This is a genomic window from Microcoleus sp. w2-18bC1 (assembly GCF_036700365.1).
Lineage (GTDB): Bacteria > Cyanobacteriota > Cyanobacteriia > Cyanobacteriales > Microcoleaceae > Microcoleus.
Genome location: NZ_JAUBOS010000013.1, coordinates 47,106 through 104,776, shown reverse-complemented (window position 1 = coordinate 104,776; position 57,671 = coordinate 47,106). Strand labels below are relative to the sequence as shown.

Here is a 57,671-nt window from a genome sequence, read left to right as displayed (position 1 = left end):
ATTTACTTAATGAGGTTTTCTGTAAATCGTCTAATGCACTTTATTTGCAGATAAAATTCACTATTTCTAGACGTATAAACCTGGTTTGAGGGACGAAAAGACTTCTTGGCAGCCCTCGCTCCCGGTAAAAAAACTCGGTTTCTTTGCTTTTGGTGTGCAAGCCCTGTTCACAATAGCAACCAGACATTGATTAGGGAGTGATAGCCGTCACATAATTATGCCGACCTTGCCCGAAGTGTCATTCAACTGATATCTTTTACCATTCTCAATAACCTTTCTATGGGTAGTTCTCCTGCCCAGCCCATAAGAAAATTCACTTATTGTGGAACAGGCCACAAAGCCTATTCTTGAAAATGGTGCAACATATGAGATTCAATTGAAATTGGCATACCCTGTATCGACGAAGCGTCTTAAAAATTCATGACTTGCAGTCTGGAGATAGCAATCTAGGTTTGAGATTGTTTCGCGACGATCGCAAAAACAGATTAGTGCTGCCCACAAGCAACTTCTCAAACTATCAACAAGCTAGTCTTGGAGCTGGTTTCTGTTTAAGATAAAAGCTCGGAACAATGTTTCGTGCAGAATTTTTCATGATGTTTGGGAGAAACTGATTTAGAGACTGGCCCCTCAGCTACTTACGATTTTTGTTGGCTAATTTTTTTAACTGCAGGAGTTACGCGCAGGAGACTAGAAACCCAATTTATTTCTAGATTTCTCGCCACCCAACCAAAATTTATTATCTAAACTTCGTTTCTGATCGTAAATCCTCAACTAAAAAAACACCGATCGCAATTCCCCTGTTATGGCAACTTTAACCACCAACTGTAACCAAGCAATAATGCTCGAATAGGTTTTAACTGCTGAGTTTGGGCGGGGTTCGTCCAAAACAAGCTTCAACCATAATCCTTACACGTAAGTACATATTAACTCATTGATTATTACATCCGCAAATAGGCGTAGATACAAGCACCAATATAAGCTATATCTTTTCACCACGAGCGTCAAGAGCTCTGGCTTGGTAGTACCGACAATCTTGACAGGGCCCAGAAGGATTGACCGCGCAGCGAATGTAATTAGAGCGGGCGTTATACTCGCAAGTGATATCGCCGATCGCATAACCGAGGCTTTGTATGTAAGTGCGATCGGCAGTTTGTAGTTGAGTTCGCATGGATCTATTCGCTACCGCCTGTCTGGCCGCAGCAATTCTATCGCGGGCTTGGCTTTGGGCAGAGCGCATCACCCACAAAGACAGCACCGACGGAGCTAAACCTATGAAAATAATCAGGAGAGCAGTTAGCACTTTTTCAGAGCTTATGTGGAGAATATTTGTTTTAATTTAGGCGATCGGCAACAAAAAATCCTCCTCGACAAGACGGTTTTAAATAAGAAAAGTTCCCGATCAAGTCTCAAACTATGCCGCCCCTGTGTTAACCGTTAGCTGGCGGCTGAGGAAGGCGAATTAAATAACTTACAATTTTAATTGTTATTGTGGGACGGGCGGGACGCCCATCCCACAAACTTTTTGAGAAACCCGGTTGCTCTTCAAAACCAAAACGGTTAAACCTTAGCAATATCCCCCGCTAAATCCATCAACGAACCCGCACCTTCCACCTTAGCAACATCCAACAAAGTCTTCAAAACCGAATCGGGATTCAAACTAATCGAATCAATTCCCAACTCAACCAAGAAACGAGCAAACTCAGGATAATCGCTGGGCGCTTGACCGCAAATCCCAATCTTGCGATCGTACTTCTTGGCCGCTTTAATGGCAATTGCTACCATGCGCTTGACAGCTTCATTCCGTTCGTCAAAAATGTGTGCGACCAAAGCAGAATCCCGGTCTAATCCTAATGTTAACTGAGTTAAATCGTTAGAGCCGATCGAGAATCCGTCAAAAACTTGGGCAAATTCGTCAGCAAATATAACATTGCTCGGCAATTCGCACATCACATACACTTGCAAGCCGTTCTCGCCCTTAACTAAACCGTGTTTTGCCATCTCGGCTAACACTTTTCGCCCTTCATCCGGGGTGCGACAAAATGGAATCATCGGAATCACATTTGTCAAGCCCATTTCGTCGCGAACTCGCTTTAATGCTTTGCATTCTAAAGCGTAAGCTTCGCGGTAATTTGGGTCGTAATAGCGAGAGGCGCCACGCCACCCGATCATCGGGTTTTCTTCCTTGGGTTCAAACTGCCGCCCTCCCAAAAGATTAGCATATTCGTTGCTCTTGAAATCGCTCATCCGCACAATAACTGGATTTGGATAAAATGCGGCGGCAATTGTGGCAATTCCGTGGGCGAGTTTGTCGGTGAAGAAATCGGGTTTGTGTTGGTAAAGTGCTGTCAGTTCTGCAATTTCTTCTTTGACTGATTCATCCACCAATTCGTCAAAGTGAATCAGTGCCAGCGGGTGTGCTTTAATGTGATTGGCAATTATGAATTCCAACCGCGCTAAGCCTACGCCGTCGCAAGGAATTGCGGATAAACCAAAGGCTTCTTCTGGGTTCCCGACATTCATTAAAATTTGAGTGCGGGTGCGGGGTAAATTCTCGATCGCAGTTTCTTGAATTTCAAAAGGAAGCAAACCGGCATAAACTTTGCCTTCGTCTCCTTCGGAACAAGAAACAGTGATTTCTTGCCCGTTTTTCAAGATTTGGGTGGCGTCGCCAGTGCCGACAATGGCGGGAATTCCCATTTCTCTGGCGATGATGGCGGCGTGACAAGTGCGACCACCGGAATTGGTGACGATCGCACTTGCTTTTTTCATAATCGGTTCCCAATCGGGGTCTGTTTTGTTGGTAACTAAAACTTCTCCTGATTGAAATTCAGCGATTCGGTGAACATCTAAAATTACGCGGGCTTTGCCTTGTCCGATTGATTCGCCAACGGCGCGTCCTTTTGCTAAAACTCCACTGCTACCTTGCAATTTGTAGTTTCGCAAAACTTTAGCAGATTTTTGAGATTGTACTGTTTCGGGTCGTGCTTGGACGATAAACAATTCGCCCGTATTGCCGTCTTTTGCCCACTCAATGTCCATCGGGGTATAAGTCCCGCGCACTTTAGAGTAGTGTTCTTCGATGATGACGGCCCATTTTGCGAGTTGCATAATTTCATCATCTTGGATGGCAAATTTATTTTTTTCGGCTGCGATGACGGAGACGTTTTTGGTGTATTTAGAACCGCCGATATCGTACACCATTTTGAGGGTTTTGCTGCCGAGACGTTTGTCTAAAATCGGACGAAAACCTTGTTTTAAGGTTGGTTTAAAGACGAAGTATTCGTCGGGGTTGACGGTGCCTTGGACGACGTTTTCGCCTAATCCGTAGGCGGCGGTTACTAATACGGCGTTTTTGAATCCGGTTTCGGTGTCGATGCTGAACATGACGCCGGAGGATGCTAAGTCCGATCGCACCATTTTTTGGACGCCGACTGATAGGGCGACTTCAAAGTGGTCGAATCCCCGCTGTTGGCGGTAGGAAATCGCGCGATCTGTGAATATGGAAGCAAAGCATTTGTGACAGCATTCGAGGACGCCAGCGCAAGCTTGGACGTTGAGGTAGGTTTCTTGCTGTCCCGCGAAACTGGCGTCGGGTAAGTCTTCGGCGGTGGCGGAGGAACGCACTGCTACGTCTGTACTGTCGCCGTAGCGATCGCACAATTTTTCGTAAGCATCCGCGATCGCCGCTTGGAGTTCTCGCGGAAATGGTGTGTCGAGTATCAGTGCCCGCGCTTGCTTGCCTTTTTGTCGCAGGTTCTGCAGATCTTCTACGTCTAAATCGGCAAAAATTTCGCGCAATTTAGCTTCTAAACCCGCTGACTGGATGAAGTACCGATAAGCGTGTGCTGTAGTTGCAAATCCGTTGGGGACTCTGACTCCTTGGGCGGTTAACTGTTGAATCATTTCACCCAAAGAAGCATTTTTCCCCCCTACTAATGGGATGTCGGCGATGCCGACTTCATCAAACAACAATACTAAGGCTTTTTCTTTGGGAATTAAACCGGTTTTTTTTTCAATTGCTAAATTGTCGAGCATTGCTTTTTTCCTCTCAACTTCAGCTCATTTCGGTCAAAGGACAGTAAACAAAAGACAGTTTATTGGGAATTGTAATTTTGTTACAAAAATTCTCAATTTTTCTCCTAGGCTGTATCAACCGAATTTTCGATTGCCTCTATTTAAAGACTATCACTTTTTGGCTAAATAGCAAGGCCTATGGAGATATTTTATTTGATTGCAAAAAGTAAAGAAATTGCAGTAATGAGTTTATGTAAGGTATTATAAAAGAAGGGGTAAAAATATGAATAGCGAAGATATTTCCCACGGCTTTTTTGGCGTTGATCGCTCATGGGTGTGGGGAGATAGCTTGGATTGTGTTGGTAGCGGAATCCAATGGCAATAAAGGGTGGGGTTCGATCGCGCGATCGGCTGAACCCGCCCAAAAACCGATACTTATTTTCCGAGAAGAGTCGTGAGTCGCCGAAAATTGGAGATTCTAGTTCCACATCCCCGATTCATCTGTGGACTAAATCTAAAATCTAACATCGTGTCACAGGGGCGATCGCCGAAAAAAATACTAAGCAGCTTAGTTTCCTCCTGAAACCCAGCGTCTAAAAACCTTAAAAAATTTCCCCCTGATTGCGTTAGCCTACTTAGAGGAAAAACACAATCGCATAGATATCAGATATTGTACCATTTTTAATAAGCCTTTTAAGGGCTGGTTAGAAGAAACCCTCCCCAGAAAATTTACTATTTGTGAAATCGGCAGGAAAACCCCTTCTTTAGAACCGTCCAACATCTGAGATAAAGTGCATTGTAATTGTTGAACCAAAGAGTTTTTAACTGGTAACGGCAGGATTTGTGGCTAGACAATTCTTTATATGCTATAATAGTTGGCTACACTGCCTTCTGACAAAAAATAAGGTATATGATATCAGTTTTGAGCCCACCCGCAAAGCGAAACGGCTTTAAAGTTCTTCTGGTCGAAGACAATCAAGCAGAAGCCGATCTGATCGAAGAATTATTATTAGAAACAAATGTCAGTAGAGCCGAACCCCAAAGGCTATCAGTAAGTTGTACAGACCGTCTCAGCAAAGCGCAGCAACTTTTGGTCAGCGAACATTTTGATGTGATTTTACTAGATCTTTCGCTGCCCGATAGCCAAGACTTAAATACAATTGTCAAAATACAAGAATATAGCCTAAATACTCCGATTGTCGTACTGACTGCCCGCAACGATGAAGAGCTTGCCGTGCAGTCAATCCAAGCCGGAGCTCAAGATTATCTAGTGAAGCGAAAAATCGACAGCGAAGTGTTAATTAGATCGCTGCGTTACGCAGTCGAGAGACAGCACAACCAAGAAGCTTTGCGAAAAAGTGAAGAAAAATATCGCTCGGTAGTCGAGAATTCTCTCGTCGGAATTGCCATTCTTGCTCCTCCTATTTCCCCCTCAGCCCCAGAAAAATACGAGTGGTTAGAAGTAAACGATGCTTTGTGCGATTTGCTGGGATACGATCGCCAGGATTTTTGGCATGAGAATTGGGAGATGTGGGTTTTTCCTGAAGACTTGCAGGCAAGTTTAGAGCAGTTAAATAAAATTTTGGCAGGGGAGAGTGAAGGCTATGTTCTAGACAAAAGGTGGCGCAGAAAAGACGGACAAACAGTTTATACTAGAGTTTCCCTGCGCTGTATTCGCGCCCTAGACGGCTCGATCGACCACCTGATTAAAGTAGTCTTGGACGTGAGCGATCGCTACCGTTACGAAGCTCAATTAAAAGCATCAGAAGAGTTTTTAAATCACACAATTAATTCTACTCCTGACCCGATTTTTGTCAAAGATGAGCAGCACAGATGGATCGTATTAAACGATGCTTTTTGCAATTTGATAGGAAAAAGGCGATCGGAACTGATTGGCAAGTCAGGATACGATTTTTTACCCCCAGCACAAGCGGCTTTTTTTGGGCAACGAGACGAGCAAGTATTGCAAAGAAGTTTTGCTGAGGAAACAGAAGAATTGTTTACCGATGGCGGCGGTCAAGAACGCATTATATCTACTAAAAAAACAGTATTTAAAAAAGCCGATGGGACTAAAATGTTGGTCGGAACAATGCGAGATGTGACTGACTACAAACGCCAGCAAATAGCGTTGCAGGAAAGCGAAGCTCGATTTCAAATAATGACGGACAACGTGCCGGGAATGATTTATCAATATCGGCTTTATGGAAATGGAAAAACATCTTTTACTTACGTTTCTTCTGGCAGTTGGCAGCTCTACAATTTAAAGCCAGAACAAATAGAAGAAAATGCCACGTTGGCTTTTGCAACTGTTCACCCGGACGACATCTCAGACTTGCAGCGATCGATCGCAAATTCAGCGACGACTCAGCAAGCTTGGCAACACCAGTGGCGGCAAGTTATGGGAGATCGAGTGAAATGGCTGCAAGGCGCGTCAAAGCCAGAAAAGCAAGCCAACGGCGATATAGTTTGGGACGGTTTGGTGATGGATGTTACGGAATTGAAACAAACCCAGCAAGACCGCGATCGATTTTTTAATCTCTCGCTGGATTTACTTTGCATTGCAGGTTTTGACGGCTATTTCAAACGATTAAACCCCGCTTGGTCAAATTTATTAGGTTATAGCAGTGATGAAATCTTAGCCAAACCTTTGATAGAATTCGTGCATCCAGAAGACCTAGAAATTACTCTAGCGGAATTAGAAAAGCTTAAAAAAAGCCACCCCGTTATTAGCTTAGAAAACCGCTATCTTTGCCAAGATGGTACTTATAAATGGCTATCGTGGACAGCATCGCCGTTTGCAGAAGAAGGTTTGATTTATGCAGTGGCTCGCGACGTTACATTTAGCAAGCAAGCTGAAGCTGAATTGCGTAAGAGCGAAGCCACCAACCGCGCTCTTTTAAATGCGATACCAGACATGATATTTCGCTGTCTGGCAGACGGCACTTTTGTAGACTTCAAACCGGCCAAATATTTCGAGAATATCCTACCACAACAAGCATTAATTGGCAAAAAAGCACAAGACATATTACCGCATGCTTTTGCTGAAAAAATCTTGTCCGGCAATCAACAAGCGATCGACACTGGCGAGATTCAAGTTGTAGAATATCAAATGCCAGTTAATGATGAATTGTACGATTTTGAAGCGAGAATTGTTTTCTGCACGGATGACGAAATTATCGCGATCGTCCGCGACATCACCAATCGCAAACGTTTCGAGTCAAAACTCCACCGGCAAGCAGCAGCAATGGCTGCCGCTTCCGAAGGTATCGCCATATTCAGTGCCGACCAAGAGGTGATTTATTGCAACGCAGCCCGACTCAAAATCTACGGTTACGACTCTCTCGAAGAAATCTTAGGTAACAGTTGGAAAATATTCTACCAAGGTGCAGAGCTGCAAAGGTTCGAGCAAGAAGTCCTGCCGAATTTAGTGCAGAAAGGTTCTTACAGCACCGAAGCAGTAGGATGCCGTCGCGACCGCTCGGAAGTCCCTATAGATGTCTCGCTGACAATGCTGCCCGACGGGGAAATCATTTGCATTGTTCGCGATATTTCCCAAAGAAAAAAAACAGAAGCAGCACTGCGGGAAAGCCAGCGGTTAACTCAACAAATTGCTGGGGCAAGTCCTAATATGTTGTATGTTTATGACTTAATAGAACAAAAAAACATCTATGCGAACGCTTCTATATACCACATTCTCGGCTATACAGTAGAGGAGATTCAGGCAATCGGGCCGTGGATGATGTCAACTTTAATCCACCCCGAAGATTCAATCAAAATGCCTGATTATTTACTGCAAGTAGAAACAGGCAGCGAAGGAGATATCTTTGAAATTGAATACCGAATTAGGCACAAAGATGGTTCTTGGCGCTGGATGGTCAGCCGAGATACTGTATTTGCGAAAACAGGAGACGGTAAGTTAAAACAAATTCTCGGTACGGGAACTGATATTACAGAAAGCAAGCAAGCAGAAGATGAAATAAAGCTGTTGCTGGCAGCAACTCAAGCTATTAGTCAGTCGGCAGATTTTCACAGCGCTCTCCCAGATATTTTGCGGTTGCTGTGCAATGCGATCGGCTGGAATTTTGCGGAAGCTTGGATACCGAATGCTAATGGTACTTTTTTGGAACACAGCGAAACTTGGTACGCTAGCGATCGCGATTTAGATAGGTTCGGCCGCGAAAGTAAAAAAATTAGATTCGCCGCCGGAGTGGCAGTACCTGGACGGATTTGGTCAAGCAGAAATGTAGAATGGATTGAAGATATTTCTCTAGCCAAAAATCATCTTTTTGCCCGATCGCAAATGGCGAAATCAGTCGGATTGAAAGGTTGTTTCGGAGTGCCAATTCACGCTAGCTCAAAGGTGCTGGCAGTTTTAGTATTCTGCAAGCGCGATCGCTCGATTATGGAACCGCGTATAGTAGAGTTGGTCAAGGCTGTAGCGACTCAGTTGGGCGATCATATTCAGCGAAAACAAGCTGAAGAAGAATTGCGTAAAAGTGAAGAACGCTGGCAGTTAGTTCTCAAAGGCAATCAAGACGGAATTTGGGACCTGAATCTTCAAACAAATGAAGCTTTTCGATCGGCCCGCTGGCAAGAAATTATCGGTTACGCAGAGGGCGAAATCGACAGCAACAACAGCGCATGGATCGATCGCATCCATCCAGACGATCACTCACGAGTGCAAGCAGCGATCCAAAGTTATCTCGATCGCCAAACCCCCAATTACGCCGCCGAATACCGCTTGCAGTGTAAAGACGGTAGCTATAAGTGGGTTCTCGCCCGCGCTCAAGCAGTGTGGGACGAAGCCGGAAACCCTCTGCGGATGGTGGGTTCAATGACGGATATTAGCGATCGCAAAGCAGCAGAATTAGCTTTACTGCAGGTCACTCAAGCCGTCGAAAGTACCAGCGACGCGATCGTGATCGCCGACTTGAAAGGGCGGTCTATTTACCACAATCAAGCCTTCATTCAGCGCTACGGCTACACGGTGGAAGAACTCAATGATATTGGCGATATGACCGCGTTTTATGTCCGGTATAAAAATTACAAACAAATCTATAAAAGCCTTCGCCAAGGTCGCTCTTGGTGTGGCGAAGTTGCGCTGCAAACTAAAAGCTACGAAGCAGTAACTGCTCTGGTGCGAGCCGACAGTATTCAAGATATTAATGGAAATTACATCGGCTTAATTGGAGTAATTACCGACATCACAAAACGCAAAGAAGCTGAACTGATTTTGCGGCAGAAGTTAAAGCGCGAACAGTTGGCAGTAGCCATGCTGGAACGCATTAGATATTCTCTCAATCTTGAAGAAATTCTTACCAAAAGCGTCGAAGAAGTGCGGCATTTTTTGCAAGTAGACCGCACTATTATTTACCAATTCAATCCAGATTGGAGTGGATTTATCGCTGTCGAGTCGGTTGCCGAAAATGTCCGACCAATTGTAGGAATGGAAATTTATGACCCCTGTTTCGGGGCAGCCTACGTTCCTCTTTACCAAGACGGCAGAATTAAAGCCATAGAAGATGTTCACAATGCTGGCCTGGCCGACTGCCACTTGGCTTTGTTGACTCGTCTCGATGTTAGAGCGAATCTGGTAGTGCCGATTTTGCAAGGCGAAAACTTGTGGGGGCTGTTAATTGCCCACCACTGCACGGGCCCGCGTCCCTGGCAGCAATTGGAGGGAGAGTGCCTAAAACAATTGGGGGTGCAGTTGGCGATCGCCATTCAGCAATCAATGCTATTTGAACAAGCACAAAGCGAAATTGCCGATCGCAAACTTGCAGAAGCCGCCCTGCAATTAGCTAAAGAAGCCGCCGAATCCGCCAACCGCGCTAAAAGCGACTTTCTCGCCAACATGAGCCACGAATTGCGGACGCCTTTGAACGGCATTTTGGGATACATCCAACTGCTCAAAGTCGATAAAAACTTTACCGCAGATCAGCAGGAAAGCCTTAACAACATTCACCAGTGCGGCAACCACCTGCTGATGCTGATTAATGACGTTTTAGACCTCTCAAAAATCGAAGCTAGTAAAATGGATCTGTCGCTGACAAACGTGCATTTTTCTAGTTTTGTGAAAAGTATTATTGATTTGTTCCAGATGCGCTCTGCTCAAAAAGGAATTGCCTTTAATTACGAGCAGATGTCAGCGCTGCCAGACGGCATTTTGGCAGACGAAAAAAGGTTGCGTCAAGTTTTGATTAATTTGCTCAGCAATGCCGTTAAGTTTACGAACAGCGGCAGCGTTACATTCAAAGTCGGTTATGCAGAAACTTTCCCCGATAATTATCCTCAAACCAACTGCAAAAATTCTAGTTTGACAGCGGAAATTGCCCCTCCAACAATTAATTTGACCGCGAATATAGACGCGGAGCAAATGTCTAACCCGCCGCTAGGAACAACAGAAGCGCGCGAGGTGAAAACAGACAATACTGGCCGTGCCCCTACCCCTAAAATTCGCTTTCAAATCGAAGATACCGGCATTGGCATCGGGCAGAATAAATTAGAAGAAATATTTTTGCCTTTTCATCAAGTTGGCGATCATAAAAATTTCGTTGAAGGTACGGGACTGGGACTTTCCATCAGCCAAAAATTAGTCAAAATGATGGGCAGCCAAATTTGCGTCCAAAGTACCTCTGGCAAAGGCAGCATATTCTGGTTGGATCTAGACTTACCCGCAGTCGCCCAGTCTTCGGAACTCCCCTCCCGGCAAGAAAAAAGGCGGCTTGTAGGTTTTATCGGCCTCCAGCGGAAAGTGCTAATCGTGGATGATCACGAAGTAAATCGCGCCATGTTGCATAGGCTGCTTTTTCATTTAGGCTTTGAAATTGCAGAAGCTACAGACGGCGAAGACTGCTTGCACAAAGCACAGGAATTTCTACCGGATATAATTTTAATGGATTTGCTGATGCCCGTAATGAACGGTTGGGAAGCTACCAGGCGGCTACGACAGTTGCCGGAATTAAAAGATACGGTTATCCTTGCTTTGTCCGCTAACGTTTACGAGACTACCAAGCAAGAGAGCATACTTGCAGGTTGCGATAATTTTCTCACCAAGCCGATTCAAACTAATGAGCTTTTAGAATTATTGCGCCTGCATTTGAGACTAGAATGGGTTTACGAAGAAAGAGCACAAACCAAAAAGCGGACAGATCAAACTGCAAAAGCATCTTCTGAGATTGCTGCTGCTGACTCAACGATGGTGTCTCCTGCCTCAGAGTCAGTCTTGGCGTTGTTAAGATTGGCTGCAATGGGCGATATTGAAGCTATTCTGGAAGAAACTGCTAAACTCGAACATTCTGACCCGACATTAGTGCCTTTCGTTCATCACCTGCGCCAACTTGCTAAAGGATTTCAGCTCAAGCAAATTCGAGATTTTTTGAAGCAACATTTGTCCTAAAATTGACGGTAGCTAACAGACAACTCAAAATCAGTTAAATCTCGCGCCCAGAGTACCATTCTCAATTAGGTGTTGTGGCCTCCCGCGAAGCGACAACTTAATTTGCTTGGGCGGCCCGGACTCGCAGCCGGCTCCTCAAAGGGTTATTGCAAATAGAAGCATCTAGGAAGCAACCGGGTTTCTAGAGCCGCCAAAAATTCATTGAATCCGATTTAACGTCACAACCCACAACTCAAAAATCAAAAATTTGAATGTTTCCCTTGAATATGAACGATAAGAATTCCGACAGAAGCATCATACTAATTGTCGATGACAACCAAACAAATCTTGACGTGCTTTTCGAGTTGTTAAGGAATTACGGGTTTAAAGTATTAGTGGCTCTAGACGGCGAAAGTGCGATCGAGCAAATTGACTACATCCATCCCGACTTGATTCTTTTGGATATCATGATGCCAGGAATTGACGGTTTTGAAACTTGCCGACGGTTGAAAGCAGACCCGTCAACGCAAGATATTCCCATCATATTTATGAGCGCCCTTTCCGATACGCCTGATAAAGTAAAAGGCTTTCAGACAGGAGCAGTTGACTACATCACTAAGCCTTTCCAGCACGAAGAAGTTTTGAGCCGGATTCAAACCCACTTGACAATCCGCAGCTTGCAAAAAAAACTCGAAGAAAAAAACCTCGAACTTGCCCACCTCAACCAAAACCTTGAAAGACTTGTTGAACAAAAAACCAAGCAATTAATAAACCAGGAAAAAACAGCCATCATCGGACGTTTGACTCAGGGCATGGTTCACAACCTCAAAAGTCCCCTGCAAGTGATCCAGACTAGCGTCGATTTGATTGAAACAAAAGCCACACAAATTCAAGAAGACTCTCTGTTTAACTATACTAAGTATATTTTTCAAGCCGTCACAAAAATCAATCAGATCATGGATACCCTGATGATGAAAAGCCGAAACGAGCAAAAGCAAGATTTGCACCCGGTGAATATCAACGATTTAGTGCAGCGAGAAATTCAGCTATTGGAAGGCAACCTGTATTTTAAAAATAAAATTAGAAAAAAATACTTTTATGACGAAGAAATTGCCAGTATTCCATTAATTTATTCCTATCTTTCTCAAGTATTTTATAATTTAATCAATAATGCAATGGATGCTATGTGGGAAAAGAAAAGCAGAGAAATAACTATCGTGACTCGGCAAGACGACTCGAACATATACATGGATATTGCAGATACGGGATGCGGCATATCATCTGAAGATTTGCCAAAAGTTTTTGACCCTTTTTACACATCCAAGCCGCCTAAAGGCGAGGAAAAAACCGCAGGCGAACCGACAGGAACAGGTCTAGGACTTTATACTTGTATTGAACTTTTAAAGCCTTTTAACGGTGAGATTGCTATTAGCAGCAATGTCGGTCAAGGCAGCGTATTTACAGTTGTGCTGCCCAAACCGCAGACAAATTGAGCGACTCAACTGAGTTAAATTATGTCCGGTTAGACAACCATAATTAAGTTTGTAATTAAATTTGTAGCAAGGAATGCAAGTCTTGGTTACTCGATCAAGAGAGGACTTGCATTGCTCAATACAAGCGCTAATGGCGGGCAATTAACCGGACACAATCTCAGAGCGTATTTTGTAAATCAACGGTAATTCTCGTAGCTTAGTAGTAATACCATTTCACAAATAAATAATTTAACTTTAGGCGAGCTTTAAGCGGCAATTTAAAATCTAAAATTTCAAAGGCTATCAGCAATGCCAATCCTGATTACTCCGCGCTCTTTTGACTTGCCTCTTGCTATTCCCCTGCCAAAGGTTGTAAATTAAAATAGAGTAAAGTTGCAATATTTGTAAGACTATGATAATTTTGGCCCACTAGGTTTGGGGCCAGGCGGAAAACTTGCAGCGAACAACTCAATTCTACAAATAAATCTGGGTGGTCGGCAAGCACACAGCGCACTCTAAAGCGTGTGCTTCAAGTTCCCCAATCATGAGCTAGGTAGCTGCATCCGTTGCTGAGATTTTATAATTACTAAAAAATAGCAAAAGGATAGCAGTAAAAAAATGCTACTGTACGCAATAACCCAACTGCGATAGTCATCAGTCATTCCAAATCTCAAATCAAAAATATAAAATATAAAATGGTATGACATCTGTTTTTGAGTCAACTTTAACGCCTGGTTTAAAAATTCTTTTAGTAGAAGATTGTGCAGAAGATGCAGAATTCATTCAAGAACTGCTGTCTGAGCCCCAACTAAGACAATCAATTGATGTCACCAATGTAGTTCGCCTCCGGCAAGCGATAGAAATTTTAAGCGACAAAATTTTTGATGTAATTTTATTAGATCTTTCACTTCCTGACAGCCCAAAATTTAATACTTTTTTCCGAATTCAAGGTTGCGGTATCAATACTCCGATCGTCATTCTGACAGCGGCCGATGACGAAGAACTGGCTGTGGAGTTAATTGCCGCCGGCGCCCAAGATTATCTGGTGAAAAGACAGGTAGACAGCCGGCTGCTGGTGCGGACGCTTAGGTGCGCGATCGCCCGCCAGAAACGGCAAGCAGAATGGCAAAAAAGTCAAGAAAAATACCAGCAGGTTGTTGGCAATATCAAAGAAGTCGTTTTTGAAACAAATACTGCTGGCAATTGGACTTTTCTCAATCCGGCTTGGACAGAAATTACCGGATTTACCGTTGATGAAAGCTTAGGAACTTCCTGTTTGAGTTACATTTATTCTGAGGATCAATACCAATATTTAAATTCGTTTAGATGTCAAAGACAAAATCAAGAAATATCCTGTTGTTACCAAAGTCGATATGTTACCAAAAATGGGGAAATTCGGTGGGTGGAAGTGCAAGAATTTTTTATGTTTGGCGGGAACGGCGAGGCGCAGGGGACGACAGGAACTATCAATGATATTACAGATAAGATTTTAGCACTTTCCGAACTAGAAGCTAGTAAAAAGTTTTTAAATTATACAATCGATGCAGTTGCCGATCCACTTTTTGTCAAGGATGAACAGCACCGCTGGATACTGTTAAATGATGCTTTTTGCAAGCTGCTCGGCAAGGAACGCGAGGAACTGCTGGGCAAGTCGGATTACGATTTTTTCCCAAAACAAGAAGCTGAGATTTTTTGGCAGAATGACGAACAAGTGTTTAGGACTGGGGAAGAAAATGAGAGCGAGGAAATATTTACGGACGGCCGCGGTGCAAAGCACATTTTGTCTACAAAAAAAACTGTATTTGAAAATAGTGATGGCAGTAAAAATCTCGTGGGGATAATTCGAGATATCACTGAGGATAGGCGCAAACAATTAGCGCAGCAAGAAAGCGAAGCTAGACTTCGGCAACTTGCAGCCAATTTACCGGGAATAATTTATCAATTTCGTCTTTCAACCGACGGTCATAAAAGTTTTCCTTATATTTCTTCTGGCAGTCGCTATTTATTTGAATTGGAACCAGAAAATATTCAGCAGAATCCTCAACTACTTTTTGATTTTATTCATCCAGATGATCGTCAAAAATTTGAAGAATCTATTGCTGTTTCTGCAGCAGATATGCAGCCCTGGCAGCAGGAATGGCGGGCGATTGTACCGTCGGGAAAACTTAAGTGGATGCAAGGGGTTTCGAGACCGGAACGAGTTGATCGTCCGACGGAAATAGGACAGGAAGGGGATATAGTTTGGGAAGGCATGGTGCTGGACATTACTGATTTAAAACAGGCTGAAGCAGCTTTGCGGGAGAGCGAAGCCAGATTTCGATCGCTCGTTGAGAATATCCCAGGCGCTATCTGCCGCAGCTTGTACGATGCTGAGTGGACGATGCTATTTATTAGCGATGAAATTGAGGTAATTAGTGGGTATCCTGCTGGGGATTTTATTCGCAACAACCCCTTGAGTTTTGCGAGCATTGTCCACGAGGCAGACAAGGAAATGGTCGATCGACAAATCAGCGCAGCAGTAGAGTCGAAACAGCCGTACAATCTAGAATACCGGATTGTTCGCGATGACGGGGCGGTGCGGTGGATGTCGGAAAGAGGTAGGCCAACTTACAATCTGGAAGGGCTGGTTTTGTGGCTCGACAGAGCGATTTTTGATATTACCGATCGCAAACAAGCCGAACTGACTCTGTGTCTGGTAACTCAAGCTGTAGACAGCGCTAGTGATGCGATCGCGATCGCAGATTTGGACGGTTATTCCGTTTATCATAATCAAGCATTTATTCAGCGCTACGGCTATACAGTTGAGGAACTAAATAATGCCGGCGGCCCAGCAGTAATGTACCCCAAATCTCAAGATTTGAGAAAGTTATTTAAGGTGCTACGGAAAGGTTTTTCCTGGGAAAGTGAAATTGAAATTAAGAGTAAAAAGGGCGATATTATAGAAACTTTTTTGCGAGCTAACTGCATTAAAGATAGCGCTATGCAACCGATAGGAATGATAGCTATCATTGCCGACCTCACAGAAATAAAACGCACCGAATCGGCATTAAAACTCAGTCAAGAGCGATTACAGTTGGCGGTTTCCGGCAGCTCTTTGGGGCTGTGGGATTGGAATATAGCTACTGGCGAAACTTATTTCGACTTTTATTGGAAATCAATGCTAGGCTATGCAGAAACCGAAATTGAAAATAACCTCAAATGTTGGGAAAGTTTGTTGCATCCAGAAGACCGAGTGAAGGTAATGGAATGTTTAAATTCCTATATAGAAGGTGAGACTGATATCTATGAATTTGAATTTCGGATGCTCAACAAAGCGGGCAATTGGCAGTGGATTCTGGCGATGGGCAAGGTAGTCGAGTACGACGAATGGGGTATGCCGCTGCGGATAACAGGCACTCACAAAGATATCAGTGCTCGCGTTGCAGCAGAAGCCGAAAAAACGCAGTTGATCGCATCTTTGCAACAACTGGCCGAACAGTTGCAAGCAGCGCAAAAAATAGCCCGCATCGGCAATTGGGAATTCGATAGGGAGGCAGGAGTTATTACTTGGTCGGAAGAACTGTTTCGAGTTTACGGTCGAGAATTGAATCAGCCGCCAACAATGGAAGAACTTTTCGAGCAAATTCATGCCGATGACAAAGAAAGGTTTGCAGAAGTTGTCCAAAAGGCAGTGACTGAAGGGACAGCTTACGATATCGACCACCGCATCTATTTTCCATCAGGAGAAATCAGGCACGTTAACGCTAAAGGACAATCTGTTAAAAATGAGTTGGGTCAAGTGGTGAGGCTGTTTGGCACGGCAATGGACATTAGCCATCGCAAAAAAGCAGAAATTGCTTTACAAGAAAGCGAACAGCGATTTCGCGCTGTATTTGAACAAGCGGCGATTGGCATTGTCAAAGTGTGGCGCGACGGTCAATTTTTGAATGCAAATCAAGGGTTTTGCAATATTGTCGGCTACTCAGAATTAGAGCTAAAATCGCGAAATGTTGGGGAGATTTCTCACCCCGAAGATGTAGCAGCAGATGTTGAGTCGCGCGACAGACTGTTAGCTGGGGAAATTTTTAATTATTCGATTGAAAAACGCTTTATTCGCAAAGACGGTTCATTTGTTTGGACTAATATGACGGTATCTTTAGTGCGGGATGGGTTTGGGGAACCTAGCTATGTAATTGCTGTGATTGAAGATATTAGCGCTCGCAAACTTGCCGAGGCTATCTTGCGCCAGCAATTAAAGCGAGAACGCCTGGTGGTAAAAATGCTGGAACGCATTCGCTCTTCTCTCAATTTAGAAGAAATTTTGACAAAAACTGTTGCTGAAGTACGGCAATTTTTGCAAACAGACCGGACAGTTATTTATCAGTTTAATCCCGATTGGAGCGGTTTTGTAACAGTCGAGTCTGTGGGCAAAACTTGGCTGGCTATTCAGGGAATAACTATTGACGATTCCTGCTTTGAAGACCGCTATGCTTCTGCTTATGAACACGGTCGTACTGTAGCTGTGGATGATATTTACCAAGCTGATCTTTCCGAGTGCTACATTAATTTATTAACTCAATTTCAGGTGCGAGCTAATTTAGTAGTGCCGATTTTGCAAGGCGAGAAATTGTGGGGGCTATTGATTGCCCACGAGTGCGCGGGCCCCCGCCACTGGCTGGAAATTGAGGTCGAGTGTCTCAAACAAATTAGCGTGCAGTTGGCGATCGCGATCCAGCAATCAATGCTGTTTGAGCAAGCACAAAGTGAAATTGCCGATCGCAAACAAGCCGAGTCAGCTTTGCAGGAATCGGAAGCGCGAGAACGTTCAAAAGCGCTAGAGTTAGAAGCAGCTATTAACAAACTCCGAACGACTCAAGCTCAGCTCGTTCAAAATGAAAAAATGGTGAGTTTGGGTCAGTTAGTTGCTGGTGTTGCTCACGAAATTAATAACCCTGTTAGCTTTATTCACGGCAATCTCAATCCGGCTCGCAATTACACTTTAGATTTGCTGGAATTGATTAAAGTTTACCAGCATTACTGTCCTAATCCTCCAGCCCAAGTCTTGGAGAAAATTAATGAAATAGACTTGGATTATATTGCTGAGGATTTCCCGAAATTGTTTAATTCGATGCAAGTAGGAACCGAGCGAATTGTCGAGATTGTGAAATCGTTGCGTAATTTTTCCCGATTGGACGAGTCCGCTGGGAAGTCGGTTAACATTCACGAGGGAATTGATAGCACTTTGATGATTTTGCAAAATCGGTTAAAATCTCACAGCAGTTATGGAGAAATTCAGATATTTAAAGATTACCAACTATTGCCGCCAATTGAATGTTTTCCGGGCGAGTTGAATCAGGTATTTATGAATATTTTAATTAATGCGATCGATGCTTTGGAAGAACGGGACAAGCAGCGTTCGATCGAGGAGTGCGATCGACATCCCAGCACGATCGCTATTCGCAGTTATCAGGCTGGTGCGGGCTTCGTAGCAGTATCGATTGCGGACAACGGGCGAGGGATACCGGAGTCCGTGCGATCGAGGCTGTTTGACCCGTTTTTCACGACTAAACCTGTGGGCAAGGGCACGGGTTTGGGACTGTCCATTTCTCACTCGATTATAGTCGATCGCCACGGCGGCAGATTGAGCTGTATTTCAACGCCGGGAGAGGGAGCGGAGTTTGTGATTGAAATTCCAGTGCGGTCGAATTTAACAGGTAGGAATTCAAATTTGGGGCAATAAATGAGCACTTGGTAATTGGAAAGCGGAAATGGGTAAACTATCACATTTTGCACCATTCTCAAGAACAGGCAAGATGCCTGTTCCACAAAGACTGAATTTTCTTGTGGAACAGGCATCTTGCCTGTTCCTAAACAAGTAATTGAGAAGGGTGCAACATCTCATTAATATCAAATACCGTAACATCGGAATTATACCCTATTACAAATTACCAATTATCTCAAATCCGTTAGCATCGGCATAGTAAATTCGAGTTCACTGTTGACGGTTGACAGTGAACAGTCAACCGTCAACAGTCAACATCATAAGGAGTGTAACCGGAAATGATATTACCTTCAACTTTTACATAAAAATCGGAGAAGATTCCGAGTTACTGCTGGCGTGACAAATGCGATTTTTGCCTTCGGTTTTGGCTTGAAAAAGGGCGCTGTCAGCGCTGCGAATTAGGGTGTTGGGAGATTCCTGGGCAGAAGGAATCGCTGTCGCAATGCCGCAACTGAGGGTAACGTAGGGGCCGATCGACGATCGCGCGTGGGGCAGTTTCAAGCTGGCGATGCCGTCGCAAATTTTCTGGGCGACAGCGTTTGCCCCTTCGGCGCTAGTGTTGGGCAGCACTAGCGCAAATTCTTCGCCACCGTAGCGGGCAGTCAAATCCCCAGCCCGGTTGGTGGCGCTGGCGATCGCCCCCGCCACTTGGCGCAAACAATCGTCCCCGCCGAGGTGCCCATAAAACTCGTTGTAAAGTTTAAAAAAGTCGATGTCAAACATAATTAAAGACAGCGGCAGTTCCTCTCTTCCCAATCTGCGCCACTCTAAGCTCAAAACGCGATCGAACTGGCGACGATTGGCAATGCCAGTCAGTCCGTCAGTAGTTGCCAGTTGCTGCAATTTTTGATTGGCTATTGCTAGCTTGCGGTAGAGTTGAGATTGTTCGATCGCGATCGCCACTTGATTTGCCAAGTGCTGTAAAAAATCTATTTCCCACTGCTGCCATTCCCGGACACCGCTGCAATTGTATGCTGTCAGCATTCCCCACAAACTATTGCTATTTTCTGCGATCGAATCCGGCAAATTTTTACCCTGCGCCTGCGGTTTGCCACTCGCCTGGTGCCAGATATAATTTTCCGCTGCATCTTGATTGTTCTCGACTTCCCAAACAGTAGCTTCTTGTGTTTCTTTTGCCGTTTCCCAATCGCCTGATTGCCAAATTGGCACGCTGATAACTGCTGCAATTTCACAATCTGTCAACAATTCTTTGCAACTGCCAGCCAAGGGGGCAGTGTTGACATCTGCTATTGCTTGTACCGACTGGGATTCGACTAAAACAAAGCATGACACCGCCAAAGCAGCACTAATATTTTGGTTTTCAATATAACCTTCTGGCAAACCGTCACCTGCGACGATCGCACCTTTTTGCTCTTCCCCGTCCAATTGAGACACCCAATCTTGACAGCGATAAATTAAAACGCGGTCTGTTTGGAGAAATTGGCGCACTTCTGCAACGGTACTTTGGAGAATGCTTGCCGGATCTATTGACGATCGAATATGTTCGATCATTTTGCCCAACAGCCGCTGTCGCAGAGCCTGCTGCCGCAATTGTTCTTCGATTTGCTGGCGTTCGATCGCGTAATGGATTGCCCGCACCAGCAGAGTTCGGTGAAATCTTCCCTTTACCAAACAATCTTGAGCGCCCCAGCGCAATACTGACCGGGCAATATTTTCATCGTTGATATCTGTCAGCACCACAATTGGCAATGTGGGCCATCGCCCTTTCAAAACTGCGATCGCCTCGCTTCCCTTTAAGCTGTCTGACAGTGACAAATCTAATAGTACAGCGTCAAACTTCTCTACTTCCAGACGCCCAACTCCTATCTCCAAAGACTTAACAGTTTGGAGAAGAAAGAGAGACTCGCTGAATGACCCTAGAAGGTCTTCGATCATTGTCGGATCTCCGAGGTCATCCTCAACCAACAAAATTTTCAGACATTGGTTACGTGTTAACACAACTATAGCGTTCGGAGCGAGTCGAAGGCAACTTTTTTGTTTTGAGAGCGATACTTGCGATCGGCAAATATTTCAGCTTATCAAATTCACTATACACTCTAACTAGACATTTAGCGCTCCATTAAAGCTTACATATCTGATGGGAGTGAAACGATCTCAAACCAATACTCACATAAAGTCTTCATGACTTCCAGCAATCCTTCAAAAGTTACTGGTTTGGATATGAAAGAATTGGCTCCCAATCGGTAGCAAAGTAAGACATCTCCTCTGCGGTGGGAAGTTGTGAGCATTACAACCGGAATTTGTTGCAAATGGGGGTCAGCTCTGATCAAAGTTAGTGTTTCTCGCCCGTCCAGCCTCGGCATATTCAGATCCAAAAGTATCAAGTCGGGCTGATGCAAATTGCTGCTACCAAGATATTGACCGCGACGGTACAAGTAGTCTAGCACTTGTTCTCCATTTTCCACAAATTCGCTCGTAATTGCTAATGAAACTTCTCGCAGTGCTTCCTTTACCAAAAAGCGCGTGTCCTCGTCATCGTTTGCTATTAAAAGAGTAAATTTTTTCTTTTGATAATTCACGGCTTTGTCTCACTACGAACGTCTTTTGTGAGGTTGCGGGACTTTGAGCCGTGTCTGAGTACCTGCAAAGAATCTCTTACCATCATCCGGTAAATCTGGCTGAGAACACTGAAATTGTGTTGCAGTAATTTACCGTTTTTCTCTATTTGCAAAGGTTTGCGAATCATGCTTGTTTCACTTGGCAGTCTTTCTGAGAACCTGCAAACTGCCAACACATCACAAATCCTTCTGGGCGAACTACTAGGGAAACTATTGCATCCCAAAGCAAGATGCTCTGGATACACTTGAAAAAAATTAACAAGTCTTGCGCGCACCGCTGATTTATAAGTTGTGTAAGGATAGAGCTAATAGATTTATATTGATAGATTTATAGCTCGATGTCATCAGTGAATATGCTACACTTTATAAGCATTTTTGTAAAGAACAGATAAAGATATTTAAAGCTTAAGTAAAGGACGGGTGACAATCAAGCAATTTGCTCACAAGCCCCCGGATTCATCCGTGGGGTCGCTTTCTTAAAATCTAAAATCTAAATTCTAAAATCTAAATTCTAAAATCTAAATTCTAAAATCTAAAATCTAAATTCTAAAATCTAAATTCTAAAATCTAAATTCTAAAATCTAAAATCTAAATTCTAAATTCTAAAATCTAAAATCTAAATTCTAAAATCTAAATTCTAAAATCTAAATTCTAAAATCTAAATTCTAAAATCTAAAATCTAAATTCTAAAATCTAAAATCTAAAATCTAAATTCTAAAATCTAAATTCTAAAATCTAAAATCTAAATTCTAAAATCTAAAATCTAAAATCGATTGGCTGCTTCAGGCGGACTGCTAGCTTCACTTTGGTATAGGAATAGAAAAATAAAAAGTTGAGCCTCGATTGGGTGCTGATTCTACCCACAGATTGCCGCCATGCCGATCGACAATTCTTTGACAAATTGCTAAACCGATACCGGTTCCCGAATACTGTTTTTGGGTGTGCAAGCGCTGAAAAATCTGAAAAATTCGCGGATGGTACTGTGAGGCAATCCCAATACCATTATCCTGCACTGAAAACACCCAGCTATCCCCCTGACGCGAAGCGTCCACCTGCACCACCGGCGCCTCACTGCTGCGGTACTTAATGGCGTTACCAATTAAATTTTGAAACAGTTGCAGCAGTTGAAAACAGTCACCTTTTACCTTTGGCAAATCTCCCCTAGTAACTGAAGCTTGATTCTCGCGGATGGCCAAATGCAAATTAGCACAAACATCCTCAAAAACCCGATTGCAATCTATCATCTCAAAAGGTTTCTGACTGCGACCGACCCGCGAATACTCCAGCAAGTCATCAATCAGCGCCTGCATCCGCTCGCAAGAAGTAACAATATTGCGGATAAATTTATTCCCTTGAGCATCAAGTTGGTTGGGAAAGCGTTTTTCTAATAGTTGAGCGTAGCCGGCAATCGTGCTCAAAGGCGCTTGCAAATCGTGAGAAGCCACGTAAGCAAACTGTTCTAGTTCGGCATTAGAACGAGTTAATTCTTGAGCGTAGCGGGTTTGAGTGTCTAAACTCGTTTGCAGCAGTTCTTGTACCAGCTTGCGTTCGGAAATATCCTCGATCGCACAAATCAAATACTGTAGCGTCCCCTTGACATCGCGCATTGCCGAAACAGTAACATTTGCCCAGCGCACAGCTTCATCTTTGCATAGCAAACGCTTTTCCACAGAAAAAGTTTGAATCTTCCCGGATAACAGCGAGCGCAGGTATTCTCGATCGGCTTCTCTGTCATCTGGGTGAGTAATTGCCTCCCAATTTTGCTGTAACAATTCGGATTGTGCATAGCGGACAATTTGACAAAAGCCAGGATTTACCCGCATAAATTTACCACAAAGTGCGGTTTTAGCTATGCCTACCGCAGCTTGCTCGAATATCGCGCGGAAGCGTTCTTCGCTGTCTCGTAGGGCAATTTCTGCTCGTTTGCGATCGGTAATATTGCGAAATGTTACTGCCAGACCGTCGTTTAATTTGACCGCCACAAGGTGCAGCCAAACAATTGGCTCTTGCTCCTGTTCGTAATAAAATTCTTGGTCTACAGTTTCTCCTGTTTCTACTACAGAAACATACAAATCAAATAACCCATTATTGCTAACTTGGGAAATTTCGGCTAACAAATTCTTGCCAAGGATCTCATTTAATAGCAGACCATAAAATTTTTCGGCAGCCGGGTTGATCAAGAGCCACTGGAAATCTACAATATTTCCCTCACTGTTGCGGACAGCAGAATAAGCCACCACACAGTCTAAGGAACTATTTAATATGCTAGCAAGCAGCGACTGTGACTGTTGCAGTTGATAATTTTGTTCTTTTAATTGCTGTTGCAGCTTTTGCAAGCGGACTTGCTTGTCTATGCGTGCTAAAACTTCTTCAACTTGAAAGGGTTTAGTAATATAGTCGGAACCTCCTACTCGAAAAGCTTGTAATTTATCATTCATTTCATCTAATACGCTTAAAAAAATTACCGGAATTTGTTCAGTTTCTGGTGTCGCTTTCAGTCTCCGACAAACTTCATAACCGTTCATTTCTGGCATTCTAATGTCGAGCAAAATTAAATCCGGGCAATGGGCGATCGCAACATTCAACGCCAGTTGACCGCTAATAGCTCGGTAAACTTGATAGCCCTGGGATGTTAGCAGTTTGGATAAGAACCGCAGATTGCTTGGTTGGTCATCAACCACCAATACTTTAATTTCGCTATTATCCATTTATTTTAAACTCGATTGAGTTAAATCCATTATCTTGTCGAGTCGGTAATCGGCAAGCAAATCTTTTAAAGCCTCAGCTAAGGTTGGATGACTTTCCCAGATGCGATCGACAAGTTGAATCGCCAGCTCTTCATTAACATCATTAGCTGCGTCATGGAGTTCCTTCACCCAGCTTTGAGGCATTTGAGCCAGCAGCCCTCCGAAAAATGAATCGGGTTTTTCGTTCACACAATAACGCCGTAAAGCCCCGACTGGGAGCCGGGGCAACTCTTGATAAAGATAGCGCACTCCCAAGTAGCAAGCCATCTTATCAAAAAGGATTTGTTCTTGAAAAGGTTTTCGCACAAAATCGTCGCAACCTGCGGCGATAATTTCGCCTTTTCTTTCCTCAAAAGTGCTAGCAGTCAGAGCAATAATTACAGTTCGTCGCTGAGTTTGTTTCTCTTTAGCTCTAATTTGTCTGACAGTTTCAAAACCGTCCATTACTGGCATTCGCGTATCCAGCCAAATTAAATGAGGCTGCCAACTTTCCCAAATTTCAACCGCTTGGTAGCCATTTTCCGCTTCTCGGACTTCAAAACCAATTGGTTGCAACATTTTAACCAGCAGCAGCCGATTTTCTTGATTGTCGTCAACTGCTAAAATCCGATAAACCGGTTGATCTGCTTCTAGTCCGATCGCGCGCTGGAATGTCGCCACGGTTATTTCCGACGAAATAGCGGCAAATACTCGGATATTAAATTTAAAACTGGTTCCCTCACCTAAAACACTTTTTACCCAAATATCCCCACCCATTATCTGCACGTATTTTTTAGTAATTGTCAAACCCAATCCCGTACCATCAGCCGCTTTTCTCCCCGCTTGTGTTTGCACAAAAGCATCAAATAAAGTATCAATTTCTGCTGCTGCTATGCCAATTCCCGTGTCTTCAACTTCAAACAAAATTAACAATGGATCGACGAAAGTATAGTTAAGATGACTTTCCGATTCTGCCGGCTGTTGCTGGTTGTTTTCCACGCTCACGCGCAGCCAAATACGGCCCCCGTCGTGAGTAAATTTCATGGCATTTGCCAGCAGGTTAATTAAGCAAACGCGCAGCTTTTTTTCGTCAGTTTTTATATATTGGGGAACATTAGCCTCGACGGAAAATCTCAGTTGCATTTTTTTTGTTTCAGCTTTAATTTGAAACATTTCTTCGAGAGTGTCGAGGAGTTGATAAAGGTCAAAGCTGCGTTGATCTAAGCCAATTATCCCTGCTTCTATTTTCGACAAGTCTAAAACATCGTTAATTAGTTCCAGCAAATGTTGACCGCTGCGGTTAATAATTCGGAGATTTTCGAGATTTTCGTGGCTGAGCAAAGAGTCGCGGCTCATGACTTGGGTAAAACCAAGGATGGCGTTCAGGGGAGTCCGCAATTCGTGGCTCATGTTGGCAACAAATTGACTTTTAGCGAGCGATGCAGCGGCCGCTGCTTCTTCGGCTTTTTTGCGTTCTATTATTTCTTCTTGCAGTTCTTTATTGCGATCGAGCAATTGTTTTTTCAGTCTCTGGATAGTCAGTTGGTGTTCGATTCGCGCTAAAACTTCTGCTACATGAAACGGTTTTGTGACATAATCAACCCCTCCCACTTGAAAGGCGGTTAGTTTGTCCAATACTTCATCTAAAGCGCTGATAAAAATAACTGGAATTTCGGATGTCTTCGGATCTTCCTTGAGCTGGGTGCAGACTTCGTAGCCGTCCATATCCGGCATTTTGATGTCGAGCAAAATCAAATCGGGACAACCAGAGCGCGCGGCCCTGATTGCCATTTTGCCGTTAATTACGCCGCGGACTTTGTAGCCCCGATCGCACAGCGTTGCTGATAAAACTTGTAAATTTTCTGGAGTATCGTCAACAATTAATATGTTGCCTTTATTTTCTTCTATTTGATTGTTGGTCATTGCTGGCTATTTTTTGTTAATTTAAGAAGTGTTGAAATTAGGAAAACTTGTTAAATAGTCACTATAGCACTCCCTCTTCAATCAACTGCTTTGATATTTACATAACTTATCGTAGTTGAGATTTTAGATTTGATATGTGAGATTAAAGAATTGGGAATGACGGATGATTAGCAGGGTGTGGAGCTTGGCTACAGGTAAATTAGTCTATCGCCCGCAAGCGAGTTTACAAATAGGCGATCGACCTACACGATCAATAATCCTGAACCTGCCCCTATTATCCCTTCTTCTTTCATCCTTCAACAATTTCTAAACTCGTCAATCAAATCGATAATCCGATCGCACCGGAAGTTATTCGCCAAATCGGCGATCGCGCTGCGGAAACTAGCATTAATAGGAGGAATCGACAACAACAGCCGAAAAATCTCCTCGTTATCAACCGCATCCGCCGCAGAATACAATTCATCAACCCATTCAGCAGGCATAGCTCGCAAAAATGAAGTATTCAGCGTAAAAGCCAAATCAGCCGTTTCAGTTGCCGTGGAAACCTCGGCGGACACCGCAGCATCAGAACTTAGCGAAGCTTCTCGATCATAAACATAGCGGACTCCCAGATACTTAGCCATCTTTTCCAGAATCACTTGCTCCCGAAAAGGCTTCGCTACAAAATCATCGCAACCAGCAGACAAAATCAGCGATCGCTCCTCATCAAAAGCACTTGCAGTCAGAGCAATGATTACAGTTGCTTGACCTTTCAAATGCGCTTTAATCTGTTTAGTAGCTTCGTAACCATCCATCACCGGCATCCGCATATCCATCCAAATCAAATGAGGTTCCCAACTCGACCACATTTCCACAGCTTGAACGCCATTTTCAGCTTCCTGCACCGCAAACCCAAGGGATGTCAGCATTCTGACCAACAGCAAGCGGCTTTCCAGGCGATCGTCAACAGCTAAAATCCGGTATTCTGGCTGCCCGGGTTCCAGGCCCACCACTCGGCGAGCTGTTTGAGCCACCTGAATTTCCACTGCATTAGGGAGCGAAACTTTAACATCAAATCTAAAAATGCTGCCGCGACCGAGGGTGCTTGTTACCGTCATCTTCCCTCCCATTAACTTAACGAACTGCTTGCTGATTGGCAAGCCCAAACCGGTTCCTTCTTGAGCTTTTTTACCGCTTTCTGTTTGCGCGAAAGGTTTAAACAAATTGTCCATTTCATCTGCAGAAATTCCTGAACCAGTGTCTTCCACTTCAAATAGCAAAGAGCAATTCTCACTTGGCGAAATTTCTGGGATTTTTTTATTTTTTAGCAGCTCATGTTTAAGTCTCAAATTAACACCACCTTCCGCAGTAAATTTAATAGCATTACCGACTAGATTTATCAATACTTGTCGCAACTTGCTTTCGTCAGCTTCTATATATTGAGGTAGATTTGGTGGGCAATCAAAAATTAACTGCAACCCTTTTTTATCGGCTTGCAATTTCAGCATATTTTCAGTATTTTTTAGCATTTTATGCAAGTCAAAGGTACTGTTATTAAGTGTCACCAGCCCGACTTCAATTTTTGACATTTGCAGAATATTGTTAATCAGAACAAGCAAATGTTCCCCGCTCTGGGTAATAATTCCTAAGTATTGCTGTTGGTCGGCATCGAGGTCTGGGTCGCGGGCTAGCAGTTGACTGAAACCGAGAATTGCGTTGAGGGGAGTTCGCAATTCGTGGCTCATATTCGAGAGAAATTCGCTTTTTGCCCTGTTCGCTCTGTCGGCTTCTTCTTTGGCTTTTTGCAGGACTATTTCAGCTTGTTTGCGTTCGGTAATATCGCTAGCAGTGCCTGTTGTGCCGATGATGTTTCCTTCAGCGTCCCTGCGGGCGATCGCCTTCGTATTTACATCAATCTTTCTGCCGTCTTTTCCTAATACTATGTTTTCGTACTGAAACACAGTTTTGCCCGTCAGCAAGCGCTGCTGAAGTTCCCATTTCCAGTCTATTTCTCCTGGGGCTAAGAAATCGCTAAAAGAACACCCTAGCATTTCTTCAGGCTCGTAACCGTAGATTTGTTTAACTGCTTGATTCACAAAAGTAAGGTGTCCTTCAGCATCGCAAGACCAGATAATATCTTGGGAAGTTTCAACTAAATGACGGTATTTTTCTTCGCTCTCTGCTAGGGCTATTTCTGCCCGCTTGCGGGGGGTAATGTCCATCAAAGTTGTGAATAGTTTTGTCACTTTACCTTCTTGATTGACAACTGCTTCTCCTCTGGCTTCGATGTAGCGGATGAAGCCGGCTTCACTTATTTGTGACTGGCAATTATCCGCACCCATTGTCGGTGCCAGCCGCAGGATTCGATATTCCAAACTGTAGGATTGCCCATTAGCAATAGCAGCGTCGATCGTTGTTTGCCACTTTTGTCGATCGTCCGGATGCACGTATTGCGAAAACTCAGTTAGTGTTGGCGCAGCCTGGGTTGGCTCAATTCCAAAAATCCGAGATAACTCTTCCGACCAAGTAGTTGTGTTGGCAGAGAAATCGCATTCCCAATTACCAACACGGGCGATTCTTTGCGCTGCTGCTAAAGAAGCCGCTAGAGCTCGGAGTTTTTCTTCGGCTAATTTGCGATCGCTAATATCTTGAATCACAGAAATCACGCAGGTTTCGCCATGAATGTCAATGATCTCTGCTGACAGCAGCCCGGTTCTGAGTCCCCCTGTTTTAGTGCGAAAATCAAATTCATAGTTGAGAACAATTTTTTTTTCGTCTAACATTTTAAACAACTCAGCGCGGGCTTGTATCTTTTGCCAAAGATTCAAATCAAGCGCCGTGCGATCGAGAATTTCTGCGGCCGAATAACCGATTGTCTGGCAAAAAGCCTCATTAATTTCTAAATAACGACCGTCATTAAGTCGGGTAATAGTAATCGGGTTGGGAGAAGAACGAAAAGCTTTAGCAAACTTTTCCTCAGACAAGCGCAGTTGTGCAGTCCGCTCCTCGACTAAAGTTTCCAATTCTTGATTTAGCTTTTGGAGTTGAGCATTTTGTTGTGCTAATTGCTTCTCCATAAAATAGCTATTAATCGCTTCTTTTACCGTCAACTTCAAATCTTCTGACTGCCAAGGTTTCGATATGTATCGGTACAATTTAGCATATTTAATAGTATTCGCCACTGCTTCTAGGTCTGCTTGCCCTGTCAGCATAATTTTGATAGTTTTTGGCGAGATTCTGTGAATCTGCTTCAGTAATTCGTCTCCTTTGATATTCGGCATCAGATAGTCGGAAATCACTGCTACGATTTCACAGCCCTCTGCCAGTAATTCCTCGATTAACTCTAAAGCATCTTCACCGCCTTCAGCGGTTTCTAATAAGTGCTCTTCCCCCAAGGTTTTTTTTAACTCAATTTTCAAACTTTCAAGAATTATCGGTTCGTCATCAACACAAATAATCACAGGTTTATTGTTCATATTTTTGTCCAACCAGATTTTATAGTTTCTACTAATTCTTTGCGTTCCCACGGCTTGTACAAACAACGGTGCAAGTTTGCTTGCTCTTTCACCCGTGCTATTGCTACTTCGTCTGCTTGCCCGGTCAGCATAACTTTCACAATTTTAGGATATTTTTGGTGAACCATAATCAAAAAATCATCTCCTTTAATCCCTGGCATTAACCAGTCAGATACTATGACTAAAATATCACTTTCATCTTCTTTTTGAATTTCCTCCATAATTTCCAGAGCTTCATCTGCATTTTCTGCTACTTCATAGAGGTAAGCATCCCCAAATTCTTTTTTAAGTTGAATTTTTAAACTATTTAAGACTACAACTTCATCGTCAACGCACAAAATTACTGGTTTAGGCATAAAACTTTACTTCTATTAAATTTTAAATATTGGGGCATTTCCCTCTTTTACTTCTTGCTATCAAGGGATTCCGACCGGCAAGAATATAGTAAATTTTGTTTGACCAGGCACGCTTTCTACTTGCAGTTCACCTTGGTGTTTTTCCAGAATTTTTTGAACTATATCTAATCCCAAACCGCTACCTTCCCCTGGAGGTTTAGTTGTGAAAAACGGCTCAAAAATTCTCGGCATAATCTCTGGAGGAATGCCGGGACCACTGTCTGTAATACTAACTGATATTGCGTTCGCTTGGTGTTTGACATCAATTTTTAACACGCCTTTGTTGCCCATCGCTTGTAAAGCATTGTGAACTAAATTTGTCCAAACTTGACTGAGTTCATCAGGATAGCATAGCACAGAGGGTAAATTAGTACCATAGTTTCTGACTACTTCCACACCGTGTTTGATTTGGTAGTGGTAAAGCGTTAAAACAGTATCAATACCATCGGTGATATTAGCGATTACTTTGGTACCCGACTGGTCGTAACGAGAGTAGCTTTTCAAAGCAAAAACGATTTTGGCTGCCCTATCCGTGGCGGTAGCAATATTTTTAGTGCTTTTTTGTACCGTAGCAAATTGGTAGGCGGTTTGTACAATATTTCTACTTTGGCTGTCTTTCAACAAAGGTAAAAAAGGTTCTACATTATTGCCGATGCCGATATCTAACAAAGTACAGGCAAGACTGGCGGCGTCGTCAATCTTTTCTGATTCTAATTGCCCCTGCAAAAGTTTTTTTAACTGACGTTTTTCTTTACTAGATAATGTATCTGTTTCTTGGCTGGACTTGTGTAGCAAAGCCAAGAAATCCTGCCGCCGTTCCGGGGATAGTTGTTGAAAAAATATCGGCAACTGCTGCAATTGTTCCGTCCAAAAGTCGGCGATGTTCTGCACAGAAGAGCGAATCGCCCCTAAAGGAGAATTGATTTCATGAGCAACTCCGGCAATTAACTGTCCGAGGGCTGCCATCTTTTCTGATTGAATAAGTTCTTTTTGAGTCCGCTTCAGTTCTTCTAAAGTATGAGATAACTCTGCATTTTTTTTGCACAGCGCTGACTCGGCTATTTTGCGGGCGTTGATGTTGCGGGCAACCCAAATGACTGCATCTTTTGAAAACAGAGAAATGCAGGCAGAAAACCAAATTGCGCGGCCACAAACTGTTAAACTATAGTCAAAATTTATAGTTTGTTGGGTTTCTAAAACTTGCTGAACTAACAGCCACCAATCATCCGGTTTGTCGTCATCAAAAAAATGTTCTATGGTCAAGCTGACTATATCACAATCTGGCTCAGAAGCCGCTGCCACATTCGTTGGCAAAACTTCTATGTTCCGCTGACTGTCTAGCACGAGAATGATGTCGGTCATCGCTTCAAAAACGGCGCGGACTTTCCTTTCAGAAAAGTGCAATTTTTCTTCGAGCAATTTTCTACCACTAATTTGTTGCTGCAATTCTTCGTTACTGGCTGCTAGTTGAACCGTGCGGTCTAGAACTCGCTGTTCGAGTTCGGTGTTCAGGCGGCGAACTTCAGCTTCTGCGGTGGTGCGGTCTTGTATTTCCTTTTTTAACTGACTGTTGGCATTAATTAATTCTAAAGTTCGCTGTTTGATTTGTTCTTCCAAATTATCATTTAATATTCGCAATTTTTCTTCTATTTCTGTTCTCCGCAACGCTTCTTTTTGCAATTCTTCGTTCATTTTGTTCAACTCCTGAATTTTGTCGGCAACTGTTTCCTGCAAAAGCTCGACATTTGCGTGCATTTCTACCGGATCTAAGGCCTGCAGCAGGCTAATTTCAGTCACAATTCCAGCTAAATATCCTTCCTCGTTCACCACCACCAAGCGCCGGATGCGGTGCTGCTGCATTAACTGGTGAGCCTGCCACAAGGTGGCTGTTACCTGCAATGCTATCAGCGGAAAACTCATGGCGGCGGTGACGGGAGTACGTGCGAAATCTAGTCCAGAAGCTTGGAATTTAACAATGTCGCGTTCTGTAATTATGCCCACAGGTTTTTGATTTGTGTTGTCGCTGTCAGTGCAAATGACTATGCAGCTTTTTCGCTGGGTTCTCATCTGTTTTGCGACTTCTAAAACTGAGGCGCTGCTTGAGGTAACTATTAATTGTCTAGTCATAATTTCTTCGGCACGCCACATTTTCAGCAAGTCTGCCGGTTTGAGGATTTTACGGATGCTTTCGCAGGTGATAGCGCCTAGCAAGTTCCCACCTTCGTCTAGGAGGGGTAAATGACGGATTCTTTTCGATCGCAATATGCTCAATACTTTGAAGATATTTCCCCCTTGATCGATGGAAATAGCGATCGGGTTTTCAGTCATCACCTCAGAAATTGCTACCCCCGCTAGCGGTATTTCGCTAGCAGTTATTTTCACAACATCGCGTTCTGTAAAAATTCCGAGCAATTGCTGCTCAAACGCGATTAAAATACAACTGGCACTCGCCTCAGTCATGGCAGCAATTGCGACTTTCACAGGTGTGTCTGGAGGCAGCACCGGTGGTTTGGCGTCGATCGCCTGTTCTAGCAAGCTTTGGGTATCAGAAACTGTTGTTGACATGGGCAAATCAAGGGGGATAGATGCAGGCGGAACCGGCACTTAATACCATTTTAGATTTCCGACTTTACAGTCGCGGTAGGCTAACCGCCATCCTGGTTTGACATCGGTCTAGAGGTTAATTTTTAGTCGCGCATTGGTATAATTTTTAGTGTGATCGCGCTAAACGGCGATCGGAATTGACACAATACACGTCCTTTGACCGATAACTGATGTTACTTCTATTTTACCCGAATACTTTTCCACACTTTTTTTAATAATCTCCAGTCCCAACCCGCTGCCTTCGTCGGCGGGTTTTGTGGTAAAGAAGGGAGCAAATATTCGTGGCAAAATTCCCGGCTAATTCAGTTGCCACTGACGATCAGGCTCGGATTTTCGGCTCTCACCTCTACTTTTAAAACTCGGCAATTCTCTATAGCTTGTAAAGCATTGTGCATCAGATTTATCGAAACTTGTTTTAGTTGGTCTGGCTCAGACAACAATTTCGGCAGTGGCGCTTGAGAATTTATGACAACTCCTACTCTCTCTTTTACTTATTTTAATCAAAATTTAATAGAGTTTTAATGGATCAGTAATATTGGCTATTACTTTTCTCCCACACAGTTATATCGAGATTATTTAAAACTAACAATTAAATTTGTGGCTATCTGTAGCCAATTCTCTTTCTCTTCTTGGGAAGCTGTGAATAAATGGCAGAGACTATCTGCCTGACTCAGCAAGTTAAGCACCCTTTAATGAAATATTTGATTGCAGTGCAAGTTTATGGATTCATTCAGTTGAGCAAGCAGGTTGCTAGGGTCAGCAATTTCGCGTTTTATTTCTCTAACTTATGGAGCTACAAAATAGGAATATTGAGATTTTGGGTACAATAACCGACCACTTCAAACTCAGCGTTTTTGAGAACACTTTAATAGCTTTCTCGGAATATTGGCTGGGTTTCCCTGACATGATATTTGCTGTGAGCGATACAAGCTGGTACTCAATCTAATATCTTGCCTCTGCTGAGGCTTTTGGCATTGAACATCGATAACTGTAGCAACCTGTTGCAGTAACTAGCAGCCAAAAAAATCACCGTACCCGCAATTGTAAATAATAACCCTGCCTTTGCGCGCAAGCATTCAAGGCAGGGTTATTATTGAGTATTCCGAATTCTCAAGGGTGAAGCGAGGACGCTGCTGCCGACTTCGGCTGCCCAGCAGTGCACTACTCGCCCAATCGAGTTATTTTAGCGCTGCGTTCGGCCAACATCAGCACTACATAAATAGTCATTACATAGCCGGCGGCCAGAATGGGAATAATTAGAGGAATATCGCGATAAATCATAATTAGAACCAAAAGTCAAGGACGAGGAGGAGCAGGACAAGTTCAAGACCTACTACATTAAGTCAGCACGCAAGACCATGCCTTGGTTCTGAAGGCTGTTTTTCCATATCAAGCCTGCGGGAACATTTAGGCGTTCCCGGTCATCAATAATGATTTACTGCTTTACAGATGCTTAAACAGCCTAAAACTATCCACTTTAGCTGCTTTGAGCTACCGTGTACATAAGATGCGCTACTCTTAACTTCTGATAACTTTTAGCCGCGAGGAACTAAAAATCTGTCCCAGAAATTTTGGCTGCGATCGACTAACAAGGCTGGCTCTACGAAACTTTTACAGGCACCTAAAAGCTACCTGCCAGTCTGGCTGTACTTAATGTATAGAATTGTTTAAATCCTTAATACCCATAATAACACAGGGTTTTTGGGATTTAGAGATTTTTTGGCAGTGTCCTTAACAATTCGATACAATAGGGGCAACCCCTCTGAGAGTCGGCAACTCGCCGATGGCAGTCGGGTGACTCCCATCGGGCGGCAGATGACAAATAACTGCCGATCGCCTAGATTTTTCTTTTCTATTGCAGAGAATTACCTTAAAATAAAGATATGATATGTAAAATTTTGTTACTTTACGGCTTGAGTCGGCGTATCCATGATCTCTAGCACTCTCCTATTTTCCTCGGTTGAAGAAGACCTGCGACTGTTGACAGAAAACTTAAAACAGTTAGTGGGTGCCCGTCATCCCATCTTGTACGCGGCTGCAGAATACTTATTCGGCACAAAGGGAAAACGAGTGAGACCCGCGATCGTTCTGTTGATGGCCAAGGCGACTATGCCCGATCGGGAAATCACGGAAAAACACCGTCGCCTCGCTGAAATTACGGAAATGATCCACACAGCTAGTCTAGTCCACGACGACGTGGTGGACGAGTCGGATCTGCGGCGGGGAGTGCCGACGGTTCACAGTCGGTTTAACAACCGAGTGGCAGTATTGGCGGGAGACTTTCTGTTTGCTCAATCTTCCTGGCATTTGGCCAATCTCGACAACCTGCCAGTAGTCAAACTGCTTTCAGAAGTGATTATGGATTTAGCTGAGGGGGAAATTCAACAGGGACTCAATGGATTTGACACCAGCTTGTCGATCGAAGCGTACCTCGAAAAAAGTTATTACAAAACAGCGTCTTTAATTGCCAACAGTTCCAAAGCAGCGGGCTGTTTGAGCGAGGTGTCAGCGGAAATAGCAGACGATTTGTACAACTACGGTCGGAACATTGGTTTGGCATTCCAAATAGTAGATGATATATTAGATTTCACCGCTTCAACGGAAACTTTGGGGAAACCGGCAGGCTCGGATCTCAGAAGCGGTAATCTGACAGCACCCGCACTATTTGCCCTAGAAGAAAAACCTTACTTGGAAGTTCTCATAGAACGCGAATTTGCCCAAGAAGGAGATCTAGACCAGGCCCTGGCACTGGTAGAAGATTCTAGAGGCATAGAGAGATCCCGAGAACTAGCCACAAACCACGCACAGAAAGCCGTCGAATACTTAGCTGCGCTGCCCCATTCAGAGTCCCGTCAAGCTTTGATTGATTTAGCTGAATACGTTTTGAGCAGACTTTATTAGAGGTTAAAAAGTTACACTTTATTGGTAATGGGGAATTGGTAATGGGGAATGCCCAATGCCTAATGCCCTGTTACCAATTAATAGAAAATTGAATTGTTTAGGCAATATCTGGCGGTGGAGCCGATCGATACTGTTGCAAGTAAACGTTAATTAAACTCTGTACTTGCTCGCGAGGGATTTCCGTCCCGACTTCCTGATTTCCGGGACTTTCAAAAAAAACAATGCTGTCAAGACCTTCCAGAGCTATCATCTGAAATAAAATGTGAGTAACAGGCAAAAGCACCGGTCTGAGACGATCGCCCCCAGCAGCCGCAGCCTGCGACGCATCTTTAATACTTGTCCAAGCATAAATCACCTTCTTCTCCCGTCCCGGTTGCTTGAGGTTGCTCAAAACCACGATAGCCCAACTTTGGTCTACCGCTTGCAGGATCGAGTATTCGAGGTGCTGTAGCTGTTGGGCAATTAACACCAGGGCCGGGGCGATCGCCTTTAAGATTTCTGGCGTTGAACCGTCGGGCGGAGCTTTTTCGATCAATGCTTGAATCTGTTGGTCTAAATCCATCAGTCAGTTCTTTGATATCTAAAATTAAAAATTTCAGGTTAGCAGGTCCGCATCCAAGTATATATTACCCAGCACTGCCCTATTAAAGATAAGCTGACACCCCTCTAAATTTAAGATTTTGCAGCCTAGAGTCCTTGTAGCGAGCATTTGGGCCAAAAAATTAAGTGCGTAAAAGCTTACACAATGTCATCCAAAAAGTCTAACCATAGGGTGCTGAGCGCTAGCGCTGTCAAGGTGTGTTAAATCGGAGCCCGATAAAAAGCCGAAAACGGCTATTTCACGTTCGGATTTTTCACACTTAAAGCCATAAAAACTGTTTGGGGGAGTTTGGTTTCAAAATCAAAGCGCCCAAAGTTAGTAACTTCGTTGTGTATTCAGTCCACCGGTGCTTACCGCGCACTCATGAGCGGGCTGGGTGCTGATGGCGCACCTTACCCCAGATGGCGACTCAAAGAATTTGTTGGCCCCACTCCTATATATAGCGGTGCTCAAGCGTTGTGAGGTATGGGGGCGAGTCCTATGCCTATGCCCACGGAGGCCACGGAGGCCACGGAGGCCTATGAGCACCTCATGTTACTGAGAAAGGCTATATCTATTGTTGATATTTATAGTTGGTCGATCGTCCTTGACCAGGAATTTCAAAGGTGGTACCCGCCACGTGATTTATCCGTGGAATCAATCCAAAATCTCAAATCAAAAATTCTCAAGCCCCCGCATTTATCCGTGGGGTCGCCTCTAAAATCTAAAATCTAAAATCTAAAATCTAAAATCGATTGACGCTACCCATACCTGCCGCTGCACCTCGGACTCATCAGTTACACCCCTAACTTTTTCGTTGTTAACTGCCCCAGAGTCACATCCAATGTAACGAAATATTACAAGATGACGCTAAAGCAGCATAGAGGCTTGACAGCAAAGAATTAAGTGGCTAATCTGATATACATACCCGGGTAAGTCAATTCACTGTCATATGCAAGAAAAGCAAAAAGTTACATTGTATCTTCCACCAGAACTGCATCGCCAGCTCAAAATCCGAGCCGCAGTCGAAACTGAACCGATGTCATCAATTGCAGAAAGGGCAATTGTCTTCTACCTAGGAAATCCCGAACTGGTTGACGAAGTAGAAGCCTCCTACGGACAAACCCATCGGGTATACAACTGTCCAGAATGCACGGGTTCAGTAGTAATGCGAGATGGAGAACTGGCATCCGTAACAAGTCAGCCGAGCGTATTGGCTGAACAGGATCTTCCAGTAAAGCAGGTGTCGGGCGTCAGTGCCAGCACGGCCAAACCGGGAGAGGAAGAATTGGTTCCCTGCTAAGAATGCCTTGCTTCCCCAAAAAGCTAAAACTGAAATTTTCAGTAAGAGGGCTAAGGGCAGCATTGAGATTCAGCAAAGATAGCACCGTCTCTAGTGGGTCGAGGACTATGCAAGAAGAGATCAGTATTCTAATCCAAGCTCAATATCCTCTGATCTACCTCGTGACATCCGAGGAAGAGCGGTGTGAGCAAGCAATTTCGACAATAGCTCAAGCCAAACCACAGCGACGAGTATTTATCTGGACTGTAACTCACGGCATTGTGGAGTATGGTCAACCCCGCACCACCACCCAACACAACACCGTCTCGCCAGAGGCAGCAATTGAATGGGTGATCAGGCAGCGAGAACCCAACAGTAACGCTAGCATCTACATTTTCAAAGATCTGCATCCTTTCATAGATTCTCCTCCGGTAACGAGGTGGTTGCGCGATGCGATCGCCAACTTCAAAGGAACGCAAAAGACAATTATACTGATGTCTCCTTTGCAGCAAATTCCAATCGAGCTAGAAAAGGAAGTAGTGGTATTAGACTTCGCGTTGCCAGACATGAAGGAACTAAACCAAGTATTGTCTGGTCAGTTGGAGCAAACGCAATCGCGACGCATTACCACAGAAGCGCGAGAAAAACTTTTAAAAGCAGCCTTGGGATTGACCAAGGACGAAGCTGAAAAAGTTTATCGCAAAGCCCAAGTTTCGACTGGGCGCCTCACAGAAGAAGAAGTAGACATAGTTCTTTCGGAGAAAAAGCAATTAATTCGGCGCAACGGCATTCTAGAGTTTATTGAAGAAGACGAAACCCTGGATGCAGTCGGCGGTTTAGAAGAGCTGAAGCGGTGGCTGAGACAGCGTTCCAACGCCTTTACAGAAAGGGCGAGAGAATACGGCCTGCCCCAACCAAAAGGGATGTTAATTCTCGGCGTACCGGGATGCGGAAAATCACTGATTGCCAAGACCACCTCCCGCCTCTGGGGACTGCCCCTGCTGAGGCTAGATATGGGTAGAGTCTACGACGGCTCGATGGTGGGCCGCTCGGAAGCCAACCTCCGCAATGCCCTCAAAACCGCAGAATCCATCTCTCCAGCCCTCCTCTTCATCGACGAACTAGACAAAGCCTTTGCAGGAGGCACTGGTTCGGCCGACTCAGACGGAGGCACCTCCAGCCGGATTTTCGGTTCATTCCTCACTTGGATGCAAGAAAAGACTTCCCCAGTCTTCGTAATGGCAACAGCCAACCGAATCGAGCGGTTGCCGGGAGAATTCTTGAGGAAAGGCCGATTTGACGAACTCTTCTTTGTTGATCTGCCTACTAAAGAAGAACGCCAAGATATATTTAAGATTCACCTGTCAAAGCGCCGTCGGGAAATTACTCGCTTCGATTTAGAGCAACTTTCCAATGTTTCCGAGGGCTTTTCAGGTGCAGAGATTGAGCAAGCGCTAGTAGCCGCAATGTACGAAGCCTTCGCTCAAGATCGAGAGTTTACGCAGCTAGACATCATCGCGGCCATTAAATCTACAATGCCACTGTCTAAAACAATGACCGAACAGGTCACCGCCCTTCGAGATTGGGCTAGACAGCGTGCACGGCCCGCTGCGTCTTCCGTCGCTGAATACCAGCGAATGGAATTCTAAAAGCTTTCTCCTGGTCCAAACAGGAGCAAAGGCTAGCAACAGCTAGCAGTTCGATTCAAGAGCCGCCCAGCGGCACCGTTAAATCCAGACCGTTGTTGTTTCTCTCTCAGTTTTATTAGGAGGAAATCCAATGTCTCACTTTAGCACTCTGCGTACCAAAATCACCGATGCCGAAATCCTGAAAGCTTCCCTGCGCGACTTGGGCATTTCTGTCAAGTCAGAAGCTGATGTTCGTGGCTATAACGGTCAGCGCGTTCGCTCCGACATCGTGGCGATTCTCGAAGGCGAATATGACCTGGGTTGGTCTCGCAATAGCGATGGTTCTTTTGACCTGATTGCCGACCTCTGGGGCGTCGCCAAAAAGCACAATCAAACTGAGTTAATCAACTCCATCAACCAGAAGTACGCAGTCAACAAGACCTTGGCAGCAGTCAAGCAGCGCGGTTTGCAAAATGCCAACGTTAAGCTGGTAGTGCAAAACTAATTGAACTGCATGTTTCCAAGCTCGCGGGTTAACCCTAAAAACGGGTTAACCCGTTTTTAGCTAGTTAGGGTGTAGAGCGCGGCTTTGGGCCACCACATACTTTTTTAGCACCCCCAAGCAGCAGCTTTCAGGTTGAAAGCTGCTGCTTTATGCTTTAATGGTCGGCTACCTAATGCTTCGGGCAATCGTCGATCGTTTGTTGATAAATATCAAGTATTCGATCGACTTTGCGTTCCCAATCAAAATGCTGCTGGACTCGTTCCCGTCCCGCAGAACCCATACTCTGTCGCAATTCTGGTGAATGAGCCAGCTTGAGCATCGCATCTGTCAGTCCCTGGACAAATCCTTCTTTAGAAGTCGGTTCTACTAAAATACCGCAAGTGGAATTCAGATAATCTGCCGGGCCACCCCAGTTCGTTGCTATGACAGGCAAGCCCACTGCCATTGCCTCCATCACCACTGCCCCCCCGCATTCCCGCAAACTGGGAAAAACCATTGCATCAGCTTGTTGCATTTTGAGAGCGCAGTCTTCCTGAGACAGCCAGCGACTAAATACAACGTTGCTGTCGATGCCTAAACGAGCTGTTTGAGCTTCGAGTTCCCCTCGGATGTGCCCATCACCGATGATTTCCAAGACTGCATCAGTTTGAGCGACGACGGGTGCGAAGGCTTCCAGCAGCAAATCTACAGCTTTCCAGCCGATCAGCCTGCCTAAAAATATAAAATGAACCTGCCCGGTCGCTGCTCTTGATAAGCTAGAGTCCAATCGCCACACCGAGAAATCCACGCCGTTTTCCACAAGTTCAATAACTTTACCCTGCACTCCAGATGCCAGTGCCTGCTTCGTCCGATCGTTTGCCACTAACAGCGTCTCGGCTTTGATTTTACCGGGAAAAAGACGATTGAAGAAATCGACGCACTGGTAACCGATCTCGATTAAAATATCAATGATAGGACTTTGGCGCGATCGAAAAGCCAGAGGAAATTTAACCGACGTGTTCATCGGCCCGATAACTACCGGAACTCCCAACCCGAACATCAACGAAGGAACTGTTGCCGAGACTGGTGTCGGTTCGTGTACAATATCAATCTGGTGTTTGCTCACCAGCCACCGGACAATACGACGCTGTAGCACTTGGGTGTACAGGTGAGATAGCAGCCCAAAAGTAAACTCATTAACTCTTTCAGGGATAAATCGCCCGAAATTGTGAAGCAGTCGGTGCAGCCAAGTGTCCGGTACAAAGTGCATTCGATCGCAGTCTTCTGGAAACAGCCCTGTGAGTTCTGCCTGGGTGCGGGCGTGCGCCACTAACCATGTCTCTATTTGGCGCGATCGAAGTATCCGGAAATAGTTGACCGGCAGCAATGACTCGCCACCGAATTTAGTTGAAGCGTTCTGAGCAACAATTAAAATTCGCATAACTTGTTTGGACTCAACTGGATTTATGTAATCTGAGATTAAATTTGTTCTTTGGCATAACTAAGACGGGTTAGTTTTTCCAAGTTTTTCCAAACACTGAGCTAAAGTTTCTGCACTGCGGCCGTGGCTAAATTTCGCCATGATTTTTTTCCGGGATTCCTGACTGAGGCTCAAAGCAAGTTCAGGATTTTGCAGTATATTGACGATCGCATCGGCCATTTCTTCGGGTTTTTCTGATTGGACTAATACAGCATCCACGCCGTCATCTACTAGCTCAGAAGTTCCGCCTACATTAGTAACAACCGACGGCACTTCCATCGCCATTGCTTCCATCACAGCAACCGGAACTCCTTCATTCAAACTTGCCAAAGCGAAAATGTGAGCTGCTTCTAGACCTTGGCGAATTCGCTGTTCCGAAACAGCCCCAAGTAGCTCCACGCATTCGGACATCGATTTATCTTCAATGATTTTTTGTAGCTCTTGGTGATATCCGCTGCCCCCTTGTTCATCCTCGCCTGCAATTTGCAGCCTCACGTCAAATCCCCGATTTCGCAGCAATTCTACAGTCTCAATCAAGTATTTATGACCTTTCACCGGGTTGAGGCGGCCGCAAGCAAAAATCTTGCACGGACTTCCTTCTTGCCAAGGCTTGTAAGGGCTGCTGCGTTTAATTTCTGCAATATTAACTCCCATGGGAGCAACAGCTAATTGTTTGGGAAGAAAGTTCGCTAATTTATTTTTGACATCATTGAGAAGCAGTTGAGATATGACGATCGCAAAAGCAGCATTTTTCCACTTTTGTTCCTGATTTGACCCGTACACTTCTAGAGTAGGCCCGTGAAGAGTGATACTGTAAGTACAGCCTGTAAGAATTGAGTTAAATAAGGCTATATTGGCGGAATTGGCACAGGAATGAACGTGGATGTGAGACCAACCTTTTGTTTTTGTTAACGCGGCTAGTTTCCCAGCAACCAAAACCAGTGCTAAGAGTTTAACTTTTTCAAATAACGATGTATCTCTCGCTTTGGCAATAACTGCTAGGCACTGCCACCATGCAGCGGGACCTGCTTTGAGAACCTCTAGCAATGAGTTAATAAAATCTTTCGCAGCAAAGGGAAATAGATAAATAGTATTTTTTTGAGCTTCTTCTGCCCATACGTGAGAAGCGATCGCTCTGGGTGGCGGTTGAGTTGATACTAAATCTGTTTCAATTCCAAGTTCTGCAAGAAATTGTCGCTCCCGCCACAAAAAGATGTGTGTTTGTCCCGGAAATTGGGGAATAAAGTATCCGATTTTTGCCTTCATTTCTCACCTACTTTCTAATTTTTACTTCAAGAATATTTATCTACTCTACTATGCCGATGCACGAACACCTTTCTCACCGAGCATTTTTTCGTAAATCTCGACGATTTTTATGCCCTTGTTCTCCCAAGCAAATTCTCTGGCTTTTTCGATCGCCTTAGCTGACATACTTTCCCGCAGCCGATCATCTTCGACTAACAGCTTAATTTTACTTGTCAACTCCTGTGTTAGATACTCTCTAGAAATCGGCTCGATCTTAAAACCAGTTTCTTCATTCACGTATTCACCAATACCGCCGTTATTGGCAACTATGCAGGGGAGTCCGCAAGCCATAGCTTCCATTACCACTGCGCCCCCGAACTCTCGGATTGAAGGGAAGCAAAAAATATCTGCTTTCCTGTAATAATCCAGAGTTTCTTGTTGATTTACCCATCCGGCAAAACTAACTATTTCCCCTAGATCAAGCTCCTTTACTCGGTTTTCCAAGTTATTTTTTTCTGCCCCGTCTCCTACTATAGTTAAGCGGATTTTACTTTTAATTTCCTGCTCTAATTTCCCAATAGACTCAATAACAATATCGGCACATTTGTAAGGCACTAATCGACCCACAAAAAGCAGATTGATATGGTTAACATCTTTAATTGGGATACTTGTCTGGTTTAAGAAATCCTCCGAAATGCCATTTTCGTAAAACAAATCAATTTTTTGGTCCGGTATTGCAAACAAATCTTTTAGCATATTTAAAGTATATGTTGAACCTGCTAAAATTTTGTCGGCTTTTTTGTAAGTTTCTACATAACCTGGAATTAATGCTCGACCAACTGCTCTCAAAAAGTTGAATTGAGCAAATTCTTGTTTCGCCGTTTCTTGAAAACCTGGTGGAAAGGGAATGCCCCCATTCACAGGGCCTAGAATAAAAGGAGTCTGCTGGCAAACACTGACTACCTTAAACGGATACCGCGGCATCATCGGGGTAATTGCATGAACTATGTCATAATCTCCGTTAAGGATTTTTCCTTTAAATTTTTCATATACTTGCTGATTAAATTCTTCATAAATTGGGTAGCTCAAGGTATTATAAAGAGGCCAATTGACTCGCCCGTTTGCGGTGAGTTTTTCGACTATTTTATAATATTGTTTGGTTAACTTTCCTTCTTCAAGGTAGACAACTTTTTCGTATTCTGGGTGTTTTTCGAGAGCTGGTTTATTTCTAATATGGGTGACGAGGGTTACATCAGCTAAATTATTGATTTCTTGAAAAAAATTGTACCCCACCAAAGGTACTGATGCCCAGTCAGGATTGCACTGCTCTACAATTAGTAAAACTTTTAATTGTTGATCGCTCATTTGTTTGCTACTCAGGGGTGGACTTTCTGGGACGTTAGCTGTAATTCTAGCTGGCTGAATGAATAGAGTTGGTTGTTTTGTATTCGATCAACTTGCTCTGCTGCCCCAGCAATCGGCGCTGGTGAAACTGGATTTGACCTTGTAGCTGGGGAAATTTGGCTAATACGCAAGACAAAGCGTAGATGGCTGAGTCTTTAGTGGTGAGAGCCCGATGCTTTAGATAATAGTTATAGGTGCGATAGGTTGCTAAGGGGTAGCCACTCAATAGTAACAAGCTCCAGCCTTTTGTCGGCCATATCATTGCCAAGGCTAGGGCTGGCAAAACTAAGCCCCAAAACCAGGTGCTCCGGGTTTCTTTGACCCAATGGCGCTCTGGTTCGCTTCCGTGCATCCAGGAACCCTCGGCGTAGGCGTAACCAGCTCTTTGGGCGCGCTTCCACCACTGAACAAAACTGGTCATTTGCGCGTCGTGCAGGGTCATTTCTGCGTCTAAGCGGAGGATTTTCCAACCTTTTTGGCGAAGTCGCAAGCACAGTTCGGGTTCTTCGCCGGCTATTAGTGCGGGATTGAAACCTTCGACTTGCTGAAATGCCGTGGCGCGCATCATGGAGTCGCCACCGCAGGCTTTGGTTTCGCCGATGGGGGTATCCCACTCGATGTCGCACAATTGGTTGTAGATGCTTGCTTTGGGGTATCGTTCGCGCCTCCGCCCGCATACTGCTGCTAAGTCGGGTTTGGCTGCGAGTTCGCTGTAGGCTCGATCGATCCATCCATCAACTACTTCGCAGTCACCGTCCACAAATTGGACAAATTCGATTTCTGGTGCTATTTCCAGCAAGCGGGCAAAGCCTTCATTTCTGGCGCGGGCTGCAGTAAACGGTATAGATAAGTCTAGTTCTACTGTATCGGCTCCGAGCGATCGGGCTAACTCTAGGCTACCGTCTGTTGAGCCGGAATCGACGTAGACGACGCGGGCAACTTTGTCTGTGGCTGAGACTAGGCACTGGCGGAGGCGCTGCCCTTCATTTCGTCCGATCGCCACTAATCCAATTTGTTTCAAGTTTTACCTTTTGAATGCGACTACTGAGCAGTTCCTTTTATATTTTAATAAAAGTCCAGCTAATTTCATAATTTTTCTGCGACTTTTAGAAATTATTTGTCAGACTTCCTGGGTTTTTTTTCGATTATTTTTGCCGGTATTCCCACTGCGGTTGCACCGGGTGGCACGTCACAAATCACCACAGCATTGGCACCAATCAAAGCATGATCGCCGATCGTTACGGAGCGAATAATTTTAGCTCCGGCACCAATATCGACATGACCGCCGATTTTGACATCAGCAACAATTGTCACCTGCTGAAGAATCAGACAGTTAGGGCCAATGGAAGCACTGGGATGAATGACAACGCCATTAGGATGAGTCAGCAGCAGTCCTCCTTGTATTTGGCAGTTCAAAGGGATGTCTGTTGCAGTGACAACGCTCCAAAATCGATGCTGGATCACGTTCCAACGGCATAAAATATATCCTCCAATTCCACCCTGCTGCTGCCACTTTTGATAGTTGCGGATAGATTTGAGCAGTTGGCGACTGGGTTCCCACCACTTGCTAAGTTTTTCGCGGCTCCAGTCTGGTTCTGTAGCAGAAATGATTGACTTAGTGATTGACTCAACCATTGTTTGTACAATTTTTTGATGATGTAGACAATTGTGCCTATTTGTGTGGTTTATCTTAAGATTAATCTCTAACTTGACTAGGGAGATTTATTTAATCTCCGCAGAGTGCTAGCAGAATCTATAAGAAAGAAAATGATTTAAGCATTGTTTTCAGCAGGCCGGGATTTGATAATTTTGGCAGGGATACCAACGGCAGTTTGGCCTGCGGGAATATCTGATAAAACTACAGCATTGGCACCGATATTTACGTCGTCTCCTAGGTTAACCTTGCCGAGGATTTTTGCACCAGCGCCGACGTTAACCCGATCGCCCAATTGAGGGGATTCCAGCGGCTTGTCCAAATAGCGGTTTCCCAACGTTACACCTTGGCGGATAATGCAGTCGTCGCCGATCGTACAATATCCGTGAATAATAATAGCGTTTTGATGTTCAATCACTACGCGACGACCGAGCTTCACAGTGTAAGGCAAGTCTATCCCGTAACTATTGCGGACTTTTCGGTAGAGTGCTCGATAAATAATGCTCAAAGGAGCTCGCAGTAATTTCGGTTCTACCTGCATTCTCCAGACGCCAAAACGCTGCACTGCTACGGCGCGAAATCCCGGTTTTGTCCAATCTCGACCATGAGCAATCCAGTCTTCTTTAATTTGCTGCCACAATCCCAGGCCGGGGCTTTCTACTTGATTTTCACTGGTGATTAAGTTTTGCTCAGTTACCATAAGCTCTAATTCACGCTATTTCTTGTTTACTCTATTGCTAGATGCCGACGATATTAATGGGTCTGTCAGGTTTCTGAGGAAGGAGCAATCCGGTTTTATCGATCGAGAATACTAATTTCTCGGCTGCATCCTAAAATATTTTGCTTGCCTAGGTTAACCTGGTTTAGTTAGCTTTTACCGATTTACCAACTCCCTTTAAAAGTTTTTGGATTTTTCAATCTTACCCCCCTTAAAAAATACACTATTTAATACAAAATCCCTCAGCAATTCTGGTGGATCGCCATCGGGTTTGCCTTGAAGTACGCGGCGAACCCTCCACGCTGCAAAACCGGAAGCCCAGGATATATCAGTTAATGCTGTGTAAACCAAGCCGTAGTTTTTGATAAAGTACCTACGTCGGGAATCAAACCAATAGGTGGGCAGCCGCTTGGCGGGCTTTTTGGTGTCAGTGACGCCTGAGCTTTGGCCGACTAAGTGGACAACACGACTTTCGGGTACGTACCAGCAACTCCAGCCAGCTTTGTTCGCTTGCAGACAAAAGTCCATTTCTTCGCAGTACATGAAATAAGCTTCATCCATCAAGCCAATCTTTTCAAATACTTCGCGACGCACGATCATGCTGGCTCCAGCTACCCAATCAGTTTGACAGGTTTTTTGAGAAATGGGAGGCGCTGCGGCCCAGTTGGCTAATAACTTGGATATAAAGCCTGTCCGCCAACCAAAATCGAGTTCGGTAAAGAGGTTGTGAAACCGAAAAGCTGACTCTTGGGGCGTGCCGTCGGGGTCTTCCAAGCGGCTGCCGGCGATGCCGGCTTCGGGGTGGGATTCCATGAAATCGACGAGGGCTTTTAAGGCACCGGGGCGAACTATGGTGTCTGGGTTGAGCAGCAGGAAGTAAGGAGGAGGATTGGTGGATTGGAGGGCGGGACGGATCACGGCGTTGTTGCCGAAGGCAAATCCGCCGTTGCGGTTTAGGGGAAGGAAGGATGCCCATTCATTCCAGCCTTCTGAGGCGATCGCACTACTAATTTCTTCGACGGAGCGATCGCCTGAAGCATTGTCGCCAACTACAACTCGCATACCGGGCAGCGATTGAACTTCGCTAACTAGAGAGCGCAAGCAGTCTATTGTCAAACTAGAGGTTCGGTAGTTAACAATGACAACCAGCAGTGGATAGGGGTGATTGGACTCGCTGGCCTTCGACATAAGTACCGTTGTTGGTTTAACAACTTTTTAGCTCAAGTTGTATCCATCTGGCAAGCTGGAGCGATCGCCCGGAGTGCAGGTATCGCCTAAGTACATGAGTGGGAAAATACACAAGTAGTCAAAAGCGAGGGTCACTCCGTGAAACGAAGCAATCCCAAAGGTTCTGGCAGCTTTACATTCGGTTACACAGCCCGGTTTATTTGCGCCTACCTACTTACTTTTTTGATTGCTCCAACATAATTGACAAAAGCTGCCACCGCTGCCGGTGCATTTCTTCGTGAGTCAGGCGGTGAGCATATTTCAGACCTGCCATGCCCATATTTTGAAGTAGGTTCAAGTTTTCTCCCGACTGTTTGAGCAAGTTTGCTAAATCAACTGGGTCATTGCAATTACCGATCAAGCCTGTGATAACGTTTTCGATACAGTCGCGGAGTCCGGCGGTGTTGTTTGCCAGTACCGATACGGCCTGGGAATAAGCATCGTATACTATTCTGGGCTGTTCGTCTGAGGTACTGGGAACCACAACAGCATGATATTGTTGCAGCCGGCCGAAGAATTCTCTGCCGTAAGGAATAGTTCCCAAAATTTCTATCTGTACCGATTTTTGCATTGCCTTGCTGGCTGCTTGGCAGTTGCTTAACAGTTCGCCTTCACCTAGTATGTCCAGCTTGACGGGAATGTTTTCCTCCTCCAAGACTTTCATTGCTTCTAGGAGAACTAACAGGCCTTTCTCTGGAACCAATCTGCCCGCAAATAGAATTTTTAGTTGTTTGGGCGAGGCTGACAGTTTTTCGTGCCATATTTTAGTCGCCTCTGCTTCCGAAATAATATTTTCTTCATCTATCCACGAAGCATGAATTATCTGACTTTGCTTGTGTCGTTTGTTTAATAAACTTTGCTGATATTCTGCCTGTGTAAAGATTGTCAAGTCGGCGCTGTTGATGCACCAGCGATTATATGTTTCGTATATGTAAGCTTGAATTTTGGCTTTAATGCTAGCAGGGGGGCCCGGCAGCAGCAGCCACGGTGCGGACTCAACTATGAGCAGGTATGGTTTCCGCTGTATCAGGACTATTGGCGTCACTAACCATGCCATCGGAATCGGCCAGCCTGCTACGGCACTATGTACGATATCTGAAGATGCGATCGCGCCCCAAAGCTGGGCAACCGTTGCCGGCAGCAGCAATATTGCTTTGGCAAAGCTATTTGGGGAGGGAAGGTCAATAAATTTAGCATCAGCAAATGATGTTTCCGAATCCACCTTTATTGTATTTTCGGGGGGGGTTCTCGCACGCACGGAGATGCTAGCGTGAAGTTTTTCAAATACTTGAAGTGTTGGGTTATGTCTTTAGCCCACACACATTAAATCGAGATACCTGCTGCCTTTGAAATCGCAGAACAATGGGATGTTGAGGACTAGCAGGTAGCGCTTGTCTATGGGCATCAAAGTTGGTTCTTTATCTCCATCTTCTGTGATATTTAACGAGTTGGAGTTCATAAAATACACTACAATTAAATGCGATATATCTATTTTAATACCACTTTCAGCTAATCCGCATTTAAATTGCATAGTAAAATAAATTTTTCCCCTTTTGGGGAGTAGGGTTGGGCCCGAAAGCCCGCCCTCAAAATACAAATTAAATGCACAACAGCTTAGCCAGTTTTTAGTATTAATTGACACCCTAAACACGGAATCATATCGCCAAACAATACTGAAGTCAATTTTAAATCTCGCCCCTCTGGATCAAAGTCGATACTGCCTATAGGCTTGACTGGCAGCTCGGTGCAGCAGCGAATGCCGATAAACTAACCCCTTAGCGTCATCGCAATAGCCCCCGCCAATCACGCAGGCAACGGGATAGCCACCAGCCAAACACGCCATCAAAACTTGCATTTCCCGGCGAAATAAGCCCGTATCAGTTAAAGCTAATTTTCCCAGTTTGTCACCGTGATGAGGGTCTACTCCAGCATCGTACAAAACTAAATCTGGCTTGACATTTGACAGCAAATCTGGTAGGAATTTATCCAAGGTTTGTAAATATTCGTCGTCCTCCATACCTACAGGCAAAGGTACATCTAAATCGCCCTTTTGTTTGATGCCGGGAAAATTGACTTCGCAGTGCATCGAGAAAGTAAAAACGCTACTGTCATCTTGGAAAATTACAGCGGTTCCGTCTCCTTGGTGGACATCTAAATCGACAATTAAAACTTTGCGAACTAAACCATTTTTTTGTAAGACGCGAGAGGCGATCGCCAAATCATTAAAAATACAAAAACCAGACCCAAAAGCAGGGAAGGCGTGATGAGTTCCGCCCGCAGTATTGCAAGCCAAACCGTAGTCTAAAGCGAGCTTGGCAGTTAGTACAGTTCCTGCAACCGCAGTGTAAGTGCGATTAGCAAGAGCCCGACTCCAAGGCAGACCAATTCGCCGAGTCGCTTTGTTATCGAGCGTCCCGTTGCAGTAAGCTTGAACATAGGAGTGGTCGTGGACTAATTCAATCCATTCTTGAGGGGGAAGTTCGGGAGCGTGAAATTGCGATTTATCTGCTACCCCGTCCGCGAGCAGCATCTCGTAAAGCATCCGAAACTTTGCCATCGGGAAGCGGTGAGCCGATGGCAGAGGTGCAACGTAATCTTCGTGGTAAATAATTGGTAAGTCCATTAAAATTATTGTATAACGAATGAATCTCCAATTGAACACCTGCAATCTCAAATTAAAATTCGCTGGAGAACCTGTATATGCAACAACTAAAAACAGTCTGGCAGTCCGGCAGCACCGACCCCGAAAATGCTGACAATCTCGATAATATTAGTCAGTGGTGGGCAAACCTGAACGGGAAAGAAATTAGCTGGGTAGAGCGACTGATTCCGCAAATCGGCGGTCTGAGCGAAATTCACTGGCATCCCCAGCGTTTTGACGAAACATTTGTGATAGTCAATCCTGAAATTCGGGAGGAAACTCTCTATTGGTACATACCCGATTCTCCTGTCCAACGTAACAACACTGTTGACAAATTAGAACTTGACAACTTGCAACAGCAATTGTACATCTATCCTCAGTTGGAAGCGGAACTGGTAATTCGCGTAGGAATTCCCGAAGTTAAATATCAAACACTTGAATTAAACAATCCCGAAATCGCCTTGGGCGAAGATAATCTGCTGCTGCTGTGGGAATCCGACCAAGAACTAGAAATTAAAATTTACTTAAGCAATGAAAATATTGCTAAACTTAAGGAATTGCTGGCATAGAAAAGACAGAGAAAATATTTTATATGGTAGGCTGTGGGTGCCAATGGATGGATCGCATCTATACTCTTAGTTACCTATAAATATCTTAAGACTGATGGGCGGCTGGGTCAAAACCAAGGTTTTTCACAGCCATACTTTGTTGCAGCGACAAGAGTAAAAAAAACGGTTTCTTTGCCTCGTGGTATGTCTAGGTGTGTATCTCGCCTAAAACCCTTTGAATGTGGCAGCAGAATGTCCAGAAAATTGCGTTATCCTCCTGGGAGTTTTAATCCTAAAGTCAAGCAAAAAACAGTCCTGGGCGCATCAACCGGGTTATACCAAAATACTTTGTCGCAGCTATTGAACAAAGTTAAAACACCCGGTTACTTTGGTCTGGAGTGCCTAAGCAATGATGGTTTTTTTGGCAGACTTAATTTGTACAGAAAATCAGGCGATTTTTGGGGGCAATAAAATGTGGTTAAGTACGGTTAGTTTCAGTGGCAAACTTAAGACAAGCAACCAATAAGTTTAAAAAATAGAAGGTGCGTTAGTTGATGGCTACTATCTAAAGTTAATCCTCTATTTGCTGAGTTTGAAAAGGTTTAATAAATAATTAGGATCGGAAGGAATCGCTAAATTTATTAAATCATCAATCTGCTGCTATTACTAAAAAAATCACCATAACCCGACAAAAAATGATATTTGACAAAGAAAGTATTCACATTTTAATTATTGATGATCAGCCCCAAAACCTGCGCTTTATATCAAACATATTGACGAAAGAAGGGTATAAAGTTCAGCGGGCGATTTCGGGAGAAATGGCGGTCAATGCTAATTTAACCGTTCTCCCAGACTTGATTTTGCTAGATATTGCTATGCCAAAAATGAACGGATATGAAGTATGTGCTCGACTTAAATCCAACGAAAAAACGAGGGAAATTCCGGTTATTTTTTTGAGTGTGTTTGAGGAAACTTTTCACAAAGTTAAAGCTTTTGAAGTCGGCGGTGTTGACTACATTACTAAGCCTTTTCAAGTGGAAGAAGTTTTAGTGCGGATCGAAAGTCAACTGACTATACAACAGCTATCAAAACAATTAAAACAGCAGAATGCCCAACTGCAAAAAGAGGTAGAATTCCGCAAGCGAACAGAACAATCACTCCGGGAAAGCAAAGCGCGTTTGCAGAAATTGGCGGTCAATATACCGGGAGTTCTTTATCAATTCATGAAGAAGCCTGATGGAAGTTTTAAGTTTGAATATATTAGTTATGCTTGTCGAGATATTTACGAATTAGAGAGTGACGAAATTTTAAAAAATCCCGACTTTTGCTTCGATCAAAATCATCCAGATGACCAAGAATATCTGGTGAAACAAATTGCTACTAGCGCCCAAACTTTAGAACCTTTTGCCTGTGAATGGCGGATTGTTACACCGTCGGGCAAACTTAAATGGCTGGAATCTAATTCTCGGCCAGAAATGCGTGATAATGGCGATATTGTTTGGTATGGCGTACTTTTTGATATCAGCGAGCGCAAGCACGCAGAAATAGAAATGGCTGGAGCTAAAGCTGCTTTAGAACGGCAAGTGCAGCGAGAATTGCTGATCGCAAAAATAACTCAAGAAATTCGCTCCAGCTTGCAGCCAGAACAAATATTTCAAATAGCTGCTACTCAAATCGGTCTGGCATTCTGCGTCAATCGGTGTTTGATTCATACTTACGTTACTAGCCCTCAAGTTGATATTCCTCTGGCGGCAGAGTATCTCGAACCCGATTGCGAATCTATTCGGAACGTACCTGTTCCAATTTGGGGTAATCCTCACGTCATACAAATGATGATACAAGATCTGGCGATCGCCTCCAACAATGTTTATTCAGACCCTCTGTTGCAAGCGGCTCAACCGATTTGCCAGAAGGTTGGGTTAAAATCGATGCTGGCAATTCGCACTTCTTACCAAGGCAGGGCAAACGGTGCTATCTGTTTGCACCAGTGCGATCGCTACCGGGAATGGACTTCCGAGGAAATCGACTTATTAGAAGCTGTGGCGGCTCAAGTAGGGCTCGCTATCGCTCAAGCTAAACTGATCGAACGAGAAAAAAACCGAATTCAGCAGCTCGATCGGCAAAATAAAGTGCTGCAAGCAGAAATTCGCACCCGTGTCCGCGCCGAGCAAGCTCTGCAAGAATCGGAAACAGAATTGCGGGCGATTTTTGCCGCCATGACTGACACAGTTTTAGTGAGAAATGCAGAAGGGCGCTGCATCAAAATTGCCCCGACAGCATCAACAAATTTGGTGAAACCTCCCAGCGAAATGATTAACAAAACCGCTCATGAAGTCTTGCCTAAACCTGTAGCAGATTTAGTATTAAATGCCATCCAACAAGCTCTAAAAACTAAGCAAAGCATTAATGTTGAATATAGCTTTAAAGTCGGAGAGCGCGACGTTTGCCTCGACGCTAAAGTTTCTCCGCTGACTGCAGATTCAGTGATTATCGTGGCGCGAGATATTAGCGTTCGCAAACAAACAGAATCCGCACTCAGAGAGAGCCAGCACTTCATTCAAGCTATCGCCGATTCCAATCCCAACCTGTTGTACGTTTACGATCTAATTGAACAGCGGAATGTCTACAGCAACCGACAAATTTCGACGATGCTCGGATACACAGCCCAAGAAATACAAGATATGGGTACAGCAATGATGCCAATTCTGCTCAACTCCGACGATTTGCCAAATTTTTTTGAAAGCATCCAAAAAGTAGATCAAGCCAAAGACGGTGATGTCATTGAATGTCAATACCGAATGAAACACAAAAACGGTGAATGGCGGTGGATGCACAGTTGGGATACAGTATTTCTCAGAACAAGCGATGGTAAACCCAAACAAATTCTCGGCACTGCTAATGACATCACAGACCGCAAATTAGCCGAAGAAAAACTGCTAGAATCCCAACAAAGAATCTCATTTTTATTGCAGCAAACGCCGATCGCAGTTATCGAATTAAACCTCAATTTAGAAATTATCACTTGGAATCCCGCAGCCGTGGCTATTTTTGGCTACAGTGAGCAAGAAGCGATTGGTCGAGTCGCCTCCGATTTGATCGTACCTGAAAGCTATCACCCGCAATTATCTGAGATTTTCAATCATGACTTGAATGCCAAATCCAGCGGCACTACCGAAAATCTGACCAAAGACGGCAGAATTATCATCTGCGAGTGGTACAATACTCAGCTAATTGACGATAACGGTACAGCGATCGGCATTGCTTTAATGGCTGTAGATATTACCGAACGCAAGCAAGCAGAAACCGAACTGCAAGAAAGTGCTTTACGACAAAGAGCGATCGCCCGCATCATTGAAAGAATGCGGCAGACTTTAGATATCCGAGAAATTTTTCACGCCACAACCCGAGAATTGCGCCAAACAATGAAGTGCGATCGAGTCGCTATTTACCGTTTCAATCCAGACTGGAGTGGCGAATTTGTAGCCGAATCCCTTGACCGCAAGTGGGTTTCTTTCATCCAATCACAGGAGATCGATTCTCACCTTACTGAAGGCGCTTTAAACAGCGACCTTTGCGTCGTCAAAGAATTAGATAGCCCCTCACAAGAAGTACGCGATACCTATTTGCAACAAACCCAAGGCGGAGCCTACAGCCGAGGTACAACTTACCTTTGTGTCCCAGATATTTACCAGCAAGGTTTCGATAATTGTTATATCCAATTGCTAGAAAAATTTCAAGCTAAATCCTACATTATTGTACCAATTTTCTCCGGCAAAAAGCTCTGGGGATTACTAGCATCCTATCAAAATTCTGCTCCCCGCCAGTGGAGTGAAGCAGAAATCAACGTTGCAGTTGATGTAGGTACTCAGCTAGGAGTAGCATTACAGCAAGCGGAATTGCTCGCCCGCACTCAAAGGCAGTCCATGGAACTGATTAAATCCAAAGAAAACGCCGAAGTTGCCAACCGCGCCAAAAGCCAATTTCTAGCTTCCATGAGCCACGAACTTCGCACACCTCTCAACGCCATTCTCGGTTTTTCCCAAGTCATGGCGCGCAACAGTTCTATCACGGAAGAACAAAAAGAATACATAGAAATTATTAACCGGAGTGGCGAACATTTGCTGGAACTCATCAATGATGTTTTGTCCATGTCCAAAATAGAAGCAGGTCAAATTACCATCAATCCCAGCCGCTTCAATCTCTACAACCTTCTCAACAGTCTCAAAGAAATGCTGCAACTAAAAGCCAACTCAAAAGGTTTGCACCTAATCTTTGAAAATGCCGATGATTTGCCACAATACATTCAAACAGACGAAGCTAAATTGCGGCAAGTTTTAATTAACCTACTCGGCAATGCGATTAAATTTACTCAGCAGGGAACCGTGACTTTGCGCGTCAGCAGCCAATCTGACAAAGACGCCACAGAAGAAAAAAAATCCCAATTGTATTTTGAAATTGCCGACACTGGTCCCGGCATTTCTCCCTTGGAACTTGCCACATTATTTAAGCCATTTGTACAAACCGAAACTGGTCGAAAATCCATGCAGGGCACGGGTCTGGGGTTGCCGATCAGCCAACAGTTTGTCCGAATTATGGGAGGTGATATTGCTGTTGAAAGTAAACTCGGTCAAGGCACAATTTTTAGCTTTAATATCTGGGTTAACTTAGTAACACAAAGTGATGAACAAGAAAAATCCCCGATTAAACAAGTTATTGCTTTAGAAGCCGGACAAGACACTTATCGGATATTAATAGTTGAAGATGTAGCAGAAAATCGCCAACTGCTGCTTAAGCTCCTGATACCTCTGGGATTTGAAGTCCGGGAAGCAACTAACGGTCAAGAAGCAATTGCTTTGCATTCAACTTGGAAGCCGCACTTGATATTAATGGATATGCTGATGCCAGTGATGGATGGGTATGAAGCGACAAGAGAGATTAAGAAAACTCTAGAAGGTAAAGAAACAATAATTATTGCCTTGACTGCGAGTGCTTTTGACGAGCAGCGGCAAATAATTTTGTCTGCTGGTTGTAACGATTTGATATGTAAACCTTTTCGGGAAGAGGTACTCTTTGAAAAGATAGCACATCATCTCAACCTGCGTTATATTTATGAGAAAGAAAACTTATCTACTTCTTTTTCAACACCGACGCTGCTTAAAAGTTTGACCACCGAGGATTTGAGTGTAATGCCCACAGACTGGGTGGTCCAGTTGCACCGAGCAGCACTTTGTGTGGACGACAACCGCATCCTCGAACTGATCAAGGCAATTCCCGAAACTGAGGCAAATCTCGCTAACGCTTTAACAGATTTAGTCGATAATTTTCGGATAGATATCATTATCGATTTAACTCAATTATATTATGATGAACGACCATCCATTACCAGCGACTCCTAAAGACATTCTGATCGTTGACGATATGCCGGATAATTTGCGACTTTTATCCACTATGCTGACATCTTACGGGTATCATGTCAGGAAGGCTATTAACGGACACTTGGCTTTGCAAGGGGCACAAATATCTCCTCCCGATCTAATTTTACTAGATATTAATATGCCGCAAATGAACGGGTATGAAGTTTGTGAGCAGTTAAAGTTAAGCGAAAAAACTCAAGATATTCCGGTAATTTTTATTAGTGCGCTAGATGACGTGCTGGAAAAAGTTAAAGCTTTTCAAGTAGGAGGAGTGGATTATATTACTAAACCGTTTCAAGTAGAAGAAGTCTTAGCCCGCGTCCAAAACCAACTTTCCCTTCGTTCGCTGCAATCCAAACTGCAACTGCAAGCTAGGGAACTGCACGATCGCAATTCTAGATTGCAGGAAGAAATCGCAGAACGGCAGCGGGCTGAAGAATCAATCCGGTTTTTGCTGGAAACGACGCGGGCGATCGGCGAAGCTGTAGACTTTCACTCAGCTTTAGAAGTAATTCTGCACCAAGTGGGCGAAACAATCGGATGGGATGTCGGAGAAGCTTGGATTCCCGATGCAGAAGGAATTGTGCTGCAATCTGCCAGGGGCTGGTATGCCAGCAACGCGAGGATGGATGCGTTCCGCAAGCAAAGCGAACAACTGACATTTGCCATGAATATAGGGCTGCCGGGACGAGTTTGGGCATCCAAGCAACCGGAATGGGTAGAAGATATTTCCAAGGGATACCCGCATTTTCTCCGAAGTCAAATAGCACTAGAACTCGGATTCAAAGCTGGTTTTGGCGTACCGATTTTGGTAGGCAATGAAGTATTGGCAGTGCTAGTTTTCTTTAAAATTTCGTCTGCTGGGAAAGACGCACGATTTATAGACGTTTTTAATGCGGTCGGCACTCAATTAGGTTCTTTGATTCAGCGCAAACAAGCAGAAGAATTGCTGCGTATTGCTCAAGAAAAATATCACAGCATTGTAGAAAATGCGATGGAAGGCATTTTTCAAAGCACGCCTTCAGGAGGCTATCTCAGCGCTAATCCAGCTTTGGCAAAATTGTACGGTTACGACTCGCCAGAAGAACTGATGTCGGAGATTAACAATATTGCTCAGCAACTGTACGTAGACCCGGAACGCCGCCTCGAATTTGTGGCTGCTATGGATGCTGAAAATGCCGTTTCGGGGTTTGAATCTATGGTGTGTCGCAAAGACGGGCGCCGGATTTGGGTGTCAGAAAATGTTCGGGCTGTTCGAGATTCAAAAGGTAATCTGATCTACTATGAGGGTACTGTTTCTGACATTACAGAGCGCAAATTAGCGCAAGAAGCGCTAAAAGTTCAACAAGAACAAAGCGAGAAGTTGCTGTTAAATATTTTGCCCAAACCAATCGCAGAACGCTTGAAGGCAGAGCAAAGCACGATCGCCGACAGTTTTGCCCAAGTAAGTGTTTTATTTGCTGATATTGTTGGCTTTACTGAGTTATCTGCTAGAATGTCTCCCACCGAGTTGGTAAAACGCTTGAACGTAATTTTTTCGCACTTCGACCAGTTAGCTGAAAAGTACGGTGTGGAGAAAATTAAGACTATTGGCGATGCTTACATGGTAGTCGGGGGATTGCCTACGCCGAGACAGGATCATGCCGAGGCGATCGCCCAAATGGCCCTGGGAATGCAGGCAAAAATAGCAAAGTTGTGCGCCGAGACAGGGGAAAAACTGGCAATTCGCGTCGGCATCAATTCCGGCCCAGTGGTTGCGGGAGTAATTGGTGTGAGCAAGTTTACTTATGATTTGTGGGGAGATACGGTGAATGTAGCGGCGAGGATGGAAGCTACGGGTTTTGCAGGCAGCATTCAAGTTACTGATGTTACTTATGAGCTTTTGAAAGATAAGTATTTATTTGAGAGGCGAGGCGTGATTCCGGTAAAAGGTAAGGGGGATATGATGACTTATTGGTTGCTACAAAAAAAGTAAAAATTGGGAATGGGGCATCGGGCATTGGGCATCGGGCATTGGGCATTGGGCATTACAACAAATAACCAATAACCAATAACCAATAACCAATAACCAATAACCAATAACCAATAACCAATAACCAATAACCAATAACCAATAACC

Annotated in this window: 32 protein-coding genes; 10 read left to right on the top strand and 22 right to left on the bottom strand. The window is 44.3% G+C overall.

What is annotated here, in order from left to right; translation table 11 throughout:
- Positions 1 to 979: 979 nt before the first annotated feature.
- Together QT979_RS10695 and ppsA are read right to left on the bottom strand one after the other, a co-directional pair.
- Complete coding sequence (locus tag QT979_RS10695; RefSeq protein WP_333209883.1) at positions 980 to 1,300, bottom strand: DUF6464 family protein; 321 nt, start codon at positions 1,298 to 1,300, stop codon at positions 980 to 982.
- A gap of 257 nt (positions 1,301 to 1,557) precedes the next feature.
- Positions 1,558 to 4,035, bottom strand: coding sequence for a phosphoenolpyruvate synthase (ppsA, locus tag QT979_RS10690; RefSeq protein ID WP_333309744.1), 2,478 nt, complete (start codon positions 4,033 to 4,035; stop codon positions 1,558 to 1,560).
- 889 nt (positions 4,036 to 4,924) lie between these two features.
- Here ppsA and QT979_RS10685 point away from each other — a divergent pair.
- The 3 genes from QT979_RS10685 to QT979_RS10675 all read left to right on the top strand — a co-directional run bounded on the left by QT979_RS10685 (position 4,925) and on the right by QT979_RS10675 (position 18,583).
- Positions 4,925 to 11,413 (top strand): PAS domain S-box protein, encoded by a 6,489-nt coding sequence (locus tag QT979_RS10685; RefSeq protein ID WP_333309741.1) that lies wholly within the window; start codon positions 4,925 to 4,927, stop codon positions 11,411 to 11,413.
- A gap of 251 nt (positions 11,414 to 11,664) precedes the next feature.
- Positions 11,665 to 12,885: a hybrid sensor histidine kinase/response regulator gene (locus QT979_RS10680; protein WP_333209877.1), complete on the top strand. Its 1,221-nt coding sequence runs from the start codon at positions 11,665 to 11,667 to the stop codon at positions 12,883 to 12,885.
- A 679-nt stretch (positions 12,886 to 13,564) separates the two neighbouring features.
- Positions 13,565 to 18,583: a PAS domain S-box protein gene (locus QT979_RS10675; RefSeq protein WP_333309738.1), complete on the top strand. Its 5,019-nt coding sequence runs from the start codon at positions 13,565 to 13,567 to the stop codon at positions 18,581 to 18,583.
- Between the two features lie 339 nt (positions 18,584 to 18,922).
- Here the strand turns inward: QT979_RS10675 and QT979_RS10670 are convergent, their stop codons facing one another.
- The 9 genes from QT979_RS10670 to QT979_RS10630 all read right to left on the bottom strand — a co-directional run bounded on the left by QT979_RS10670 (position 18,923) and on the right by QT979_RS10630 (position 32,634).
- Entirely contained in the window at positions 18,923 to 20,584 is a 1,662-nt protein-coding gene (locus QT979_RS10670; protein ID WP_333209873.1) for a diguanylate cyclase domain-containing protein, read from the bottom strand.
- A gap of 128 nt (positions 20,585 to 20,712) precedes the next feature.
- The gene (locus QT979_RS10665) at positions 20,713 to 21,165 is read right to left on the bottom strand and encodes a response regulator (protein ID WP_333209871.1); all 453 of its coding nucleotides are present in this window, start codon (positions 21,163 to 21,165) and stop codon (positions 20,713 to 20,715) included.
- Positions 21,162 to 21,332 (bottom strand): hypothetical protein, encoded by a 171-nt coding sequence (locus QT979_RS10660; RefSeq protein ID WP_333209868.1) that lies wholly within the window; start codon positions 21,330 to 21,332, stop codon positions 21,162 to 21,164. The genes QT979_RS10665 and QT979_RS10660 overlap by 4 nt, the downstream gene beginning before the upstream one ends.
- Before the next feature lie 672 nt (positions 21,333 to 22,004).
- The gene (locus QT979_RS10655) at positions 22,005 to 23,912 is read right to left on the bottom strand and encodes a PAS domain S-box protein (protein WP_333209865.1); all 1,908 of its coding nucleotides are present in this window, start codon (positions 23,910 to 23,912) and stop codon (positions 22,005 to 22,007) included.
- Positions 23,913 to 25,853: a response regulator gene (locus QT979_RS10650; RefSeq protein ID WP_333309734.1), complete on the bottom strand. Its 1,941-nt coding sequence runs from the start codon at positions 25,851 to 25,853 to the stop codon at positions 23,913 to 23,915.
- Positions 25,854 to 26,149: 296 nt separating this feature from the next.
- Positions 26,150 to 29,308, bottom strand: coding sequence for a PAS domain S-box protein (locus QT979_RS10645; RefSeq protein ID WP_333309731.1), 3,159 nt, complete (start codon positions 29,306 to 29,308; stop codon positions 26,150 to 26,152).
- Complete coding sequence (locus tag QT979_RS10640) at positions 29,305 to 29,703, bottom strand: response regulator (RefSeq protein ID WP_333309728.1); 399 nt, start codon at positions 29,701 to 29,703, stop codon at positions 29,305 to 29,307. The genes QT979_RS10645 and QT979_RS10640 overlap by 4 nt, the downstream gene beginning before the upstream one ends.
- Before the next feature lie 60 nt (positions 29,704 to 29,763).
- Positions 29,764 to 32,307, bottom strand: coding sequence for a CBS domain-containing protein (locus tag QT979_RS10635; RefSeq protein ID WP_333309726.1), 2,544 nt, complete (start codon positions 32,305 to 32,307; stop codon positions 29,764 to 29,766).
- A 159-nt stretch (positions 32,308 to 32,466) separates the two neighbouring features.
- Complete coding sequence (locus QT979_RS10630; RefSeq protein WP_333209853.1) at positions 32,467 to 32,634, bottom strand: ATP-binding protein; 168 nt, start codon at positions 32,632 to 32,634, stop codon at positions 32,467 to 32,469.
- A gap of 1,641 nt (positions 32,635 to 34,275) precedes the next feature.
- Between QT979_RS10630 and sds the strand changes: the two genes are divergently transcribed.
- Positions 34,276 to 35,247: a solanesyl diphosphate synthase gene (sds, locus tag QT979_RS10625; RefSeq protein WP_333209851.1), complete on the top strand. Its 972-nt coding sequence runs from the start codon at positions 34,276 to 34,278 to the stop codon at positions 35,245 to 35,247.
- A gap of 97 nt (positions 35,248 to 35,344) precedes the next feature.
- On the opposite strand, the gene QT979_RS10620 is transcribed toward sds, so the two are convergent.
- A complete protein-coding gene (locus QT979_RS10620) occupies positions 35,345 to 35,809 on the bottom strand; it encodes a hypothetical protein (RefSeq protein WP_333309721.1) in 465 nt (154 codons plus the stop codon).
- 970 nt (positions 35,810 to 36,779) lie between these two features.
- Here QT979_RS10620 and QT979_RS10615 point away from each other — a divergent pair.
- The 3 genes from QT979_RS10615 to QT979_RS10605 all read left to right on the top strand — a co-directional run bounded on the left by QT979_RS10615 (position 36,780) and on the right by QT979_RS10605 (position 39,242).
- On the top strand, positions 36,780 to 37,130 hold the full coding sequence (locus QT979_RS10615) for a hypothetical protein (protein WP_006635783.1): 351 nt from the start codon (positions 36,780 to 36,782) through the stop codon (positions 37,128 to 37,130).
- A gap of 107 nt (positions 37,131 to 37,237) precedes the next feature.
- Positions 37,238 to 38,758: a stress-responsive protein Ycf46 gene (gene ycf46, locus QT979_RS10610; RefSeq protein ID WP_333209848.1), complete on the top strand. Its 1,521-nt coding sequence runs from the start codon at positions 37,238 to 37,240 to the stop codon at positions 38,756 to 38,758.
- A 130-nt stretch (positions 38,759 to 38,888) separates the two neighbouring features.
- The gene (locus QT979_RS10605) at positions 38,889 to 39,242 is read left to right on the top strand and encodes a DUF1257 domain-containing protein (protein WP_006635781.1); all 354 of its coding nucleotides are present in this window, start codon (positions 38,889 to 38,891) and stop codon (positions 39,240 to 39,242) included.
- 169 nt (positions 39,243 to 39,411) lie between these two features.
- On the opposite strand, the gene QT979_RS10600 is transcribed toward QT979_RS10605, so the two are convergent.
- From QT979_RS10600 to QT979_RS10555, 10 genes are all read right to left on the bottom strand, one after another.
- Complete coding sequence (locus tag QT979_RS10600; protein ID WP_333309718.1) at positions 39,412 to 40,662, bottom strand: glycosyltransferase family 4 protein; 1,251 nt, start codon at positions 40,660 to 40,662, stop codon at positions 39,412 to 39,414.
- 60 nt (positions 40,663 to 40,722) lie between these two features.
- Positions 40,723 to 41,967: an exopolysaccharide biosynthesis GT4 family glycosyltransferase EpsE gene (epsE, locus tag QT979_RS10595; protein WP_333309715.1), complete on the bottom strand. Its 1,245-nt coding sequence runs from the start codon at positions 41,965 to 41,967 to the stop codon at positions 40,723 to 40,725.
- A 48-nt stretch (positions 41,968 to 42,015) separates the two neighbouring features.
- Positions 42,016 to 43,311 (bottom strand): glycosyltransferase family 4 protein, encoded by a 1,296-nt coding sequence (locus tag QT979_RS10590; RefSeq protein WP_333209842.1) that lies wholly within the window; start codon positions 43,309 to 43,311, stop codon positions 42,016 to 42,018.
- A gap of 46 nt (positions 43,312 to 43,357) precedes the next feature.
- Positions 43,358 to 44,371 carry a glycosyltransferase gene (locus tag QT979_RS10585; protein WP_333309712.1) on the bottom strand — a complete coding sequence of 338 codons (1,014 nt, stop codon included), beginning with the start codon at positions 44,369 to 44,371 and terminating at the stop codon, positions 43,358 to 43,360.
- 92 nt (positions 44,372 to 44,463) lie between these two features.
- On the bottom strand, positions 44,464 to 44,985 hold the full coding sequence (locus tag QT979_RS10580; RefSeq protein WP_333209840.1) for a serine acetyltransferase: 522 nt from the start codon (positions 44,983 to 44,985) through the stop codon (positions 44,464 to 44,466).
- 137 nt (positions 44,986 to 45,122) lie between these two features.
- On the bottom strand, positions 45,123 to 45,704 hold the full coding sequence (locus QT979_RS10575) for a serine acetyltransferase (protein WP_333209838.1): 582 nt from the start codon (positions 45,702 to 45,704) through the stop codon (positions 45,123 to 45,125).
- 195 nt (positions 45,705 to 45,899) lie between these two features.
- Positions 45,900 to 46,910, bottom strand: coding sequence for a glycosyltransferase family 2 protein (locus tag QT979_RS10570; RefSeq protein ID WP_333209836.1), 1,011 nt, complete (start codon positions 46,908 to 46,910; stop codon positions 45,900 to 45,902).
- A 214-nt stretch (positions 46,911 to 47,124) separates the two neighbouring features.
- Complete coding sequence (locus QT979_RS10565) at positions 47,125 to 48,171, bottom strand: glycosyltransferase (RefSeq protein ID WP_333209834.1); 1,047 nt, start codon at positions 48,169 to 48,171, stop codon at positions 47,125 to 47,127.
- 87 nt (positions 48,172 to 48,258) lie between these two features.
- Positions 48,259 to 48,408, bottom strand: a complete 150-nt coding sequence (locus tag QT979_RS10560; protein WP_333309708.1) for a hypothetical protein — start codon at positions 48,406 to 48,408, stop codon at positions 48,259 to 48,261.
- Between the two features lie 246 nt (positions 48,409 to 48,654).
- Complete coding sequence (locus tag QT979_RS10555) at positions 48,655 to 49,572, bottom strand: histone deacetylase (protein WP_333229241.1); 918 nt, start codon at positions 49,570 to 49,572, stop codon at positions 48,655 to 48,657.
- 77 nt (positions 49,573 to 49,649) lie between these two features.
- Here QT979_RS10555 and QT979_RS10550 point away from each other — a divergent pair, with 77 nt between their 5' ends.
- The 3 genes from QT979_RS10550 (at position 49,650) to QT979_RS10540 (ending at position 57,527) form a co-directional block, all read left to right on the top strand.
- On the top strand, positions 49,650 to 50,159 hold the full coding sequence (locus QT979_RS10550) for a hypothetical protein (RefSeq protein WP_333209829.1): 510 nt from the start codon (positions 49,650 to 49,652) through the stop codon (positions 50,157 to 50,159).
- 674 nt (positions 50,160 to 50,833) lie between these two features.
- A complete protein-coding gene (locus QT979_RS10545) occupies positions 50,834 to 55,534 on the top strand; it encodes a response regulator (RefSeq protein ID WP_333309705.1) in 4,701 nt (1,566 codons plus the stop codon).
- Positions 55,500 to 57,527, top strand: a complete 2,028-nt coding sequence (locus QT979_RS10540) for an adenylate/guanylate cyclase domain-containing protein (RefSeq protein ID WP_333309702.1) — start codon at positions 55,500 to 55,502, stop codon at positions 57,525 to 57,527. The genes QT979_RS10545 and QT979_RS10540 overlap by 35 nt, the downstream gene beginning before the upstream one ends.
- The last annotated feature ends 144 nt before the right edge of the window (positions 57,528 to 57,671 follow it).

What these genes read in the sequence shown, in the direction of transcription:
- ppsA (WP_333309744.1), bottom strand. Translation starts at nt 4,035, where the DNA reads ATGCTCGACAATTTAGCAATTGAAAAAAAAACCGGTTTAATTCCCAAA.
- QT979_RS10685 (WP_333309741.1), top strand. Translation starts at nt 4,925, where the DNA reads ATGATATCAGTTTTGAGCCCACCCGCAAAGCGAAACGGCTTTAAAGTT.
- QT979_RS10680 (WP_333209877.1), top strand. Translation starts at nt 11,665, where the DNA reads ATGTTTCCCTTGAATATGAACGATAAGAATTCCGACAGAAGCATCATA.
- QT979_RS10675 (WP_333309738.1), top strand. Translation starts at nt 13,565, where the DNA reads ATGACATCTGTTTTTGAGTCAACTTTAACGCCTGGTTTAAAAATTCTT.
- QT979_RS10660 (WP_333209868.1), bottom strand. Translation starts at nt 21,332, where the DNA reads ATGATTCGCAAACCTTTGCAAATAGAGAAAAACGGTAAATTACTGCAA.
- QT979_RS10655 (WP_333209865.1), bottom strand. Translation starts at nt 23,912, where the DNA reads ATGGATAATAGCGAAATTAAAGTATTGGTGGTTGATGACCAACCAAGC.
- QT979_RS10650 (WP_333309734.1), bottom strand. Translation starts at nt 25,853, where the DNA reads ATGACCAACAATCAAATAGAAGAAAATAAAGGCAACATATTAATTGTT.
- QT979_RS10645 (WP_333309731.1), bottom strand. Translation starts at nt 29,308, where the DNA reads ATGAACAATAAACCTGTGATTATTTGTGTTGATGACGAACCGATAATT.
- QT979_RS10640 (WP_333309728.1), bottom strand. Translation starts at nt 29,703, where the DNA reads ATGCCTAAACCAGTAATTTTGTGCGTTGACGATGAAGTTGTAGTCTTA.
- QT979_RS10635 (WP_333309726.1), bottom strand. Translation starts at nt 32,307, where the DNA reads ATGTCAACAACAGTTTCTGATACCCAAAGCTTGCTAGAACAGGCGATC.
- sds (WP_333209851.1), top strand. Translation starts at nt 34,276, where the DNA reads ATGATCTCTAGCACTCTCCTATTTTCCTCGGTTGAAGAAGACCTGCGA.
- QT979_RS10620 (WP_333309721.1), bottom strand. Translation starts at nt 35,809, where the DNA reads ATGGATTTAGACCAACAGATTCAAGCATTGATCGAAAAAGCTCCGCCC.
- QT979_RS10615 (WP_006635783.1), top strand. Translation starts at nt 36,780, where the DNA reads ATGCAAGAAAAGCAAAAAGTTACATTGTATCTTCCACCAGAACTGCAT.
- ycf46 (WP_333209848.1), top strand. Translation starts at nt 37,238, where the DNA reads ATGCAAGAAGAGATCAGTATTCTAATCCAAGCTCAATATCCTCTGATC.
- QT979_RS10605 (WP_006635781.1), top strand. Translation starts at nt 38,889, where the DNA reads ATGTCTCACTTTAGCACTCTGCGTACCAAAATCACCGATGCCGAAATC.
- QT979_RS10600 (WP_333309718.1), bottom strand. Translation starts at nt 40,662, where the DNA reads ATGCGAATTTTAATTGTTGCTCAGAACGCTTCAACTAAATTCGGTGGC.
- epsE (WP_333309715.1), bottom strand. Translation starts at nt 41,967, where the DNA reads ATGAAGGCAAAAATCGGATACTTTATTCCCCAATTTCCGGGACAAACA.
- QT979_RS10590 (WP_333209842.1), bottom strand. Translation starts at nt 43,311, where the DNA reads ATGAGCGATCAACAATTAAAAGTTTTACTAATTGTAGAGCAGTGCAAT.
- QT979_RS10580 (WP_333209840.1), bottom strand. Translation starts at nt 44,985, where the DNA reads ATGGTTGAGTCAATCACTAAGTCAATCATTTCTGCTACAGAACCAGAC.
- QT979_RS10575 (WP_333209838.1), bottom strand. Translation starts at nt 45,704, where the DNA reads ATGGTAACTGAGCAAAACTTAATCACCAGTGAAAATCAAGTAGAAAGC.
- QT979_RS10570 (WP_333209836.1), bottom strand. Translation starts at nt 46,910, where the DNA reads ATGTCGAAGGCCAGCGAGTCCAATCACCCCTATCCACTGCTGGTTGTC.
- QT979_RS10560 (WP_333309708.1), bottom strand. Translation starts at nt 48,408, where the DNA reads ATGAACTCCAACTCGTTAAATATCACAGAAGATGGAGATAAAGAACCA.
- QT979_RS10555 (WP_333229241.1), bottom strand. Translation starts at nt 49,572, where the DNA reads ATGGACTTACCAATTATTTACCACGAAGATTACGTTGCACCTCTGCCA.
- QT979_RS10550 (WP_333209829.1), top strand. Translation starts at nt 49,650, where the DNA reads ATGCAACAACTAAAAACAGTCTGGCAGTCCGGCAGCACCGACCCCGAA.
- QT979_RS10545 (WP_333309705.1), top strand. Translation starts at nt 50,834, where the DNA reads ATGATATTTGACAAAGAAAGTATTCACATTTTAATTATTGATGATCAG.
- QT979_RS10540 (WP_333309702.1), top strand. Translation starts at nt 55,500, where the DNA reads ATGATGAACGACCATCCATTACCAGCGACTCCTAAAGACATTCTGATC.